Annotated in this window: 47 protein-coding genes (2 of these 47 running past the window's edge); 20 read left to right on the top strand and 27 right to left on the bottom strand. The window is 36.0% G+C overall.

From position 1 onward, the window contains the following. The 3 genes from rnhA to lon form a co-directional block, all read right to left on the bottom strand. Positions 1 to 177, bottom strand: the 5' portion of a protein-coding gene (gene rnhA, locus CRT24_RS18670; RefSeq protein ID WP_099372610.1) for a ribonuclease HI. Its footprint begins 330 nt before the window's first position; only the first 177 of its 507 coding nucleotides appear in the window; the start codon lies at positions 175 to 177; its stop codon lies off the left edge, out of view. Between the two features lie 51 nt (positions 178 to 228). Continuing rightward, positions 229 to 762, bottom strand: a complete 534-nt coding sequence (locus tag CRT24_RS18665) for an aromatic acid exporter family protein (RefSeq protein WP_099372609.1) — start codon at positions 760 to 762, stop codon at positions 229 to 231. A 123-nt stretch (positions 763 to 885) separates the two neighbouring features. Then, entirely contained in the window at positions 886 to 3,348 is a 2,463-nt protein-coding gene (gene lon, locus CRT24_RS18660; protein ID WP_099372608.1) for an endopeptidase La, read from the bottom strand. Between the two features lie 322 nt (positions 3,349 to 3,670). On the opposite strand from lon, the gene CRT24_RS18655 reads away from it, so the two are divergent. Continuing rightward, positions 3,671 to 4,342, top strand: coding sequence for a tetratricopeptide repeat protein (locus tag CRT24_RS18655; protein WP_099372645.1), 672 nt, complete (start codon positions 3,671 to 3,673; stop codon positions 4,340 to 4,342). Positions 4,343 to 4,424: 82 nt separating this feature from the next. Here the strand turns inward: CRT24_RS18655 and CRT24_RS18650 are convergent, their stop codons facing one another. From CRT24_RS18650 to CRT24_RS18630, 5 genes are all read right to left on the bottom strand, one after another. After that, a complete protein-coding gene (locus CRT24_RS18650) occupies positions 4,425 to 4,955 on the bottom strand; it encodes an NAD(P)H-dependent oxidoreductase (RefSeq protein WP_099372607.1) in 531 nt (176 codons plus the stop codon). A gap of 103 nt (positions 4,956 to 5,058) precedes the next feature. Then, positions 5,059 to 5,586, bottom strand: coding sequence for a helix-turn-helix domain-containing protein (locus CRT24_RS18645; RefSeq protein ID WP_099372606.1), 528 nt, complete (start codon positions 5,584 to 5,586; stop codon positions 5,059 to 5,061). A 62-nt stretch (positions 5,587 to 5,648) separates the two neighbouring features. Continuing rightward, on the bottom strand, positions 5,649 to 7,157 hold the full coding sequence (locus CRT24_RS18640) for an NAD(P)H-hydrate dehydratase (protein ID WP_099372605.1): 1,509 nt from the start codon (positions 7,155 to 7,157) through the stop codon (positions 5,649 to 5,651). A 117-nt stretch (positions 7,158 to 7,274) separates the two neighbouring features. Beyond that, on the bottom strand, positions 7,275 to 9,782 hold the full coding sequence (locus CRT24_RS18635; protein WP_257214096.1) for an ABC transporter permease: 2,508 nt from the start codon (positions 9,780 to 9,782) through the stop codon (positions 7,275 to 7,277). Positions 9,783 to 9,802: 20 nt separating this feature from the next. Beyond that, complete coding sequence (locus tag CRT24_RS18630) at positions 9,803 to 10,474, bottom strand: ABC transporter ATP-binding protein (RefSeq protein ID WP_180269171.1); 672 nt, start codon at positions 10,472 to 10,474, stop codon at positions 9,803 to 9,805. 50 nt (positions 10,475 to 10,524) lie between these two features. Here CRT24_RS18630 and CRT24_RS18625 point away from each other — a divergent pair, with 50 nt between their 5' ends. Next, positions 10,525 to 11,202: an arylesterase gene (locus tag CRT24_RS18625; protein ID WP_257214093.1), complete on the top strand. Its 678-nt coding sequence runs from the start codon at positions 10,525 to 10,527 to the stop codon at positions 11,200 to 11,202. Between the two features lie 130 nt (positions 11,203 to 11,332). Here CRT24_RS18625 and CRT24_RS18620 read toward each other — a convergent pair whose 3' ends face one another. The 5 genes from CRT24_RS18620 to CRT24_RS18600 all read right to left on the bottom strand — a co-directional run bounded on the left by CRT24_RS18620 (position 11,333) and on the right by CRT24_RS18600 (position 15,351). Further along, the gene (locus tag CRT24_RS18620) at positions 11,333 to 11,782 is read right to left on the bottom strand and encodes a hypothetical protein (protein WP_099372601.1); all 450 of its coding nucleotides are present in this window, start codon (positions 11,780 to 11,782) and stop codon (positions 11,333 to 11,335) included. Between the two features lie 230 nt (positions 11,783 to 12,012). Next, positions 12,013 to 12,759: a phosphate ABC transporter ATP-binding protein PstB gene (pstB, locus tag CRT24_RS18615; RefSeq protein WP_099372600.1), complete on the bottom strand. Its 747-nt coding sequence runs from the start codon at positions 12,757 to 12,759 to the stop codon at positions 12,013 to 12,015. Beyond that, entirely contained in the window at positions 12,749 to 13,606 is an 858-nt protein-coding gene (gene pstA, locus CRT24_RS18610) for a phosphate ABC transporter permease PstA (RefSeq protein ID WP_099372599.1), read from the bottom strand. The genes pstB and pstA overlap by 11 nt, the downstream gene beginning before the upstream one ends. After that, positions 13,596 to 14,486 carry a phosphate ABC transporter permease subunit PstC gene (pstC, locus tag CRT24_RS18605; RefSeq protein WP_099372598.1) on the bottom strand — a complete coding sequence of 297 codons (891 nt, stop codon included), beginning with the start codon at positions 14,484 to 14,486 and terminating at the stop codon, positions 13,596 to 13,598. The genes pstA and pstC overlap by 11 nt, the downstream gene beginning before the upstream one ends. Continuing rightward, positions 14,476 to 15,351, bottom strand: a complete 876-nt coding sequence (locus CRT24_RS18600; protein WP_099372597.1) for a PstS family phosphate ABC transporter substrate-binding protein — start codon at positions 15,349 to 15,351, stop codon at positions 14,476 to 14,478. The genes pstC and CRT24_RS18600 overlap by 11 nt, the downstream gene beginning before the upstream one ends. Positions 15,352 to 15,628: 277 nt before the next feature. Between CRT24_RS18600 and CRT24_RS18595 the strand changes: the two genes are divergently transcribed. Beyond that, entirely contained in the window at positions 15,629 to 16,714 is a 1,086-nt protein-coding gene (locus CRT24_RS18595) for a DUF3667 domain-containing protein (protein ID WP_099372596.1), read from the top strand. 135 nt (positions 16,715 to 16,849) lie between these two features. Here CRT24_RS18595 and CRT24_RS18590 read toward each other — a convergent pair whose 3' ends face one another. The 7 genes from CRT24_RS18590 to CRT24_RS18560 all read right to left on the bottom strand — a co-directional run bounded on the left by CRT24_RS18590 (position 16,850) and on the right by CRT24_RS18560 (position 25,731). Beyond that, on the bottom strand, positions 16,850 to 17,998 hold the full coding sequence (locus CRT24_RS18590) for an Sb-PDE family phosphodiesterase (protein ID WP_099372595.1): 1,149 nt from the start codon (positions 17,996 to 17,998) through the stop codon (positions 16,850 to 16,852). A 556-nt stretch (positions 17,999 to 18,554) separates the two neighbouring features. Next, positions 18,555 to 19,022, bottom strand: coding sequence for a DsrE family protein (locus tag CRT24_RS18585; RefSeq protein ID WP_099372594.1), 468 nt, complete (start codon positions 19,020 to 19,022; stop codon positions 18,555 to 18,557). Positions 19,023 to 19,024: 2 nt separating this feature from the next. After that, a complete protein-coding gene (locus CRT24_RS18580) occupies positions 19,025 to 19,588 on the bottom strand; it encodes a TlpA disulfide reductase family protein (RefSeq protein ID WP_144034613.1) in 564 nt (187 codons plus the stop codon). 16 nt (positions 19,589 to 19,604) lie between these two features. Next, positions 19,605 to 20,693 (bottom strand): efflux RND transporter periplasmic adaptor subunit, encoded by a 1,089-nt coding sequence (locus CRT24_RS18575; RefSeq protein ID WP_099372592.1) that lies wholly within the window; start codon positions 20,691 to 20,693, stop codon positions 19,605 to 19,607. Between the two features lie 3 nt (positions 20,694 to 20,696). After that, on the bottom strand, positions 20,697 to 23,852 hold the full coding sequence (locus CRT24_RS18570) for an efflux RND transporter permease subunit (RefSeq protein ID WP_099372644.1): 3,156 nt from the start codon (positions 23,850 to 23,852) through the stop codon (positions 20,697 to 20,699). 8 nt (positions 23,853 to 23,860) lie between these two features. After that, positions 23,861 to 25,210: a TolC family protein gene (locus CRT24_RS18565; protein ID WP_099372591.1), complete on the bottom strand. Its 1,350-nt coding sequence runs from the start codon at positions 25,208 to 25,210 to the stop codon at positions 23,861 to 23,863. Positions 25,211 to 25,329: 119 nt separating this feature from the next. Beyond that, a complete protein-coding gene (locus CRT24_RS18560; RefSeq protein ID WP_099372590.1) occupies positions 25,330 to 25,731 on the bottom strand; it encodes a hypothetical protein in 402 nt (133 codons plus the stop codon). 107 nt (positions 25,732 to 25,838) lie between these two features. Here CRT24_RS18560 and CRT24_RS18555 point away from each other — a divergent pair, with 107 nt between their 5' ends. The 5 genes from CRT24_RS18555 to CRT24_RS18535 all read left to right on the top strand — a co-directional run bounded on the left by CRT24_RS18555 (position 25,839) and on the right by CRT24_RS18535 (position 34,004). Continuing rightward, positions 25,839 to 27,029 (top strand): FecR family protein, encoded by a 1,191-nt coding sequence (locus CRT24_RS18555; RefSeq protein WP_099372589.1) that lies wholly within the window; start codon positions 25,839 to 25,841, stop codon positions 27,027 to 27,029. 170 nt (positions 27,030 to 27,199) lie between these two features. Continuing rightward, positions 27,200 to 30,685: a TonB-dependent receptor gene (locus CRT24_RS18550; RefSeq protein WP_257214092.1), complete on the top strand. Its 3,486-nt coding sequence runs from the start codon at positions 27,200 to 27,202 to the stop codon at positions 30,683 to 30,685. A gap of 7 nt (positions 30,686 to 30,692) precedes the next feature. Continuing rightward, entirely contained in the window at positions 30,693 to 32,390 is a 1,698-nt protein-coding gene (locus CRT24_RS18545; protein ID WP_099372588.1) for a RagB/SusD family nutrient uptake outer membrane protein, read from the top strand. Positions 32,391 to 32,407: 17 nt separating this feature from the next. Further along, entirely contained in the window at positions 32,408 to 33,241 is an 834-nt protein-coding gene (locus CRT24_RS18540) for a hypothetical protein (RefSeq protein ID WP_099372587.1), read from the top strand. Between the two features lie 175 nt (positions 33,242 to 33,416). Next, a complete protein-coding gene (locus CRT24_RS18535; RefSeq protein WP_099372586.1) occupies positions 33,417 to 34,004 on the top strand; it encodes an RNA polymerase sigma factor in 588 nt (195 codons plus the stop codon). Here CRT24_RS18535 and CRT24_RS18530 read toward each other — a convergent pair. From CRT24_RS18530 to CRT24_RS18510, 5 genes are all read right to left on the bottom strand, one after another. Beyond that, the gene (locus CRT24_RS18530) at positions 33,988 to 34,614 is read right to left on the bottom strand and encodes a Crp/Fnr family transcriptional regulator (protein WP_099372585.1); all 627 of its coding nucleotides are present in this window, start codon (positions 34,612 to 34,614) and stop codon (positions 33,988 to 33,990) included. The genes CRT24_RS18535 and CRT24_RS18530 overlap by 17 nt on opposite strands. 11 nt (positions 34,615 to 34,625) lie before the next feature. Beyond that, entirely contained in the window at positions 34,626 to 36,005 is a 1,380-nt protein-coding gene (locus tag CRT24_RS18525) for a rhodanese-like domain-containing protein (protein ID WP_099372584.1), read from the bottom strand. Positions 36,006 to 36,047: 42 nt separating this feature from the next. Continuing rightward, complete coding sequence (locus tag CRT24_RS18520) at positions 36,048 to 36,356, bottom strand: rhodanese-like domain-containing protein (RefSeq protein WP_099372583.1); 309 nt, start codon at positions 36,354 to 36,356, stop codon at positions 36,048 to 36,050. A 74-nt stretch (positions 36,357 to 36,430) separates the two neighbouring features. Further along, positions 36,431 to 36,844, bottom strand: coding sequence for a DUF6691 family protein (locus CRT24_RS18515; RefSeq protein ID WP_099372582.1), 414 nt, complete (start codon positions 36,842 to 36,844; stop codon positions 36,431 to 36,433). A gap of 3 nt (positions 36,845 to 36,847) precedes the next feature. Next, the gene (locus CRT24_RS18510; RefSeq protein WP_099372581.1) at positions 36,848 to 37,396 is read right to left on the bottom strand and encodes a YeeE/YedE family protein; all 549 of its coding nucleotides are present in this window, start codon (positions 37,394 to 37,396) and stop codon (positions 36,848 to 36,850) included. Positions 37,397 to 37,557: 161 nt separating this feature from the next. Between CRT24_RS18510 and CRT24_RS18505 the strand changes: the two genes are divergently transcribed. Both CRT24_RS18505 and CRT24_RS18500 read left to right on the top strand, forming a co-directional pair. Further along, complete coding sequence (locus tag CRT24_RS18505; protein ID WP_099372580.1) at positions 37,558 to 38,346, top strand: sulfite exporter TauE/SafE family protein; 789 nt, start codon at positions 37,558 to 37,560, stop codon at positions 38,344 to 38,346. A 161-nt stretch (positions 38,347 to 38,507) separates the two neighbouring features. Continuing rightward, on the top strand, positions 38,508 to 38,822 hold the full coding sequence (locus tag CRT24_RS18500; protein WP_099372579.1) for a DUF4342 domain-containing protein: 315 nt from the start codon (positions 38,508 to 38,510) through the stop codon (positions 38,820 to 38,822). A 61-nt stretch (positions 38,823 to 38,883) separates the two neighbouring features. Here the strand turns inward: CRT24_RS18500 and CRT24_RS18495 are convergent, their stop codons facing one another. Further along, positions 38,884 to 39,354 carry a Dabb family protein gene (locus tag CRT24_RS18495; RefSeq protein ID WP_257214091.1) on the bottom strand — a complete coding sequence of 157 codons (471 nt, stop codon included), beginning with the start codon at positions 39,352 to 39,354 and terminating at the stop codon, positions 38,884 to 38,886. A gap of 567 nt (positions 39,355 to 39,921) precedes the next feature. Between CRT24_RS18495 and CRT24_RS18490 the strand changes: the two genes are divergently transcribed. From CRT24_RS18490 to CRT24_RS18475, 4 genes are all read left to right on the top strand, one after another. After that, a complete protein-coding gene (locus tag CRT24_RS18490) occupies positions 39,922 to 45,123 on the top strand; it encodes a translocation/assembly module TamB (RefSeq protein WP_257214090.1) in 5,202 nt (1,733 codons plus the stop codon). Then, on the top strand, positions 45,113 to 47,410 hold the full coding sequence (locus CRT24_RS18485; RefSeq protein WP_099372577.1) for a BamA/TamA family outer membrane protein: 2,298 nt from the start codon (positions 45,113 to 45,115) through the stop codon (positions 47,408 to 47,410). The genes CRT24_RS18490 and CRT24_RS18485 overlap by 11 nt, the downstream gene beginning before the upstream one ends. A 134-nt stretch (positions 47,411 to 47,544) precedes the next feature. Further along, positions 47,545 to 48,489 carry a malate dehydrogenase gene (locus tag CRT24_RS18480; protein ID WP_099372576.1) on the top strand — a complete coding sequence of 315 codons (945 nt, stop codon included), beginning with the start codon at positions 47,545 to 47,547 and terminating at the stop codon, positions 48,487 to 48,489. A gap of 19 nt (positions 48,490 to 48,508) precedes the next feature. After that, on the top strand, positions 48,509 to 48,961 hold the full coding sequence (locus CRT24_RS18475) for a retropepsin-like aspartic protease (protein WP_099372575.1): 453 nt from the start codon (positions 48,509 to 48,511) through the stop codon (positions 48,959 to 48,961). On the opposite strand, the gene CRT24_RS18470 is transcribed toward CRT24_RS18475, so the two are convergent. Next, a complete protein-coding gene (locus tag CRT24_RS18470) occupies positions 48,928 to 50,157 on the bottom strand; it encodes an MFS transporter (protein ID WP_099372574.1) in 1,230 nt (409 codons plus the stop codon). The genes CRT24_RS18475 and CRT24_RS18470 overlap by 34 nt on opposite strands. Before the next feature lie 278 nt (positions 50,158 to 50,435). Here CRT24_RS18470 and fsa point away from each other — a divergent pair, with 278 nt between their 5' ends. The 6 genes from fsa to fusA all read left to right on the top strand — a co-directional run. Continuing rightward, positions 50,436 to 51,095, top strand: a complete 660-nt coding sequence (gene fsa / locus CRT24_RS18465; RefSeq protein ID WP_099372573.1) for a fructose-6-phosphate aldolase — start codon at positions 50,436 to 50,438, stop codon at positions 51,093 to 51,095. A gap of 86 nt (positions 51,096 to 51,181) precedes the next feature. Then, positions 51,182 to 51,646, top strand: coding sequence for a Fur family transcriptional regulator (locus CRT24_RS18460; protein ID WP_099372572.1), 465 nt, complete (start codon positions 51,182 to 51,184; stop codon positions 51,644 to 51,646). A 537-nt stretch (positions 51,647 to 52,183) separates the two neighbouring features. Continuing rightward, positions 52,184 to 54,313, top strand: a complete 2,130-nt coding sequence (rnr, locus tag CRT24_RS18455) for a ribonuclease R (protein ID WP_099372641.1) — start codon at positions 52,184 to 52,186, stop codon at positions 54,311 to 54,313. Positions 54,314 to 54,630: 317 nt separating this feature from the next. Next, positions 54,631 to 55,044, top strand: coding sequence for a 30S ribosomal protein S12 (gene rpsL / locus CRT24_RS18450; RefSeq protein WP_002993550.1), 414 nt, complete (start codon positions 54,631 to 54,633; stop codon positions 55,042 to 55,044). Positions 55,045 to 55,059: 15 nt separating this feature from the next. After that, entirely contained in the window at positions 55,060 to 55,527 is a 468-nt protein-coding gene (rpsG, locus tag CRT24_RS18445; RefSeq protein WP_099372571.1) for a 30S ribosomal protein S7, read from the top strand. Positions 55,528 to 55,653: 126 nt separating this feature from the next. Beyond that, on the top strand, positions 55,654 to 57,671 hold the 5' portion of the coding sequence (fusA, locus tag CRT24_RS18440; protein ID WP_099372570.1) for an elongation factor G. Its footprint extends 106 nt past the window's final position; 2,018 of the gene's 2,124 nt are visible here — the first part of the coding sequence; it begins with the start codon at positions 55,654 to 55,656; the stop codon falls past the right edge of the window.

Genomic DNA, 57,671 nt, shown 5'->3' with positions numbered 1-57,671 from the left:
TGCCAAAAGTTCCATTCTATTATTGGTAGTTTTTCTAAATCCACCTGAGAATTCTTTTTCAATTAATTTTCCTTGAAATTCAGGATTAGATCCTTGATAAATGGCTCTTAATATGGTACCATATCCACCTGGCCCCGGATTTCCGCTTGATGCTCCGTCTGTATATAATTCAATCATTCCCGTAAAAATAAGGATTTATATGTCTTTCAATATGTATGAGAGCAGTTTTTAAGTAGGATCAGAGAATATTTTATATTTATCTCTCAGAAAATTAATGAGTCCAGAACTGACTATCACTATCGTAAGTCCTATTATACAACCCAGTCCTGTCGATAAAGCCCTATAGATTGGTGTATAATTCAATTGGGAATGATGCGGCTCAATCATGATGATCAAAAGTGCGACAATGGCTACCCTAGCCATATTCAAAATCTTAAAACCCCAACATAAAAAAATGGTGACAACAATCCCTACCATAACGGAATAAATTGATTTTGGCAATAACCAAACACATCCCATCGCAACTACTGAACCTACAAAATTGGATTTAAACCGTTCAATGGAAAGCCTTTTTGAATCCTGTTCCTCCGGTGATATAACTAAGATTATAGATAACAATGCCCAAAACAATTCGAATTCTTTATAACTGCGATACAATAAATACCCAATTACAAAACCAATAAGGCATCGAATAATATAAATTAATAAAGGCGAGGTTACGACACGTTTTATAAACCTCGTTGTTTTACTGCTGGGGTCCATTTCTGCAAAAGTACAGCTTATAATTTTATAATTGAAATTATGTTCCTTTCCTTAAAATTATATGACGAAAAAGCACAAAAAAAGCACAGCTGATCAGCTGTGCTTTCATATAATTTGTTTTTTTTAGTAACCTTCTCGTGAAAGTTCTTTTGCATTCTTTACCTTTTCATCCAACAACGCCAACTTCACAACTTCACGCATTTCTGTGACATAATGGAAATTCAGATCTTTTATATAATCTTCTTTTATCTCCAAAATATCCTTTTGGTTAGACTTACTTAAAATGATGTCCTTTATGTTTGCTCTTTTTGCGGCCAAGATTTTCTCTTTTATACCACCAACAGGAAGTACCTTTCCTCTCAGAGTAATCTCTCCAGTCATAGCAAGCTTATTTTTCACCTTTCTTTGTGTGAATAATGAAGCCAAAGCAGTCAACATCGTAATACCTGCAGAAGGACCATCTTTAGGAGTTGCACCAGCTGGCACATGGATATTTACATCCCACTGATCAAAAACTTTGAAATCAATACCAAACTCATCAGAATGCGAACGAAGGTAAGCCATAGCAATCGAAGCAGATTCTTTCATAACATCACCGAGATTACCCGTAAGACTTAATTTCCCTTTACCTGGACTCAAACTTGATTCGATAAATAAAATATCACCACCAACCGAAGTCCACGCAAGTCCAGTCACAACACCTGCGATGTCATTGTTTTCATAAAGATCCTTATCAAAGATTGGAGCGCCCAATATTTCTTCAATATCTGCGGCATCCAAACTAGGATTATAATCTGTATCCATCACAATTCGAGTAGCTATTCCGCGTACTACAGATCCAATTTTTTTCTCTAAACCACGAACCCCAGATTCTCTAGTATATTCATCGATGATTTTCTCAATCATCTTCGGTTTTAAGGAGATATCTTTTGCTTGAATACCGTGCATCTCTCTTTGCTTAGGTAGCAAATGCTTTTTGGCGATTTCAATTTTCTCCTCAATGGTATAACCATTAACTTCGATAATTTCCATACGATCCAACAATGCAGGTTGTACCCCATTCAAAGAGTTTGCTGTCGCAATAAACATGACTTTAGAAAGATCATACTCCATCTCTACATAATGATCATAGAAATGAGTATTTTGCTCAGGATCTAGTACTTCCAACAAAGCAGAAGATGGATCACCTTTGAAGTCAGAACCTATTTTATCGATTTCATCCAATACAAAAACAGGATTGGATGCTCCAGCTTTTTTCAAGGACTGAATGATACGGCCAGGCATCGCACCGATATATGTTTTACGGTGACCTCTTATTTCTGCTTCATCTCGAATACCACCCAATGCCATTCTTGTATATTTTCTACCTAAAGCTTTGGCAATTGATTTTCCCAATGATGTTTTACCAACCCCAGGAGGGCCAACCAAACAAAGGATTGGTGCCTTCATGTCATTCTTCAACTTTAAAACAGCAAGGTACTCAACAATACGTTTCTTAACTTTTTCTAGACCATAATGGTCTTTGTCAAGAACCTTATCTGCTCTTTTCAGGTCAAAGTTATCTTTGGTATATTCACCCCAAGGTAAATCCAGCAATAATTCTAAGTAGTTTAATTGTACAGAATAATCAGCAGCGGCAGGGTTTATTCTCGCCAATTTTTCCAATTCTTTTTGGAAATGTTTTCCTACCTCATCATTCCATTTTTTTGCCTTAGCACGTTTCTTCAGCTCTTCAATTTCAAGGTCTGGTGTACTACCTCCCAATTCCTCTTGAATCGTCTTCAATTGTTGACTCAGAAAATAATCACGTTGTTGTTTGTCTAAATCAACACGCACCTTATTTTGGATCTGGTTCTTCAGCTCCAACATTTGGATTTCTGTAGTCAGATGCTCCAATAATTGCTTAGCACGCTTTACGAAATCTTTAATCTCCAATAAATCTTGCTTTTGCTCTAATTCTAAAGAAAGATTTGAAGATATAAAGTTCACCAAGAATGTGGGGCTTTCAATATTTTTAATTGCAATTCCCGCTTCGCTAGGCAAATTTGGCGACAATTGTATGATTTGCAATGCCAATTCTTTAACAGAAGAGATCAATGCTTTAAATTCCTTGCTGTTTGTTTTTGGTTTATCCTCAGGAAATTTCTCAACTTTTGCAATAATATAAGGTTCAGACTGTACTAGTTCCTTTAGTTTTGCTCTTTGCTTTCCTTGAATGATAACTGTAGTGTTACCGTCAGGCATCTGAAGGATTTTAATAATGTGTGCTACAGTTCCAACCTTATTTAATTGATCAAAGGTCGGGTCTTCAACGGTCATATCTTTTTGGGATACCACAGCAATAGTGCGGTCGCCTTTGTATGCGTCCTTAACCAATTTTATAGACTTATCACGTCCAACAGTAATCGGTATTACAACACCAGGAAATAATACGGTATTTCTTAATGGAAGGATCGGTAACTGATCCGGAATCTCTGCATTCCTCATCTCATCCTCATCTTGCTGTGTCAGCAAGGGAAAGAATTCCGTTTCTTCGTTTATGATAGGTAATGTTTGATTAAAGTTGAATGAATCAAATTTGCTCATATAATGTTATCCAGGTTGCCGACATCTTGTCAGATTATCGACAATAATTTATTTTAAATCTTGTGTTCCGTTATAGTGCAAGGGGAGTGCCAAGTATAAATTTTGGTACATTTTATGCTAATATTGATTAATTGCTGTTAAATCGTCAGTAATCAGGCAATTCTTTGTCACCTAGGTGTACAGAAAATTGGTATGAAGTGAAGCATTTTGTGAAATGTGGAAATGTTTATAACTATTGATTGCTTGGTTAAACTATTTAACAGATTTTTACTCTATTAGTTGGAGTGTGATAAAAACAGAAAAACAACATAAAAATTCAGACATGAAATTAAATAACTTGAATACACAGATGAAGACGATTAAGATTGGGTTAGCTACTGTTGCTTTAGCATTAGCTACAATGGGTGCGCAAGCACAAGAAAAACAACAACACAGTGATCCTAACGTTCGCGCTGGTGAAAAAGCACTTTTAGATGGTGATTTCAAAACTGCGGCTACTCAATTCGAAAAAGCATTACCTAATGCGGGAAATGAACCTGAAGTAGTGTATTTATTAGGTTACTCTCAATTCCAAAATGGACAATACAAAAAAGCAATTGCAAACTTTACCAAAGTAATCTCTTTGGATCCTAAAAATGTTTCTGCATATTATTATAAAGCAAAAGCTAATAACAATATGGCCGTAAACAAAGAATTGAAATTGAGCAACCAAGAACGTGAAGCATTATTGAAATCAGCAACTGCTGACTATACAAAAGCAATCACAATCAACGCAAACGATGCTAAATTATATCAAAACCGTGCAATCGCTTTCCGTGACTTGGGAATCTTGACAGGTACAAAAGGCGCTGCTAACTACAACAAAGCAACTGCAACAGATGCTTACAACAAAGCTATTACTGATTATGAGAAAGTGTTAACTTATGATGCTTCTCGTAAAGACATTCAAACTGAAGTTAAAAAAGCTACAGTATACCGTGATAACCTTAAATAAGGTTGATTATCATCAAACAAAAAAGCTCGCAATTGCGAGCTTTTTTGTTTTTAATTATTTTAAGAGGTTTTAAAATGCATCATTATAGTTTGTTTAAAAACTCCAAATACGGAACTATGCTTTTTTCAACCCACTCTTTAGAACTGTTTAATTCAATACCGTAATATGCAAAGAATGGTTTATAATCTGCTTTTATATATTCAAAAGTCAACTCAAATGGGCGAAGCAGTTCTTCTAAAGAATATTTATATCTTTCTGTAGGCCCAAACTCATTTTCTTCTATTCCTACAGAAATTGCTAATGCAATTTTCTTGCCTTCTAACTGGTATCCACTCTTGCTTCCGTAAGCCCAGTTATAAGTCAAAACATTATCCAACCATTTTTTAAACAAAGGGGGACAATTAAACCAATAAAAAGGAAATTGGAAAACAATTTTTTCATATTGTTCTACCAATTTTTGCTCCGACTTGATATCTATATTTTCGTTTGGATATACTTGATGCAACAAATGAATGTAAAATTTATCAGGATATTTCTGCAATGATTCTACCCATTTTTTATTTATTACCGAATTATTAAAATCAGGGTGAATTACAACTATTAATGTTTTCATTGGAAGATTTATCTGAAATTTACCGTTCTCTAATTATTTCATTTACGCCTTTGGTTTATGTTTACAGATGTTGAACTATAAATTTATAATCATTAAATCATTTTCAGACCATCTGTTTTTTATATTCTGAAGGACTCAGACCAGTATTTTTTTTAAATTGAGTGCTCAAATGAGCAACACTACTATATTGTAGCTGTGAAGCAATTTCTGCCAAAGTAGCTTCATAACTTAGCAATTCTTTAATTTTTTCAATCTTCAAACTAATCAAATATTTCTCGATACTTTCGCCCTGTGTTTCAGAAAACACGTTGCTTAAATAAGAATATTCCAAATTGAATCTTTCAGATAGAAATGATGAGGTTTTTAAAGAATTTTCCTCTTTTGAATTCACCAATTCTTGCAATGCAATTTTAATTTCTTCGGCTAGTTTTTGCTTTCTCTCAATTAAGATTTCAAATCCAATGTCTTGAAGCTCACGGCCAAATTGTATTGTCTCTTCTTTTGACAATGAACGCTTCAAATCAACAGACCCTATGTTAACCTCATTATATGGCACACCCATCCTATCCAAGATCTGTTCAACTGCCATAACACAGCGTGGACATACCATATTTTTGATGTTAATCTGCATGAATTAAAGGTACGGATAATTTGTGAGTTAGAAATTGACCTATGATAACTGTTAAAGTCATCTTAGTTCAATTTTTCCAGATCCATAAATGCAGATGGTAAGTAATCGATTAAATCACCGGCGATTAAACTTATTTCACCAACCCATCCTTTAGCATAATCACCTGCTGCTCCATGGATAAATACACCCAATACCGCAGCGTCTAAAGCATCATAGCCTTGTCCCAATAGACTTGTAATTACACCTGTCAACACATCACCAGTCCCTCCTGTTGCCATCCCCGCATTACCTGTAGAATTGAAAAATATTTCACCATTAGGATTTATGACAGCCGTATTTGCTCCCTTGACCACTAAAACCACCTGATATTCCCTGGTAAAATCTTTTGCCTTATTTAATTTATCTAAATCATTTTCCCACTCTCCAATCAAACGACTCAATTCCTTGGGATGTGGTGTGAGAATTGAATTTTTTGGCAAGAACTTTAATAATTGTTCGTTTTCTGAAAGAATATTTAATGCATCAGCATCGAGCAGTAATTTGGTATTTTCGTCCAAACTTTGCAGCCAAATGCCAAAGCCACGAGAGGTTTCTTCATCCTTACCCATTCCTATTCCTACACCATAAGCTGAATAATCAAGACCTATGTTGAAATCCTTGATTTCTTCTTCGCCACTGTCCAACATGACCATGGCTTCAGGGAATCCAATCTGAAGAATATTATATCCACACCTAGGAATGTATGCCGTTATCAACCCACAGCCAGACCGAAGGGCAGCTTTTGAAGACATCAATACAGCACCCATTTTGCCCAAACTACCCCCAATTAACGCAATATGACCATACGTGCCTTTGTGTGAAAACCTAGAACGCGAACGAACAAGAATATCTAACATATCAGACTCCACGTATTTATATTCGGTTTGCTGCTCTAATATCGAATTCTCGTTTAATCCAATATCCAGAATCTCGAAATCACCAACAAAAACTGCGTTATCAGGCAGTAATAATGATAGCTTAGGACATTGAAAGGTATATACTTTGGTTGCTCTTACAATGTTATCTTCAAATTTACCGGTAGATTCCAACATCAAACCAGATGGCATATCAATAGATACTACTACACCTTGAAAATCATTCATTTGCGAGATAACAGATGTCCATTCCTCTCCTAATGCTGTATTCAATCCATAGCCGAATAGACAATCGATTAAAATTCCTTCCATCGGAAAATCAAGATCATCCTTTAACCCAAAGAATTTGATATCATCGAGCTTTTTTTGATTTAAAAGGTTGTCCGGGGAATATTGATCCGCATACAACAATCTTACTTCTACATCATAACCAGATTCACGCAATTGCCTCGCAATAGCCAATCCATCACCACCATTATTCCCTTTGCCACATACCACTACAATAGGCAGTTCTTTTATTAAATCTACAAAATCATTAAGGATGGCATAGGTTGCTATACTTGAAGCTCGCTCCATTAATTCCCAAGAATTTATTCCTTCTTTTTGAATCGTTTCCTGGTCCACTATTCTGAGCTGCTCTGCATTTAGGATCTTCATAACGGTATAAAATATTAAAGCTCCTAAATTTAGGAGCTCTTTGTTTATTTAACAACTGATATATTTAAATGTTTGTTAAAAACCTTTTAGAATTTTGATAGAATAATATCTTAATCATTACTCCTTTCGTAAGGCTTCTAGAGGCGATTTATTTATTACAGCTAAGCTGTTGATTAAACCTACTATGACAGTTAGACCTACAATTAAAAATATCAGAATTAAAATCATAAGAATTGATGGCACAAACACACTTTCAAAGACAAAAATCGCCAATAAATAACTGGCAACAAGAGCTATTACAACGCCTGTCAATGCAGAAAGCAAACCAAGGAAAAGATATTCACTGATTGTAATTAAATAAATCTGTTTTCTACTAGCTCCTAACGTCCTCAATAAAACATTTTCCCGAATCCTTTGGAATTTGCTGATTCGAACTGAAGAAATCAACACAATTATTCCTGTTAGAATGCTGAATGCACCCATGAATTGAATAATAAACCCAATTTTATCCAATATTTCTTGAAGCACTTTTAGAACTGCATTCATATCTATAACTGATACATTTGGAAAACTATTTACAATTTTTTGTTGAAATTTACTTGATTCAATTTCAGTGGGCACCTTGGTCATCATCAGATAAAATTGTGGAGCTTGGTCAATCGTACCTGAAGCAAATACCACCCTAAAGTTCGACTGAAACCTATTCCAATCTACTTGACGGATACTACTGACTTTTGCTGGAACAATTAATCCTTGGACATTGAATTCTAACCGGTCCCCCACTTTTACTTTTATGTTTTCAGCATAACCTTTATCCAATGAAACCGATGCTGTATCATTTTTCCCCACTTTTCCTACAAATTTTCCTGAGGTAAGGCTTTCGGATGAGGTCAATGAGTCTCGGTATGTTGCTCTAATCTCACCTCTAAATGCACGGGAATTAACTTCATTGGTACTATCAGCAACTACATCTTTGAGCGTGGTTCCATTTACACTTTGCAATTGCATCGTCACAATTGGGACAGATTCCAAAATTGGGTATCCTTCTGTATTTGCCAAACTCTTCAATTCATCGGCTTGCGATGGCTGAATATCAAACATCAACATGTTTGCTTGGCTCTGTTCCGATGAAATTCTAACGCGATTGATTAATAAATCCTGTACTAGGAACATGGTTGCTATTAATGCAGTTCCAAGGCCAATAGAAATCATCAAGATTACAGTTTGGTTGTTTGGACGGTATAGATTTGACAATCCCTGTCTCCATAAATATGGCCATTTCTTTGGAAAATATTTTTTAACCAAGAAAGTAAATCCCTTGGCAACAGCATACAGCAATAAAAAAGTAATACCTACTCCAACAACAAATATTAAGGTCTGTACCCAGTCATCCATTTGAAGCCTAGCAAAACCGGTAATAAATCCTATAATCAACAAATAAATCCACCAACTAGCCTTATCCTTGAATAGACTTTCTTCCTTGTCAGATACACGAATTGAGTTTAATGGCGAGATATTCCTGACTGCCATGAGGGGCAATAAAGCAAATAGAACAGCAATGACAACCCCCAAACCAATTCCTTCCAGAATTGCCAACCATGAAACTCCCGTAGAAAGACTCACTGGCAGCACATCTTGCATAACAATTGGGATGATATATTGAATTAATGAACCCAATATTGCCCCAATGATTCCACCTAACAAACCGATTCCTGCAAACTGAATCAAAAAAATGTAAAATGCTTGTTTAGCAGTGGTCCCCAAACATCTCAGCACCGCAACTGATATCAATTTTTCGCGAACATAAATCTGTACCGCACTTGAAACACCAATACATCCCAGCAATAAAGCTACAAAACCGACAAGCTCCATAAAACTAGCCATATCTTCGAACGAACGACCCGTATTTTCTTTGGTTGTTTGAATTGTTGATGCTCTTAACTGTAGTTCAGTAATTCTATCTTCAAGTTCTTTGATTTTTTTGTCTACTTGAAAATTCTTTGGAAGTTTAAAATAATAATGATATTCGATCCTACTTCCTGTTTGCTGCAGACCTGAATTTTCAAGTTGTTCAATTGGTACAAAAACAGAGGGCGCCATCGCACCTGCAATAGCAGCTTGACCAGGCTGTGAAAGTACATTCCCTAATATCAAATAACTATTGTTTCCCAACTGTACCGAATCTTGCACCTTAGCATTAAATTGAAGAAGGAGAGAATTTTCTACATATACACCCTTTTCTTTTCCAAATGCAGAGAAACTATTTTGGGGATTAGTTTCTACATTACCATAAAAAGGATATCCGCCTTCAATTGCTCTTACTTGTACTAAGCGCGACCCGTCAGCCTTGGGAAATCTGATCATTGACATGAACCGTTCCTCTTTGGCAAAATCATCACTCAATGCTTTCAATGAGTCTATGAATTTCATAGCTTCAGCATCAGGAAGTCTTCTGCTTTCGAGCTCAAGATCTGCCCCTATCAATTCAGCTGCTTGAGAATCTATATCCCTTTTTAAATTCATATTAAAGGAATTCATGGCAACCAAAGCTGCGATTCCCAAAATAATGGAGGATATAAATAGAAATAACCTAGACCTATTTTTTCGGCTATCTCGCCAGGCCATTAAAAATAACCATTTCCAATTCATTGGATCTTCCCTCCTTTAATTGGAATTATCTTTTGTGTCTTGGCAGCCAAATCTAAATCATGAGTGACAATTACCAATGTTGTACCTGACTCCTTATTTAATTGAAAGAGCATATCTTCAATGATCAAGCTGGTTTCTGCATCGAGGTTTCCAGTGGGTTCATCAGCAAACAAGATCTTTGGCTTGTTGGCGAAGGCTCTAGCCAATGAAACACGCTGTTGCTCCCCACCAGACAATTGCGATGGATAGTGGTCTGCCCTTGCAGCCAACCCAACTCGGTCCAGCAAATCCATGGCTTCCTTTTGTCCATTCTTCACCCCTCTCAGTTCCATTGGGACCAAAACATTTTCTATCGACGTTAAAGTGGGCAACAACTGAAAGTTTTGGAATACAAAACCAACATGTTCATTTCGGACTTCGGCTAACTTATCCTCACTCAAACCACTCAGTTTAATTCCATTCAAAATAATGTCACCTTCAGAACTTTGGTCGAGGCCAGCACATAAACCCAACAAGGTGGTCTTACCACTGCCAGATGGACCAACAATTGAAACCGTAGAACCCGTTTCAATCTCGAAATTAATATCATTTAATACAGGAATATTATTGTCTCCAATCTGATAGTTTTTGAAAACATGTTGTACTTGTAGAATCATAGTAGATGACATATCCAATAAATTTATATATTAATTTTAATTAAATTAGCTTTATGAATCACATGAAGTCACTAATAATGACAGCAATTGCTGTTTTTTTACTTGCATCTTGCAATAATTCGAATTCCACCCAAAATTCAGAGTCCAAAACAGATTCTACTAGTACAAAAGATACTCCCCTCACTAATGAAAAAAAGATCCTGTTTTTTGGAAATAGTTTGACCGCTGGTTTAGGATTAGCGGATCAATCAGAAGCATTCCCCGCATTAATTCAACAGAAAATCGATTCATTAGGCTTACCTTATACTTGTATCAATGCTGGACTTAGCGGAGAAACTTCAGCAGGCGGGAAAGATAGAATCGAATGGTTATTAAAAGATTCTATTGATGTTTTTGTGTTGGAACTCGGCGCGAATGATGGGCTCCGAGGTATTTCAACGGAATCTACCTTTCAGAATCTGAATGAAATTGTAAATAAAGTCAAGGCAGCATATCCAAACTGCAAACTTGTTTTGGCAGGAATGATGGTACCTCCAAGCATGGGAGATCAATATTTTAAGGATTTCTCAGCAATATTTCCCAAACTAGCAAAAGAACAAAATATGACTTTAGTCCCATTTTTATTGGATAAAGTGGCAGGCATTCAAAATCTAAATCAAGCAGATGGGGTCCACCCTACCAAAGAAGGGCAGCATATATTGGCAGAAAATGTATGGGAACACCTAAAAGCGGTGCTATAATCCAGAGATAAAAACGGATGACTTAGTAAATCAAATTTACCAGGTCATCCGTTGTGCAAATAGCTATATAATAAATAGCATAATCTGTTTGCTTATCATTTAAAATGATAAGCTTGTAACTAAAGAGAAATTATTTGACATATACTTGTTGATGCAATTGAGTTATATCAACATGTGGGAATTGCTTGTCAAAATCAATCATCACGTCTGTTGAATCCTGAACCCCATCGGCATTAGAATCCCAATCCATCGAAATATAATATTTTACAGGTGCTCCTTCAACAATCTCAGGTTTGATTTTAGACACATGGTCAACAGGAATTTCAAACTCCACACTGAATGGAATTTCATTGGTTTCAAATTCTACCTCATCTATAACTGTTGCTTCTACATCTGCAACATCTGCAGGAACAGCCAATAATTTTGCTTTCCCCTTGTTATTTTGAATGGTAGAATCCATCGCTCCTGTAAATTCTACAGTCAACAACTGTGGTCCTGCAACAGTCTCACCAGAACCCTTTAAACCGCAGCTTGAAATAGTCATAGCTAACAGGCCAATTAACAATAATGAATTTTTCATAACTTAAATTATTTTATAGTTAAATATAATACAAAATTGTAATTATAAATAACTGAATTTTAAGTTTAACAGAAATTAAATATGGAGGTGGATGTGAGATATGAGATTTGAGATGTGAGATTTGAGAAATGAGATGTGGGATGTGAGATAATCTCTCTTTATTGGTGGTCGGTGGAGACACCGACCACGGCGAGATGCCGTGGCAGGTGTCCCCACCTGCCACTGAAATTTTAGCCGAATTGACCAGTAATATAATTTGCTGTTACTTCGTTAATAGGGTTTCCGAATATTTGGCTTGTATAGCCTTCTTCTTTTACTTCTCCGAGATACATAAACACGGTTTTATCGGCTATTCGCTGTGCTTGTTGCATATTGTGCGTAACGATGACAATAGTATATTTTTCTTTAAGATGAGAAATAAGCTCTTCGATTTTTAGTGTACTTACAGGGTCGAGTGCTGAACAAGGCTCATCCATCAAGATGACTTCAGGACGCAGAGCTACTGCCCTTGCAATACATAAACGTTGTTGCTGTCCACCTGAAAGTCTCGTTGCCGGCATTTTAAGGTCATTCTTTACCTCTTCCCATAAAAAAGCCTCACGAAGAGCTTTTTCTATGATTGCCTTGTCATGTGGTAAGTTGTTAATCTTTAAACCGTAAGCAATATTTTCGTAAATACTTTTTGGAAATGGATTTGCTTTTTGAAATACCATTCCAATGCGCTTTCTGATTTCGGTTACTGGTACTGTTCTCGAATAAAGGTCTAAGTCTTCTAATTTTAGAGAACCTGTAATTTTTGCATCAGGCGATAGATCATGCATTCTATTGAAAGATCTCAATAATGTGCTCTTTCCGCATCCTGATGGACCTATCAATGCCGTGATTTCATTTTCAGCGAACTCCACATTTACATTTTTAAGAACATGCTTTGTTCCAAAACTGATATTTAAATTTTCTGCAGATAACTTAGTTTTCATTTTTTCTGTACTTATAACGAATATAAAATGCTGTCAAGTTCAATAAGAACACAACAACAATCAACACTAAAGCTGTTCCATAAGCGATCGGTCGAACCTCATCGATGGACTGATGCTGTGTTGAAAGCATATATAAATGGTATGGCAATGCCATAAATTCTTGATTCACAAATCCACTGGTCCCGTTAATATAAAAGGCAGCACCTGTGAATAATATCGGAGCAGTTTCACCTGCGGCACGTGACAATGTCAATACAACCCCAGTAAGTATGCCTGACATAGCCGATGGAATGACCACATCTTTTATGGTTTCAAATTTAGTAGCACCGACTGCCAAGGCAGCTTCCCTTGTACTATTTGGAATTCGCATCAACGCTTCTTCTGTTGTTGTAATAATGTAAGGTAATGACAAAAGCCCCAATGTTAATCCAGCAGCAATCAAGGATGTCCCAAATTGAAGAGCCTGTACAAACAGTGCCAACCCGAAAAGACCATATATAATGGAAGGAACACCTGAGAGGTTACGAATAGACGCACGAATAGTTCTAGTCAACCAATTGTCTTCTGCATATTCTTGTAAATAAATCGCACAAGCCACACCAAAAGGAATGGAAAACAAAGCAGTTATCAAGGTTAATAAAACTGTACCGATTATTGGAGTTAGAATCCCTCCCTTTGTCATGCCATCTGTTGGCACTTGACTTACAAATTCCCATGAAATTTGACTTGCTCCTTTAGAAACAATTTCCCAAATAACAACAACTAAGAAAAAACAAACCAAAGTTGTACTTATCAAAAGGGTGCCCCATTCGATGACACTCGATAATTTATTATTTCTAAGCTGCATGATATTTTCTGAAACGGTTAATAAAATATTCTCCCAACATATTTGCCGCCAAAGTCATTATAAAAAGAACGGTTGCAATGGCATACAAGGCAAAATAATGCGTAGTCTGATACGGCACCTCACCCATTTCGATAGCAATAGTCGCCGTCATGGTCTTCACGGAATCAAACATGCTAGTTGGCAATATTGATGCATTTCCTGTAGCCATCAGGACCGTCATGGTTTCACCAATAGCACGCCCCACTCCTAGCATCACCGCAGCTATAATTCCAGGTGCCGCAGCAGGAATAACTACCTTACATAAGGTTTGCCATTTGGTTGCACCGACTCCATAGCTCGCTTCTTTGTATGTTTTAGGAACAGCATGAATAGCATCTTCAGCAACGGTAATAATAGTTGGTAATGCCATAACAGCTAAAAGGATCGCTCCATTCAAAGCATTTAATCCATTTGAGAGATCTGCCAGACTTGCTATTCCTGGACTCACCACGACAATCCCTAAGAAACCAATGACCACTGAAGGTATTGCTGCCAGCATTTCAATAGTTGGCTTTAAAATATTTTTTAGCCTGGGGCTAGCATATTCAGCAATAAAAGCTGCCGTACCAATTCCTAATGGAATCGCAATAATCATGGCGCCGAATGTGACAATCGTAGTACTGATAATCAAAGGTAACATCCCATATTTTGGGATTTTTGCTGTAGGATTCCATTCCATTCCTGTTATAAAATCCAACGGCTTTACATTCATAAAGAATGAAAAGGAATTGTAGATCAGCATGGCAAGGATCCCTCCCAACAATGCCAGGACGAGAAAGCCTGTTGCTTTAAAGACGAATTTGAATAAAACGTCAAGAGATAGTCTAGCTTTATATTTCATTTTTTTGACTTTCTAAGATGTAATAGCCATGGTCTTCAATCAATAACCTTCCTGATGGACTTCTTTCAAAATTTATAAAAGGACGAACTTTATCCCAAGATTCTGCAAGAATAAATTGATACAATGGTCTCTGAAAAAAGTAAGTGCCATTATTTATTGCCGTTTGATCCAAAGGCGAAACAGCTATGGATTCTTTACTGTCTTTGATCTTTAAGATTTTGATTCCATGAGAAGCAGAAGGATCATGCCCCACATATCCTGCCCCAACATATCCAATCCCTGTTTTATCTGCTTTCACCCCCTCGATAATTTGCGCGTTTCCAGTCATTTCTTTAGCTGTATTTGTAAACTCAATTTTGAGTTTCTTCTTAACAAAAGAATGAGTTCCGGAACTGCTCTGACGACCATAAATATTAATTGGATAAGAAAGATCCGACACCTCAGACCAGTTTTTAATGGTGCCATCCATGATTTTTGCCAGAGATTCGACATCAATTGAATCTATTGGTAGATCTTTGTGGACAATAAATGCTGTAGCATCCTCGGCGAACACAACGGTCTTGATTTCAATGTTTTTATCTTTGAACTGTTGGACTTCCTCCGCCGATAGTGGACGGGAAGAATTTGCGATATCTGCTTGTCCATTCATCAGGGATGTAATTCCCAAACCTGAACCTCCTCCAGAAATGGCTATGCTAAATGTAGGATCGAGCATAGTAAACTTCTCAGCTAAATTAACGGCAAGATTAACTTCCGTATCTGAGCCCTTCATCTTAATTGAGTTGGCATTGTTACTACATGAATAGAAAAGTGCAGCTCCAATTAGAGGTATAATCGGAAATATGCGGTTAATACTTTTTCTCATCTCCACAAAATTGAAGATTAAGAATTAACAAATTGTTAAGTCAATATTAACGAATTAGCATACCTGACTTTTTGTGTAAAGTAATTGTAAGAAATTAATTAAGTAAATGTTAGGATATAATCTTTTCTGCCATTTATTTTTTAAATGGTTAAAAATCTACTACAAAATTAGCCCCAATTCCAAGGTTTGTTGAAGAAATACCAATTTCCATTTTTTTTATGAGATGCTTCTCAAATGATTTAGAAAAATTTTAATTTGCATTAAAACTAACCAATCCATGAGTCACGGAAAATTACGAGCTGAGAAAAATTGCCTCAATTGTGGGCACATTGTAGAAGAACACTATTGCCCACATTGTGGTCAAGAAAACACAGAAAATAGACAACCATTCCATTATTTATTTACTCATTTCTTTGAGGATTTTACGCACTATGATGGTCAATTCTGGAAGACAATTAAGTACTTACTCTTCTACCCAGGGAAATTGACCAAAATATATTTATCAGGAAAACGACAGCAATACGTACCTCCAGTAAAGCTTTATATTTTTATTTCGTTTGTAACATTTTTTATTGCCTCCTTTATCACCATTAATAATCATAGCGACCAGAAGGAGGTTTCAATCGACTCTTTGCAAAATGAAATATCTGAGCAAAAAGCTATTCAAAATCTATTTAACAACCCAAACTTAAGCAAAGAAGACTCCATTGATTTAAGAGAGGCAATGAGACTAATTCCTGGAGATAAGCAGATCCAAGATTCCCTCAATGATGATAACTCATATTTGTCGGAAAATACAGCAAGTATCTCGAAAGTCAAATCCTTAGCTGATTATGACTCTATAACAACAGCCAAAAATTCCACACTCAGAAAAATATTAAGGCCATTTGCAAAGAAATATTACGAACTGAAAGAAAATAAAACTCCTGTTGAAGAAATTGTTCAGAGTTTCGTAACGGTTTTTATGCATACTTTCCCAAAAGCACTATTCTTCTATCTACCGGTATTCGCATTTATCCTATATATATTCCATAATAAAAAGAAATGGTGGTATTATGATCACGGGGTTTTTACGCTACATTATTTTTCATTCTTACTTTTTGTAACTGCATTTTTTCTGATTCTCAATCTCATCGAACCGTCATTGATCCATTACAATTGGTTTAAGACGCTGAGTACCTGGATATATGGTATAGGTTTTATTTATGTTGTGCTTTATTTTTTCATAGCCCATCATCGTTTCTATGCAACCAAAAAAAGAAGCAGCATACTCTTAGGTATGTTGATTTTTTTCTTTAATTCAATAGCATTTACTTTCTTATTATTGATATTAGCTTCCATCAGTTTACTAATGATTCATTAAATAAAATAAAAAAGCGTCCCAAAAATCTGGGACGCTTCTATTAGAAATTAAAGGGTTTATGTTATTACCATCCAGGGTTTTGGCCTAAATAAGGGTTGTGTTTAAAATTTTAAATCCATTGCTTACCTAGGTTTATCATTTGAGATTGATATCAAATAATAAATGTTTATCGCTTCTGATATATGTCGAAACAATTTCATAGGACAATTTGGATTGACCAGCTTCAGCAGTTAAGATCTGTGTAGATTCAGGATAAAGAACGATTCTTTTTGTACCCTTTCCTTCTTTGATTTCCAATTCGAAATAGAGATCGCTATTGTTTATTATTTCATAATATTTTGTTGAGACTTTAGTTTTGGAGTTGGTTTTCTCATAGTAAGATGGCGAAACGGAAATTGAAGCATTCACTAGGTTGCGGACATTTTCTTCTTTTCCAAACAAGTAATTACTTGACCAAGCCACTGTTCTTCCAGCTTCTAAAGCCTCGCGAATACCGTTTGCAGAACGGTCTTTCGCCATCACAAGGGTCATTGTTCTGTGAACACCAGGTGCTTCAATATTATAGTCATGAGCAATTAGATTGTGAATATCCGTGTTTCCTATGATAGTCAAATTGCGGTCTAGAGCCCAGTCCAATGCTTTTTTGTGGAAGCCAAGACCGTTTACTACTTCAATTCCGTGAAGTTTTTTCTCTTGGTACATTTTTTCTACGAAATCGATCCATTCATAAGAGCCAGGGATAGCAGTTGCTTTCCATCCGGGGTGATTCCAAAAGATAAAAGCTTTTTGTGCATAAGCTTTATCGATTGCTTCTTGGTCCAAATTAGAATTATTGTCTGCAACCAAAACATTGGCATCCTGAATAAACAAAGCGTTGAAATGACCTGGAGGCGTTTGACGGGTAACTTCTGTTCCTTTCACTAAAACTATATTATTCTCTCTTGCAAGTTCTACAGCTAAATCATGGGAACGATTATGGTCAACTTTAACATCTGCACTATGTGGATTATATTCCATATGTTCAGTATAAGATATGGCATCCAATCCCTCCCTCCAAGCTTCTTGAACACGAACATTTGGCCATACATGTCCATCTGTAAATACTGTATGCATATGAAAATCACATTTCAATACTTTAAAGCCATTTACATCGGGAATGTTTAGATTTTGACGTTTAACAGGATAAGCAAATTCGCTTAGGCGAATTATGCCATCATCGGTCTGTGCTTGTAGGGACATTGACATTAAAAACAATGAACCTAATAGGGTTAGTTTATTTTTCATGTAGTAACAGGTTAAGTTATGGTGACAAAATTAATTAAGGTTTATTAAAATAATATTAAGCCTTTATTTTAAATTAATTAATAAAAATAAAGATTTTTAAACTTTTATTATTCACAAAAATAAACCCTTGCATATATGAAAACCAAATTATTTTAGAATAAAAACTAGAAACAAAGCGCTAGTAATCAAATTTTTAACTGATAAAACACATTGATTCCAAAATTTTGACCTGTTAATAAATTCATTTAATTTTATTTACTAAAAGCAATTTTAAAAAGAAAACAATTAAAAAATTCTATACAAATTTTAAATCATTAGAAAAATTAAAACTCATTAAGAAATTTTTAAAGTTATGAAACAATTAATACTTAAACTCTTAAGTTGTTAAGTCATTATGAATTTAAGATTATGAAATTGTAAAGGTATGTTTCAAGGATAATTTTATTTAAGTAAGAAAAATGGATAAATCACAAAAGGATGGACATAAAAAAAGAGCGTGTAAACACGCCCTTCTTAATTTTTTATTTTTAATTATCGGATGAAATAGTGAAAATATCTATGGTTTTACTATTGTCCAACCTTCATTGCCTAAAATCACCAATTCACCGTTGCCACTTGGAGTATAGCCAATAAAATCAAACAGCTGATCTTTGTTATACCCTCTTTCTTCTAAAGAATTGAGACATTGTACAACTCGAACACCTTTTCCAATCAGCTCAAGAAGTTGTTCCTTATATTCATGATCTTTCCTCATTACTTCAGTTCCTCCCGAAAAGGTAACTAGCTCAACCTCCAATTTACCTGCTAATCGAGGATCTTTCAATAGATTGTTTATGTTCCTAAAGGCCTTTTTTACAATATCAGGATTATCTGTGTCCAATTGATAAACTGCTTTATACTTATCTTTCTGAGGGGCAGTCCCTGTGTATTGTTGATTTTTCGTTAGAAGGTCTTCTCTGCTTTGCGACAAGGCATCATCTGTATGTAATCCAGCAAGTAGTACCATAATTATTAAAAATTTCATTTTTATCTTTCGTTTTCTTTAGTCAAATCTATCAATCCTTGCTTTAGTTTTTCAGATTTAAAGTCCATCATTCCTACTTGTTTACCTACTATGTCACCATTTTTAGCGAGGATGACCGTCATCGGAATTGAATTTGTGTGAAGTTCTTCAGGCAAGTCCGAATCTACAGTATAGAGCGGGAGTGAATATTTATTTTTTGCCATAAATTTTGCTGCTTTATCAATATTCTGATCAACTTCAATAGCCATGAAAACGATATCTTTTTCAGACTGTAAATCTTCATGTAATTTTTGTAGCGAAGGCATTTCAGCAATACATGGAGGGCACCAGGTTGCCCAAAAGTTCATGATAACAACTTTCCCTCTTAAGTCACTGACAGAAACGGTTTCACCATTTATATTTTTAAAACTAGCATTGAAGGAATTTTGTTCTTCAACATTCCTTACTTCTTGAACTTCATTGTCCTCAATAGCTTTTGAATCATTTTGTGAATGCGATTTATAGTTACTTTGACAGCCTGAGACCATTAATAACAATGCTATTGCGGATAATATTATATTTTTCATATCTGTTTTTCTTGAATTATTTTTCAATTTGAATTAAAGTATTAGAATTAATTTCTTCAGAGGCATTTTCAATAATGCGGTCTGAAGTTGATAGATCACCAAAGATCTCAACCAGTTTATCCTGACTTCCACCTAATGTAACTGGAATTTTTTCAATTTTATTGTTATCGATTACCTTAAGAACAAATATGCCTGACTGAGAATTAACGACACTAGTTTTTGGCACATATAAAGTTGGACTTTTACGCATCAATTGAAGGTCAACATCCGTATAGTCCCCACCATTCAGTTCACTAGTATGATTTGGCACATCAAACTCAAGTGCTAATGCTCTAGATACAGGATCAATAACTAAGGAATTACGTTTTAATTTCGCAGTAAATGTTGTATCTGGTTTACTCAACACTTTGAACTTGGCAACTGTCTCTTCAGAAACTGATTGTGCATGTAATTCAGGCACCACTACCTTTAGCTTTAACCGATTGTTATCTACTAATCTAAAAAATGGAAGACCTAAATCTCCAATTAATGCCCCTTTGGAGAAATTCCTTTGTGTAATCACTCCTGAAAAAGGAGCTCTGACCACCAAATACTCCCTCATTTGATTGGATTTTTTGTAGGAAAAATTACTTTCTTCCAATGCTGCACTATCTCGTAACATTGACCCGTAAGCCTGTTCAAATTCTAAATTAGAAACAGCGCCTCGATTTTGGTTTCTTACTCTTTTCAATCGGTCATATCTACTTTTGCTGACTTCAAAATTAGCTTTTAATTGTTGGGATTTGGCTCTATCAGCAGTTGATTGTATGTCTATTTCTGGTGCTTCCAAAACAGCCAGTATTTGACCTTGTTTTACGCGATCCCCAACATCAACATTAATTCTGCGTACAAAACCCTTGATCTTTGCATAGACATCTACAGATTCATATGGATGTAATTCTGCCGGTAATTTTAAAGAATAGGTTGGTTGCTGCTCAATAGGTTGAACAACTTTTACCGATATTCTATTCTCTGAATGAATATCTTTTTTTGAATCGGAATCTTTGCTGGTTGCCTGACATGCACCCAATAAAAAAACGAGTCCCAATATGCTAAATGCTTTCATATTTTATTGTTCTAAATAGAATTTACTTTCTTTATCATCTGGGTCCATTGAAGGTGATCCATAGGACGCCTTTTTCATAATTAACCCGAATATCAGAGGTACAACCAATAAAATAGTGAATGTTGAGCTCAACAGTCCACCTATTACTGCTTGACCTAAAGGAGCAATTTGTTCACCTCCATCTCCAATCCCCAAAGCCATAGGAAACATACCTGCCAACATTGCTAATGCCGTCATTAAGATCGGTCTAAATCGTGATTTTGCCGCTACCATTGCAGCACTTGATGCCGGGAGATTAAGCCTTTTTCGATTCCATTCTGCCTGATTAACCAATAATACAGCATTGGAAACCGATACACCAATAGACATAATGATTCCCATATAAGACTGCAAATTGAGGCTACTGCCACAAATCCAAATCATAATGGCAGATCCAGCAATGACAGCCGGAACTACAGAAAGGATCACTATACTTACCCGAATCGATTGATAATAGGCCGACATCATAAAAAATATGACAACAATGGCAATAGATAAACCTGACAACAAGCCGACTAAAGTTTCTTCGAGCAGGGTCAGTGTACCCTCTTTCCAAATCCTTATTCCTTTTGGTGGTTCACCTAGATTTTTGAGTGCTTGATCCACCGCAGCATTTGCAGAACCTAAATCTTTTTGATGTATATCCGCTATTACACTGACATAACGGTTAGGTCCTCTTCTATTTACTTGAGCGGGCACTTCATTTGCTGTAATAGTAGCTATATCTTCTAATATGGGGGTTGATGCGCCTTGTTTAACCGGAATTGACCGTAAATCCTGAAGAGTTTGGACCATATTTTCAGGTACCTGCACTTGGACCTGGAAAACTAATCCTGATTTTGGATCTACCCATAAATTTTTATCCGTAAACCGTGTTGAAGAAGTCGTAGCAGATATATTCCGAGAAACTTCCTGCACCGTAAGCCCGAATTCTGCTAATCTTCTGCGATCAATCTTGATATCTATAGTAGGATAATGCAGTGGTTCTGATATTTGAACATCCTTCAAAAATGGATAAGTAGCCAATTCTTTTTTGATCTTTTCTGCAAATCCTTCAGCTTGCTTTACTTGTGGAGCGCTCACCTTTACTTCAACCGGGGTCATTGAGCCTTGTCCGAGAATTTTTTCCATCAGCTCCATCGGTTCAAAGTTGATGGAAACATTAGGGTATTTTTCTTTGATATGTTTCCGAACAAATTCTTTGAACTCATCCCTTTGCATCCCTAATTTAGATTTGTCCAAGGACAATTGCAACGTTGCTTCAGCAGTTGTCTTGTTGAATAAAAAGATAGAATTGATAGGGTTTGCAGAAGGATGCATCCCAACAAATGCTGAGGATATTTTTAAACTATTATCCGGAAGATCAGCTATTAAAGAATTTGTTAATGACTTAATAGTTTCCTCGGTTCTTTCCAATCTTGTGCCATCAGGCATTCGGACCCTAATCTGAAAATCAGAACCCTCCGATTTAGGCATAATATCAGTTCCTAAAAAACTGACAGCAATAAATCCAACAGTAATGGCTGCAACAACGTATAGAATGGCAATTATTTTAGATCTCCTAAAAGAAGATTTTAAAGTATAAGCATATTTAACAGATACTTTATCAATAAATGATTTCTTCTTTTTCTGCTTTGGATGTTTTTTGATTTTCATAATCCAATTCGCCATAATCGGAACGAATGTTTGAGAAGCAATAAATGATGCAATCATGGCGAAGGCAACAGCCATCGAAAGAGGCATAAACATATCTCTTGGGATACCTTCCATCATCAGGGCTGGGGTCAAAACAGCTAGAATACTGAGGAGAATCAACAGTTTTGGAGCTGATATTTCCAATAAAGCATCGAGGATAGCTCGCGATTTCTTTTTCCCAAACTCCATATGTTGATGAATGTTCTCGATCGTAACTGTGGCTTCATCAACCAGAATACCTATTGATAATGCTAATCCAGACAAGGTCATAATGTTGATCGTTTGTCCAAACATGCTTAAAGTGATGACTGCTGTAATAATTGCAATTGGAATGGTCAGAATTACGATCAATGCACCACGTGGATCCCGTAGAAAAAGAAATACCATTAAACCCGTTAAAATTGCCCCGAGAGCACCTTCGAAAATCAAGTTATGAAGAGACCTGCTAATATAGACCGATTGGTCAAACTCATAGCCAATTTTGACACCTTCTGGCAGTAGACTTTCCAGCATCGGTAATGCGTTGGTTAAATTTTCTACTGCATCTATTGTTGATGCATCCGGCTTTTTGATAATGGGTAAATAAACCGATCTTTTTCCATTAATAATAGCATAACCTACTGTTTGATCTGCAGCATCCGTTACTGAGGCTACATCTCCTATCAATACAGTTCTCCCATTGATTGATTTAATGGGCGTTTGGAGGAATTCATCAACTCCTGACGATATCGAATTGACTGGGGCCATTAGGTTTTGGTCTCCGATTCTAACATTTCCTGCTGGAGAAGGGACTGAATTTTTTGTTACAGCTATGGTTACTTCTTCCGGGCTAAGTCCATGGGCTTTCATTTTCCGGGGGTCAATATTGACGACCAGACTTCTCATGTTCCCTCCAAAAGGTGCTGGAGCCGTAATCCCTGGAATATTGACGAACATAGGCCTTATTTTGGTACTTGCCATGGTCTGCAATTCTACAACGGAATATTGATCTGAATCGAAAACCAACTGTCCAACAGGAAGACTGCTTCCATCAAATCTCACAACCATCGGTGGAACAGCACCAGTCGGCAAGAATCCCATCGCTCTAGAAACCTGCATACTGATTTCGGCAGATGCTTGAGCCATATCTGTACCTGGATAGAAGGATAATTTCATTAATGTGAGTCCTTGGACACTCTTAAAATCAATCTCCTTAACACCATTTACAAATACCAATACTTTTTGAAATTCATTAGCCATAAAACCATCCATATACGCAGGTGACAAACCTCCATAGGGCATAGCTATATACATGGCCGGGGATTCTATTTCGGGAAATATATCTACTTTAATCTTTTTGATGACCGGCCATGAGAAGTAAGCAATGGCAAAAATGACCATAATAATGGCTATCGGTCTCCTTAAAGCAAAACGTATTAAATTCATAGTTTTTCTTAAAAATGAGTGAATAATTGGCTGAAATCTGCTTGTTGATAGCTTTTGCTGATCATCAAATTCCAATAATTTAAATAGGCCATTAAATTTTGTCTTTCCGTTTGAAGAAGAATCTCCTGTACCTGCAATAAATCTGACAAATTGATCAATCCACCCTCATACCTAGCTTTATATAATAGATATGCTTCTTCAGCTTTAGTCCTACTCAGGTTAGATTCTTTGATTCCAGCATCTGCTGCGACTATTTCTGCTTCAAGTTGTGCAATATGACTATGGATTTCGTTTTGAATAACCTCTTGCTCATATTCGTTATTCTGTCTCAACAGACCTAACGAACTCCTTTGAGACCTAGAGTTGAACAAGTCCTGCAAATTCCAAGTAACTCCGACCCCTACAAAATAATTGTTCGCAAAATCTTTGTAAAGTGCGGAATAGTTGGGATTTACATAACCATTTGACGTTATACCTGAACTTCGATTTGTTAAACCACCTAAAAGCATTACTCTTGGGAAATGATTCCTTTTGGTTTTCTTCTCCAATAACTGCAATGATTCTGCTTCATTCCTCTTCATCAAGAATAATGGATGCTCTTGTATACTTGAATTAGTATCAACAATAACCTCCAAAAATGGAGTGATCTCCGTGTCTCCTGGATTGAACTCTTTGGCAAACTCCTTTAGGAGTTCCCTTGATCCAGCAACTTTTCCCTTAATTTGCAACAAATTGCTTTCTACATTTTTCAAAGAAGAACTTGCTAATAAGGTATCAGCACCAGGCACAATCCCAGCTTCTGCTAATCCTTTAGTTATCTCTAAAATAGATGTGTACCTTTCAGCATGTTTTTCAAACCATTCATTGAGTACATTTAAGTATATAAACTCAATATATCGCTGGGTCAATCTTTGCTGGATATTGTATATAAAGTTTTGTTCTTGAAGCTTTGAATATTCAATTTTTGAACTTGAGATATCCTTATCCAATCCTTTTCTACCAAAATTCACTAGATCCCAATTTAAGGTTCCGGAAATAAAATGGTTAAAAGTTGAAGAACCACCTATAGGATCATTGGGACCTGACATATTTAAAATGCCAGGCAGTGGCATAAAAGAACCAGAAGCACCATTTAGCGAGCTCAAGCTTTGTTGGAACTGAGCTTGAACCTGTGGTTTATATTTAATTTGTTGGGCAATACTATCTTGTTTTGCCAAAAGGATCTGTTGCTTTTGAACATCAAATCCGCTATAATATTCTTTAGTTTTTTCCCATAGATCCTGAAGGTGTTGAGCATTGCTTTTTATGGAAATGCACATACCAACTACAATCAATAGGATTTTCAATCTAAAAACCATATTAAAAATTTAAATTTTGAAATGTTAAATACCTGAAAAGGTAAAAACCGATAGGATATCGGTACGAATATCCTTAAAATGACACATCATAATTGATGCAATCCTATTGGTAGAAACTACTATAAATTCAATCTACTAAATTGTAGGAATAAGTTGTTGCAAGCATAACCGGGTGGGATCCGATATACCTGTTTTTCATCTTTCCTTTGCAGGAAATTAAATAGAATTAGTGTCAGGCTAATTAATGATAATATAGCTGGTTGAAATTGAAACTCTTTAACCACGAAATCCTGACTAGTAATTTGTTGATCGATAGCACTACAATCAATTGTTTCGCGAGCATACTGAAAATCACCTTTAGCAACTTTATTGCTTCGATTTTCAGTATTACCAATTTCATACAGATTATGTTTAATTGAAGCCTTAATGGGACATGAGGTCAAAACAAATAGCATTAAAATCCCCATAATCCTCAAGAATTGAGGAAATTGTTGATTGAACCTGATTGTTTTGTTAAACATATTAACAAAGTTATAGCTATTGTTAAGAAATAAAAATTTTTTTAAAAAAGTTACTAAGGTTTTATCAATCCATTCGTTTTAGGTATCAACAACCATTATAAACAAAAATGAAATCTTCAAAAGAAGTAGCTGAATTAATAAAAAAATATATTGAAGGTAACATCAGTTCCGAAGAAAGTATTCAATTGAATAACTGGATCAAAGAGAAACCTGAACATGCGGAATTTTTTAAGAGCGTACTTTCAGAAGATGAAGTCTTTGAAGATGCATTTCTATGGATTGATCTTAAGCAGAAAAATGAAAACCAGTGGTTGGATGATTTGAAAAAAGACACACTAGATAAAATTCACAACAAGAATGATTCAGACGAAAAGCCAAAGTCATTTAAATGGATTTACTATGCTGCTGCTGCCATGCTTTTGTTTGGATTATTTTTAGGAATAAAAAGATTTCAACAAACTCATGTTGAAGAAATTGACATCGAACTTTCTCACATAAATCCTGGGACGAACAAAGCAGAACTCATTTTATCGAATGGAAAAAAACTGACTTTGAGAAGCGATAAGGATGGAATAGTAATCGACAATAATCTTGAATATTCCGATGGCACTCATGTCTTGAGTTTAGAGAACGAAGATTTGACTAATATGACTGCTACTATTCAAGTACCTAAAGGAGGCAAATACCAGGTTACTTTACCTGACGGTAGTAGAGTATGGCTAAACTCATTGTCAAAACTGGAGTATCCATTAGCCTTTAAAAAAGAAGGAAGAAAGGTGAAACTGGAAGGTGAGGGATATTTTCAGGTATCAAAAATCTCGAATGAAAATAAAAGTATTCCTTTTGAAGTCGAGAGTACCATGCAAACCATCGAAGTGACCGGAACTCAATTCAATCTCTCTGCATATCCAGACGATGCACATGAAGTATCAACATTGGTAGAAGGTTCCATCAATGTACATGGTGGATCGTCTAAAATAAGTTTGAAACCTAATCAGCAATCTATTAACAATGCTGGAAAGCTAGTTAAAAAAGATGTGGATGTCTCTAGCTATATAGCATGGAAGGAAAATAAGTTTTTATTCTATGAAACAGAATTAAGAGATGTCATGAAAGGATTGAGCCGATGGTATGACATCGAAGTTAGTTATCAAGGCCATATTGAGCCCACTTATTTTTATGGTGAAATTGGTAGAGAGAAGAATCTTTCAGAGGTTTTGAGGATGATAGAAAAAAGTGGAGTAAAATTCAAATTAATAAAATCAGGCAAAACATATAAACTAATAGTAATCCAATAATAAAACTAAATTATGACTCGAAAAACAAAAATTCTACCAACTTAAGGATTGAAATAAAAAAACCGAACGAGGTCTCTCACCACCAAGTTCGGCAAATATGAGGATCCTATTGAAAAAAAGTAAACTGATAATAAACCCTTAATCATTAATAATCCTAATTGTACAAAAATATGATTTTTATACAACAAATTGATTATGGCAGCAGGTCTGCCATACCTAAATTAAAATACTGGGTATTGACCATGAAATTAACCTTTTTATTAACTGTTCTGAGTATTGTGAATGTTTATGCAAGCAGTTATGCACAGCATGTAAGCATTAAGGCCAATAACTCTCCATTAATTCAGGTAATGCAATCCATTCAGAAACAAAGTGGAATCCCATTTCTACTGAACGGGAAAGACATTGCAAATACCAAGATCAATGCAGACATCAAAAATGAAGAACTCAGTGAAGCTCTATCAAATATTTTTGAGGACAAGCCTATCTCCTGGGAAATTGTGGATGGCACAATAATCTTACGGAAATCAACAGAAAAAAACTCACGACCTACAGGGTTGAGAAATTCTTCAAATCAACAACGGACAGTGACAGGAAATGTCAAAGATTCAAACGGAGTTCCTATCCAAGGGGCATCAGTTTTTATTGTAGGAACAAATAACGGTACTACTACTGATGCAAACGGAAACTTCTCTTTGGAGGTTAGCGGCAGTAATCCTGTGATTTCTGTGACTTATATAGGTTATTTAAAATCCGATGTAACCGTAGGTAATCAACAAAACCTAAATATTGTACTTCAAGAAAGTTTAGGCGACCTAGATGAGATTGTTGTTGTGGGATATGGTACTCAAAAGAAGAAACTCACCACCGGAGCAACTATCGAGGTAAAAGGTGAAGATTTAGAAAAACTGAGTACTCCAAATATTTTAGAGGCATTGCAAAGTCAATCTCCCGGAGTTCAAATCACGCAAAGCTCAGGGATGCCCGGGGAGAGCTTTAAAGTTACCATTCGTGGACTTGGAACCATTGGGAATTCTAGTCCTCTTTATGTAATCGACGGAGTTCCAGGTGGTGACATCAATATGTTGAATCCATCGGACATTGAGCGTGTTGACGTCTTAAAAGACGCTGCATCTGCAGCCATTTATGGTTCTAGAGCTGCCAATGGGGTTGTATTAGTAACAACAAAACAAGGAAAAGATGGAAAATTATCTCTTCATATTGATAATTACCTAGGTTTTCAGAACGCATACAAACTCCCTTCATTGTTGAATGCTAAGGAATATATGACCATACAAGATGAACGAAGATTCAATGAAGGATCTGACCCTTATGATTGGGCGACATTAATTCCAAAACAATATCAGCAAATACAAGATGGAACTTGGAACGGTACTAATTGGATTAAAGAGATTCATAATGACAATGCTATCCTACAGAATACTTCTCTAAACCTTATGGGAGGAAATGATCAGTCAAAATTTTCTATGGGTTACAGTATTACCAATCGCGAAGGTATTATTGGAAAACCTGTTCAGCCTGATTTCCAAAGACATACTGTTCGATTAAACTCAGATCATGTTTTGCTAAAGAATGATGAATTCAATATCATCAAATTTGGTGAAAACATTAGTTATGGTTATAACAATCGATCTGGGATTGGTATTGGAAATATTTATTGGAATGATGTTCATAATATGATGGTTGGGAATCCTCTCCTACCTGCATATAATGAATCTGGTGAATACTATGATCAACCTAGCAAAGTTGCAGACCAGTGGGCTTTTGATGGAGCAACTTCTAATCCAATGGCAGAAATGGTATTCCGCCGTGGTCAAAATATGGCTAAAAGTCACAACTTATTTGCCAATGCTTATTTAGAAGTGCAGCCAATAATGGGATTGATCTTCAAATCAAGCTTTGGATATAGGATGAGTGCTTCTACATACAGACAATATACTGGAGTTTATAACTTATCTACCACGACAGCGAATCCAATAGATGATATTAACCAGAATCAATCTGTTGGATATAATTGGGTATTGGAGAACACATTAAGTTATCGTTTCGAACCTGCAACGGACCATCAGTTTGATGTAGTAGTTGGGCAATCTATGGAAAAAAGCGGATTAGGTGAAGACTTGAGTGTTGTTACTTCTAATTCATCTTTCCCTGGGCAATGGGATAAAGCTTGGGTTAGCAATGGTCAAGGATATGATGGATTTATACCTACGGTGAATGGAGTTCATTGGCCAGTATTTGCCATTTCGTCAGTATTTGGTCGTGTAAATTACAATTACAAAGAGACTTACATGGCAACTTTTACGTTGAGAGCGGATGGATCTTCAAACTTTGCTCGAGGAAATCGTTGGGGATATTTCCCTTCTGCATCAGTAGGATGGGTTGTTAGCAACGAAGAATTTCTTAAAGGAAATGACAATTTGAATTTCTTGAAATTGAGAGCAAGTTGGGGACAAAATGGTAATGCTTCTATAAATCCATTTCAATATTTAGCAACTATTGCCATCAATAATAAAAATGGATATTATTTTGGAAACAACATGAATACACTTCTTAGAGGTGCATATCCTGATATTTTGGCAAACCCTGATGTAACGTGGGAAACATCTGAACAATTAAATATTGGATTTGACTCAAGATTCATTAACAATAAATTATCAGTAGTTTTCGATTGGTACAAGAAATCAACGTTTAATTGGTTGGTTCAGGCTCCAGTATTGGCAATTTATGGAACGTCAGCACCTTTTATTAATGGCGGTGATATTGAGAACAAGGGTTATGAATTAGGGCTGAACTGGAATGATACCCGTGGCGAATTCAGTTATGGAATCGGGATAAATGGTGCTTATAACAAAAATGAGGTTGTAAGAATTGCAAATGCAGAAGGCATTATCCATGGTGAGGAGAATGTACTGAGTCAAGGAACTAAGGAGATGTATAGAGCTCAGGTAGGTTTCCCGATTGGTTATTTTTACGGATTCAAGACTGATGGCATTTTTCAAAACCAGGAACAAATCAATGCTTGGCGAGCAGACGGCAAAGGGGTGTTGGCCAATGCTCAGCCTGGAGATGTTGCCTTTGTTGACACCAATGAGGATGGCGCAATTACGGATGCCGACAAAGTAATGATCGGTAATCCTCACCCTGACTTTAGCGGTGGATTTAATCTTACCTTTGGCTATAAAGGCGTGGATCTTGGTGTAACAGCACATGGTTCTTTTGGACACCAAATTGCCAAATCTTATCGTTCCTTTGCGGATAGTCCACTTCAAAATTATACCACAGATATTTTTGAGCGTTGGCATGGTGAAGGGACTTCCAATAAGATCCCAAGAATAACAAGTGGTAGTCATACAAACAACCAATATATTTCTGACATCTATATTGAAGATGCTGATTTCGTGAAAATCCAGAATATAACTTTAGGTTATGATTTTTCAAGATTATGGGCAAAATCTCCTTTCAGTCAAATTCGTGTGTATGGTACCGTTCAGAATCTTTTCACTATAACGAACTATAGCGGTATGGATCCTGAGATTGGATATGGATATGACAAAAGTTGGGTTACAGGAATTGACCTAGGGTTTTACCCACAACCTAGAACTGTAATGTTTGGTTTAAATCTTAAATTTTAATTGACTCATGAAAAAGGCGATAATATTATTAATAACTGTAGGATTGTTTAGTTCATGTGAAAAGTTTCTAGACACCGAAAGTTTCGACAAGAAGAATACGGGGAATTTCCCGGTAAATGTTGCGGATGCAAATTCTATGCTTACAGGCATTTATTCCAGTTTGAGCGCAGCCATATCCAACGTGCAGAACACCCATTTTTATATGGCTGAATTAGCTTCTGATGATCGTTTTGGAGGTGGTGGTGAGAATGATAAGGATATGCAAGGATTAGATCATTTAATGAACACTCAACCGGATAGGTTTTTAACATTTTGGACTGCCCGCTATCAAGGGATTTTCAGAGCAAATACTGCAATTGAAACATTAGACCAAGTTCAAGGTTGGACAAATGAAGCTCAAAAGAACCAAGTTTTGGGTGAAGTGTATTTCTTAAGAGCATTATACTATTTTGAATTATCTCAAATGTTTGGTGAAGTACCATTGGTTTTAAGTACTGAGGTCACAAATATCCCAAAAAACCCTGCAGATGAAACCTACGCCCAAATAGCAGAAGATTTAAAAAATGCAATTTCTTTAATGCCATCCACCCCATATAGTACAGTCGCATCTGGTCACGCAACTAAATGGGCTGCTGAAGCATTGATGGCCAGGGTGTTTTTATTCTATACCGGGTATTATAAAAAAGCAGATCTCCCTTTAGCTTCTGGAGGAGCAGTTTCGAAAGCACAAGTAGTTCAATGGTTGGACGATTGCATAAAAAACAGCGGTCACGATTTAGCTAGTGACTTTCGAAACCTTTGGCCATATTCAAATGAATTCACCAAGGCTGACTATAAATATGCTAAGGACAACAACCTGAATTACGAGGGTGAGGGAAATAAAGAAGCAGTGTTTGCTGTGAAATTTGGTACTCTTGCCGATTGGGGTGATAGCTATATGTTGGGCTACACCAATCAGTATAATTTACATTTTGGATTAAGGTCAAACAATGGTTTAGCTGGAACATTTCCATTTGGACAAGGTTGGGGTGCTGGTCCAGTTAATACTAATTTATGGAATGAATGGAGACAGGCCGAGCCGAATGATATACGAAGGACTGGCTCTATTATAAACGTTGCTACGGATGTAGAATCTTATATTTTTGGTGCAGACAACCAAATGGAAGAAACGGGTTTTTGGCAGAAGAAGTACATTTCCATTACAGCTTATGATCCAGAAACAAAAGCATTATTACCATCCTATGCCATCCTAGCAAATGCAGCACAAGCTGATATGCAACTCGGACATACTCAAGATTTAGTATTAATTCGTTTTGCTGATGTTTTATTGATGCATTCAGAATTAAGTGAAACCGCAACCAATCTTAATAGAGTTCGAGCAAGGGCAAAGCTACCTGCTATCAGTTATTCTTTGGCAGCTTTAAAAAAGGAGCGTCGTTGGGAATTGGCGTTTGAAGGATTGCGTTATTTTGACTTAATGAGATGGCAAGATGCTGGGGCAGCCTTAGCTAATCAAGAAGGTGTAGACATTAAAAACAAAGGAATTGACACCAAAATGAGAGGTTTTGGTGGTGGTTACAAAGCTAGATTTGATGCTACAGGAGGTTTTTGGCCAATTCCGAGTTCTCAAATAGCTTTGTCTGAAGGGGTTTTGATCCAAAATAAAGGTTGGGGTGACCCTAGCAATGAATTTCCAGGTTGGTAATTTTAAAAATAACATTTATGAGAAATTTAATTTATATCATCATATTTTCCATATCCATTCTTATTCTACAATCTTGTGAACCGATTGAAGACCGGATGGAATTAGGGTCAGCGATTACTGCTGATCAATTGGATATCTCTGCTACCCTACTTGTAGTCAATGGGAAAAATAGCAATAAAGTGATTGTAAACAACAATAGTCCAGTTCTTTCATCATGGGATTATGGTACTGGATTGACACAAAAAAAGACAGATACAGTCCTATTGGTTGCCAAAGGGGAAAATGAGATTATTTTCACTGGTTTAAATGCCGACGGCACAAAGATCAATAAATCCTTAATGGTGAATGTTGATGAATTGACCTTTCCTGTTCCTTTGGAATGGGGAATGCTAACAGGCGGTAAAGATAAAGAGTGGGTTTGGGACACTACCAAACCAGCAGTGTGGGGAAACGGGGGGTATATGGGAAACGACGGTCCAGCATGGTGGACATTAAAAGAGTCTGATATCAATGGTCAAGCTCCAGGAGAAGGAACAGGAGCAAAAATGATATTTTCACTACGAGGAGCAAAACTAAGCAAGGTTAAGTCTGATGGGAAGACGGAAACCGGGAGTTTCTCTTTTGATATGACCAAAAAGATCACTTTGGACAATGGTACCGTTTGGGCAAAAGGTAAACTTACAACAAAAGGAGTTACCGTACTTTGTGGAAAGTCTCCAAATGAAGGCGGAGCTCCTGTCTATGAATACGATATCTTAATTATCAATGATAATGAAATTGTATTAAGTTATCCTGAACCTGGTGTTGGCCCTTGGGGTACTGCATGGTTCTGGAATTTTAAAGCAAAATAATTCTATTTCCATAAGGAGAATACGGATTAATATTAATAATAGAAAGTCAGGGAGTAATCTCTGACTTTTTACGTTTAATCAATTTAATCGTCAAAAAATGCACAAAATCTTTCTTTATTTGTCTAATTAACATTAAATTTATGTTAACCATTTTTATAACCTATTAGGCGCTCACATGATTGATTTTGACAGGGAATTCATCAGTTTACAAGAAGGTAAAGAATCAGCTTTATGTTTCTTCATGGATCAATACAGCCTTGCTCTGCACTTCTATGCCTATAAAATTATCAAAAACCAAGATATTGCGCGAGAAATGGTTTCCGACGCATTTGTTAAACTTTGGGAGAAAAAGGAAAATTTCCAAGCCTCAGAAAGCATTAAATCATTTCTTTATCTTGTTGTAAGAAATTTATGTTTGGACCATTTGAAATCAAGCAGAGTGCGTTTTCAACATAATGAGGAATTGTTATCTGATCTGGAATCTAATGATGAAAACATTTTAAACAAAATTATCTACACAGAATTAATAGAGTTGATAGTTATAGAGATTGAAAAATTGCCTAAACAACAAGGTCAAATTTTCCAACTATCTGTCTTAGAAGGGAAAAATACAGAAGAAATATGTGCAGAATTAGGTACAACAAGCAGTAATGTTTATTTCTCTCGATCAAAGGCTATTGCAACCTTGAAGAAGGTTTTTAAACACAAAAATATTTCCTACTACCAATTTGGGCTTTTATTGTCATTTATATCAACACCCTAATTTCATTTCTCAATAGAACGATTTTATCTTCGTTTTCCAATTTCTTTAATATCCTAGAAACTACTACTCTTGAAGTATTCAAGTCCAAAGCAATATCTTGATGTGTTACAGTTAGAATTCTATCATCTGTAAGTCTAACTTTTTCTTTTAGATAATTCAGAATTCTATCTTCCATTTTTGAGAATGCAAGGTTATCTATAGCACCCAGCATTTCATTCATTCTAGATGAATAACTGTTGAGAATAAAACTTCTCCAAGAGCCATATTTCGCGAGCCATTCATTTAAATATTGGTTAGGGATCATTGCTACTGTAGTTTCCATCTCTGCTTGCGCTCTAATTTCGCTTTTCTTATTACCTATGCAACAGGCAATTGACATAGTACAGGTCTCTCCTTTTTCAAGATAATAAAGCAACAATTCACCTTCTTTTTCGTCCTCTCGCATAATTTTAATTGCTCCAGACAACAATAAAGGCATTGCACGAATATATTGCCCAATATCCATTATAGTTTCACCACTTTGGAATGTTCTTAAAGTAGCAACCGCCTTAATTTCCTCAATTAAGGCGGGTTCTAATATTCCTATATAAGCATCATCGATCAGACTCATACTCAAATATACTATTTAGTAGTTTCTTTACCTTGTTTTTTCCAATCCAAGAAACTACCAGCGTAGTTATATACTTTGTCAAATCCATTTTTCTCCAGATATGAGGCTGCGATAGTTGCTCGGTCTCCAGATTGACATTGGATTATGATTTTTTTATCTTTAATATCATTAGGTAATGATTTTCTGAATGATCCGACAAATCTATGATCCGCTCCAGGTATATGTTCTGCTTTAAATTCAGATTTACCACGAACATCTAATAAGACAGTATCTTCATCGTCTTTCATAGACTCCACTTCATCAGCATCTACTAATTTCGTCTTTTCTAATTCTGCGTCATCTATATTGGTTATAAAACCTTTGATATTATCCAATCCAATTCGCATTAATTTGCGAGTAATTTCTTCTTGATTACCATCATCAGTAATTAATACCAGGTTTTCATCATAGCCAATCATCCAGCCAGCCCAATTTGCGAGTGAGTTATTATTCTGAATATTGATAGAACCTTTAAGATGTCCTTTTGCGAATTCTGATTTATGACGAGTATCTATTAATGTAAGGTCATTTCTCTTAGCAATATTATCCAAAGATAATGTTGGGTGTTGAGGAACTTCCACCAACAAAGGACGGTCTATTTTATTCAGTTTCTTCATCATTGCGAAATAAACTGGAGCTTCAGGTTGATCACTTAAAAGGTAGTTCTTAAATCCTTCATAATTATCACCAAACTGGAAGGCCCAATTTCTGATTTTTTCATATCCTACGGTACTGCTAGGAACGGCTCCTAAAGCTTTACCACATGCTGAACCTGCACCATGACCTGGCCAAACCTGAACATAATCTGGCAATGCAGCGAATTTTTTCAATGATTCAAACATTTGTTCTGCACCGATCTCCTTGGTTCCGACCATACCAGCCGCTTCCTCCAAAAGATCTGGCCTACCAATATCTCCAACAAAAACAAAATCACCTGTGAAAATCATAACAGGCTCATTAGAAGCAGGATGATCTCTTAAGACAAAACTGATACTTTCAGGCGTATGTCCTGGTGTATGTATCACTTCTAGAGATAGATTGCCGACCTCTATTTTATCTCTTTCCTTTAAACCGATATGTGGAAATTCATATTGCCAGTTTTCACCACCTTCATCTGATAGGTACAAGTCTGCGCCTGTGACCTCTACGAGTTCTCGTGAACCTGCTAAGAAATCAGCATGAATATGTGTTTCTGCAACATGAGTTATTTTCATGTTGTTCTGCTTTGCAATCTCCAAATAAGTGTCAATATCTCTTTTTGCATCGATTACAATCGCTACATTTTTCGCCTGGCAACCTATAAAGTAGCTTGCCTGGGCTAAAGTTTTATCATATACTTGTTGAAAAAACATAGATTATCTTTTATGTATTTATTTCTAATTAGTTAATGTCTTTTATTTCTCGTTCTGTACCCAATTAAGGTATCCTCCCTGTAGGTCATAAACTTCACTTGCTCCTAATCCTATCAATATATTTGCTGCCAATTGAGATCTTACTCCAGATCTACAATATAGATATATAGGTTTTTGAAAGTTTATTGATTGTTTTGCTAGTTCTTCGAAATCAGGAGACTGAACATTGAGAAGTTGGGCATCCTTGATTTTTCCCAACTCATATTCCATTTCTGTTCTAACATCTAGAAGTTGAACATCTGGCATTTCTATCTGAGCTTTATACTCAGGCAATGATAATATTTTAATCATAACAACTGGTTTAATATAACAAAGCTAATCCACTAATCCATATAATTCCGCTACTTTTGTTACACATCATACTCTTAATGAGGCAATTTATCTTTTACCAATCCATATAAGTAGGTTCCTAGGATAGCGAATCCTGCCACGATCAACATAGGATATACTCCTGCTCCAATTAATACAAAGATTGGTCCCGGACAAGCACCAATTAATGCCCAGCCTAATCCAAAAAGTATACCACCTATCAAATACCGCGGAATTGATTTTGCTTTAGGAGGTATGACGATCTGGTTACCATCAATGTCCTTTGATTTTTTACGTTTTAAATATTGAACTGCAGGTAATCCTATTAACAATGCTGTTCCCATAAATCCATACATATGAAATGACTGAAAATTAAACATTTCATAAATCCTAAACCAAGACGCTGCTTCTGCTTTATACATAGCCATTCCAAATACAACGCCCAATAATACATATATTAATTTTCTCATGTCTTAAAATATAAAAGGGAAGAACACATGAACCATAAGTAATCCACCAATAAAAAATCCGATAACTGCTATTAAAGAAGGTAATTGTAAGTCACTCAACCCTGAAATTGCATGTCCTGACGTACATCCACCAGCGTAACGTGTACCAAAACCAATCATAAGCCCCCCTACTGATAGCAATATTAAATTTTTGATATTCATCGTTTTAAATATTTCTGACGGTGCATATTCTTTGCCTGCACTCTCAAATCCTAGCTCATTCAACTTTGCTACGGTTGCTTCTGAAATTTGAGGGACTTGATTGTTTGACAAGAAATGTGCTGATAAAAACCCGCCAATAACGGCACCTACTAAAAAAAGCAGATTCCATTTCTGTTTTCGCCAATCAAAGTCAAAGAAACTGCAGGAATTACCTGCTCCCAATGCAGAACAGATGTTTCTAAAATTGGAAGAAAATCCAAAACTCCTGCCTAATAAAATTAAGGCAATCATAACAAGGGCAACAATGCCTCCTCCAACGTACCAAGGCCATGGCCCCATAATTAACTCCATATCATAAATAATTTATTGAAACAAAGATAAAGTGATAAGATATCGTTTACAGTAACCAATGTTACCAAAAATTGAACAAACTAAATGAGAATGAGTTCTGTAACTAAAGTGACCAACTCTGGATATTCTTTCCTTCACCTTTGTAAAAAGAAAATTTAGGAATGGAAATATTTGGATATCTTTCAGCAATTGCAATTGGTATATCATTGGGATTAATAGGTGGAGGAGGCAGCATTTTAACTGTGCCAGTCCTTGTTTATTTATTTCATGTTGAACCACTTATGGCTACCTCATACTCTTTATTTATTGTTGGCACAACCTCCTCTGTAGGTGCTATTCCTTATTTCAAATCTAAATCCATAGATTTTCAAACTGCATTATATTTTGGTTTGCCTTCTATTATCACCGTATTTCTGACAAGGCATTACCTTTTGGATCTTATTCCTGAAACTTTCATGCTTACTAGAGGTTGGGAATTTGACAAGAATCAAGCGATCATGTTATTATTTGCTGTATTGATGGTATTTGCAGCATATAAAATGATTAAGGGTAAGGCGAGTGAAGAGGTTAGTAAAAATAGCAAAGGGAATATTTTCTCCTTGATCATTCAAGGATCTTCTGTCGGATTAATCAGCGGATTAGTTGGCGCTGGTGGCGGCTTTTTAATTATTCCTGCCTTGATTATTTTTAATCACATGAGCATGCGAAATGCCGTAGGGACCTCTTTAGTTATAATTGCATGTAATTCTTTATTCGGGTTTATAGGAAACTTGGATATACAGCGAATAGATTGGCACTTTTTACTTACAATATCAGTGATTGCTATAATTGGAATAATCATTGGTGCAAGAATGAGCCAGAAAATTGATGGTAAAAAATTAAAACCTGCATTTGGTTGGTTTGTTTTAATCATGGGATTAGTGGTCATTATACAGGAGCTCATAAAATAAAGATTAGTTGAGACGAGTTTCACCGATATTTTGGAGGTAATTACCGAAAATTTATATTGATTGACCTAATCTTATACTTGTTAGCATGATACAAGTATTATCTTTGAATATAAAGATTAACGGAGTGCAACAAATTGTATATCAAATAAAAACTAACAACTATGTCAATTAAAGAAACATTCTCGGTAACGGGAGAGAACTTATTAAAAAGAATCAAAGAATTAATTGCTGAAGGAAACGTTACGAAAATCAGCATTTCTGATAAACACGGGAAAGATATCATGAGCTTTCCAGTAACCCTAGGAGTGATCGGAGTAGTCTTAGCTCCAATTTTTGCTGCTGTTGGCGCTTTAGCTGCTTTGCTTACAGAATGTAAAATTACTGTAGAACGCACAGACAAAACTGCCGAAAATGAAGGTGAAGAAACTCCAAAAACTGAAGAAAACACTCAAAGTACTGATATTGAAGTACACTAATTTCTTAGATTTTTTACTGAACAAAGAAGCCCCAGCAGTCGCTGGGGCTTCTTTTATTTTTTTAAATTAAGATGGCGTCCTTAACCTGAACTTTTGTCCAATATTTACTGTATTTATCAATAGCTGCCAAGTGATCCGGATGCACTTCATAATTGTTGATATCATCCATGCTTTCAAATGTCACAAATAATAGGTATGAAAATGAATTGTCTACTACATCTCTTTGATGTGTAGGAGCAGGTTTTCCAACTTTCAAAGATTTTACGGACGGTATAGTTCTTAATGCCTCGAAAAAGTTCAAGAAATCTTTGTCTTCTTCTGGTGTTATACCTTCTTTAAGCCAAAAATAAACTGAGTGCAAAATTAAGCCAGTAGATAATTCATCAGTTTGTGTTGCTGTGTTACTCATATTTTCATTGTTTGTTGTTTGATTATCAGATTTATTTTGGGAATTTTCATTGGCACAAGAACTCAAGAAAGCTCCGGTGCCCGCACCTACAATTAGACTTGTAATAAAGTTTTTTCTATTCATGTTATAATTTAGATTGATTGAGGAATTTAAGATACTAATTTTCAGCCTTAAAATGGCTATTGAAATAAAAATTTGTGATTATTTGCTGAAGTTAGTTTTGATGGCCGGAAAATATTACAAATCTATCAAAAGTAGCGTTTAAGCTATGTTTATATAAAGAAATTTAAATAACTATAGTGCAATTATATTTAAATTATAATAAATAATAATTTCAACTTACCTAAATCAAAATAGTTAATGTAAACAAATTGATTATTAATAGAATAAGCGGCACATTCCTTGCTTGAATTTGGTGTATGTCAATAAAGAAATAAAGGGTTTTTTCCTTTTCAAAGTATATATTTGCATGAAAATAATGCCGCAATTAAATTGATTTATTTTTAAACAAAAGTTGCCTAAAGGTGTTAAGTAAGGATACATTAATAATTATTAAAGGATATATATCAGGCTTTGAATAGATTTGGTCGAATCGTATTAAAAACAGTCTTGTGGATAATTGGTTCCATAATAGCATTACTTTTACTATTAGTTTTTTTAATTCGCTTACCCTCAGTACAAAATTATGTAGTGGGAAAGGTTTCGAATTACCTTGAGAATAAATTAGGAACTCAAGTTGATATTGGCCATATTTATATTAATTTCCCAAAAAAGCTGGAATTAAACAATGTCTTCTTTGCTGATCAATCTAAAGATACCTTATTAGCGGGTGAATCGTTGATGGTTGACATCAATATGTTCAAGTTATTAAAAAATACTGTTGAGATCAATGAATTAGAGTTGAAAGGAATTACTGCCAAGATTAACCGTAAACTCCCTGACAGTAGTTTCAATTTTGATTACATCGTCGCAGCCTTTGCAACAGAAAAAGAAAGCACTCCTACTGCTGACTCAACTTCTGCTCTAACTTTCGATATAGATAAAGTATTATTTGAAAATATAAAATTCAAATATAAAGATGATGTTATAGGAACTTCGGCTGATATTTTTCTAAATAAATTCAATACTAGAGTAACTAAATTTGACCTTACTAATAATATGGCATTCGGTATGCCGGATGTAAAAATTGATGGTCTATCTGCCAGCATTACTCAATGGCAGGTCATCACAGGTCAAGATTCTGTTAAAGCATCTGATTTCGGAATCACGGACAAAACTGTAGAAACCACTAGCTTACTTCCAGATATCGATATCAAAACATTAGATTTAAAGAATATTTTGGTTCGATATCACGACAAAGCGATCAACATGGAAACTAAGTTTGATATCAAAAACTTAGCTGGTAATGTCGAACAAATAGATTTAAACAAAGAAATTGTAAAATTGAAGGAAATAAAATTATCTGATTCTGATTCAGAGGTTTTATTTGGCAAAACTACTCAGGAGCATACTTTTGATGACGAAGTTGATACCACGACCACTTCCATGAATTGGCAGGTTTCGGTAAATAAGCTCGTCATTGAAAACACCAATGTTTGGTATAAGGATGATAACCAACCTCGTACTAAAGGAATTGACTATTTTAATCTTAAGCTTACGGACCTTGCTGGCGCAATGGATGATGTTTATTACTCTTCGGATTCCATTTCAGGTAACCTAAAGGGTTTAACTGTTGCAGACCATTCAGGCTTTAAACTAAATCAGCTCAAAGGAGATTTTGTTTATACCAATACAGGAGCAACCATTAAAGACCTGTTATTGGAGACTCCGAATACATTGATACGTGATGAGATTGAAATATCATACCCTTCCTTGGATGCAGTTTCCGAAAATCCTTCTGCAATGACTATCAATGCGAATATCAAGAAAAGTCATATTGACATGAAGGATATTAGATTTTTAGCACCAGACTTAGAAAAAGAAGAAGTAATGAAACCATTAATGACCAAAAAATTCTACATAGATGGTCGTGTAATGGGTAAATTAAATGATTTACGAATCCCAAGGTTTGAATTCAAGACATTAAACAATACGCATCTTATTGCTACAGCTCACATCAAAGGGTTACCTGACATGGATAAACTCTATATTGATTTAGATCTGAAAAAATTGGTGACAGGTAGAAATGATCTTAATCAACTTATTGCACCTTCATTGATGCCAGACAGCATTCAATTACCAAGAAATATCAGCTTGGCAGGAACATTCAAAGGAGGAATGACGGGCTTTGATGCTAATATGAAGCTGATAACTGAACAAGGTAATGCTACAGTTAATGGAAAATTAAACATGGGCAGAGACACCACTTACAATGCCTTTGTAACTGTAGATAATTTCAATTTAGGTGAATTTTTAAAACAAGATTCTGTTTTAGGCTATGTTTCAGCTCAAGCGCAGGTGAATGGTACAGGTTTGAATCCGAAAACTATGGACGCGGATGTTGTAGGAACTCTGAATCAATTTGATGCAATGGGTTATAGTTACAAAAACATTGAATTTGATTTGACAGCAAAATCCGGAGATATTGCAGGAACCCTGCATAGCCCTGATCCAAATATTGACTTAGATGCCAATATCCAGGCTGATATGCGTGGACAATTTCCAAAATTATATGCTGAAATGATGATCGACAGCATTAATTTCAAAAATCTTAAGCTGATGGATCAGAATGTGAGATATCACGGAAAGATTATAGCAGATTTTGAAACCTTGGATTTAGATAATCTTAATGGCTCACTTTATGTCACCAATTCATCTATAGCATATGAAAAAGATCTATATGCTTTGGACACCGTTGCTTTAACAGCACAATCTGATACCGGAAAAAATACAATAATATTAAGCTCAGAGTTTTTAAATGCCCATTTGACTGGGGATTATAAATTAACTGAATTAGGATCTTCTATTCAGGATATTATTCAAACATATTATAATCCTACGGGTCAACATGTCAAATATGAATATTCGCCGCAGCAATTTGAGTTTTCTGCGCGATTAAATCATTCAAGAATTATTAGAGATTTTCTTCCGGACTTGACGGAAATGCAAGATGTTACCCTCGATGGTACTTTTAATAGTGCTGATCATAACCTAATGGCCAAACTGCTAGCGCCGAAAATTACCTATGCAGGCACAGAAATCGAGAATGTCGGATTGGATATTATTACTGCGGATAGTACAATGTACTATAATGCTTTGATTGGTCATATATTGGTAAATAACATTGAACTACGAAACACAGTTATGAGTGGTAGCGTCGTAGAGAACAATGTGGACTTTGGTTTATGGATCAAGGATAAAGAAGATAAAGAGCAATACCATTTAGGAGCGACAATGCAAGTTGCTAATAATAGTTACAATATTTCCTTGAAAGAGGACGGATTGATGTTGAATTATGAAGATTGGGATATTGAGCCTAATAATGTAATCAGTTTTGGAGACCGTGGTGTTCGAGCGTCTGGATTTATCTTGTCCAATGATGGCCAAGAATTAAGGATACAATCTCAAGATTCAACGTTCAATTCACCTGTTGATCTAAACTTCAACAACTTTAGGATTGAAACCATTACTGAAATGCTGCAATCTGAAACATTGAAACTTGGCGGTGGAATAAACGGAAATGCTACTGTTTCAAGATTTGAGTCTACACCAGTATTTGTTTCAGACTTGACAATAGATAAATTTTTCTTTGGTACAGATACCATTGGTAATGTCGCATTGAAAGTTAATAACATCAAGGAAAATACATATTCTGCTGATGTTAGAATTACGGAAAATGGAAATGATGTTCATTTAGTGGGTGATGTAATCTCTCCACCAGAAGGAGATATGCAAATTGATGCTACTCTAAATCTGAATCCAATGCGGATGAAGACAATCGAAGCATTCAGTTTAGGGAATTTACGTGACGCACAGGGAGATTTAGAAGGTACTCTTAAAATTACCGGTACTACCTCTGCCCCACGGATAAATGGAGAACTAACATTCCGCGACGCTATCATAAATGCTTCGATGTTAAACTCTAACATGAAAGTTGACAATCAAAAGATTTATTTCAACGATCAAGGAATTACTTTCAGACAATTTAATTTAGTGGATTCTAAAAACAACGTTGCTAGGTTAAATGGTACCATAAAAACATCAACTTATACAGACTTTGTTTTTAACCTGAATTTAACTACCGACAACTTTGAGGTGATGAATTCTACCCGATTGGATAACGACCTTTTCTTTGGAAAAATGTATGTTACCTCAAACTTGAGAATCACTGGTGATTTAAATAAACCAAGAATCGATGGTAATGTTAAAGCTAATGACAATACTGATTTCAACTTTATAGTTCCTAATGAAGATCCGGGTGTAGCACAGCGTGAAGGTGTGGTAAAATTTGTTGATAGAAGTGATACGGCTAGGGCAAACGTTTTTGCGCAGTTAGATTCTATGACGACTGTTTCGAACACCCTATCAGGATACGACATAGCTTTGAATTTAACTACAGACCCAGATGCTAAGTTTAAAGTAATTTTAGATGAAGGAACTCAAGATGCATTGAATATCCAAGGTATTGCTGAAATCAATACAAGTATTGATGCCAACGATAAGATAACGATGTCAGGAACTTTCACCGTAGAGAAAGGTGACTATACTTTCTCCTTCGGTCCAATTTCTAAAGATTTTAGTTTCCAAAAAGGTAGTACAATAACCTGGAATGGGGATCCATTAGATGCAAGATTGGATATCACGGCGGTTTATACTGGTAAATTTGCAACATTAGAATTGGTTCAGAACCAAATTTCTTCGGAAAGCCAAAATTTATATAAACAACGTGTTCCGTTTAATGTCCTATTGAAACTTACAGGTGAATTATTCAAGCCTCAAATAAATTTTGATATCGATCTAGATGAAAACAATGCAATTGTTTCTCAAGATGTAGTAAGTAAAGTAAATATTGCTCTTTCAAATTTACGTGAAGACCCAGCAGAACTGAACAAACAAGTTTTCTCTTTGATTGCTTTAGGAAGATTTATGTCTGCAAATCCATTTGAAAGTTTATCTGGTGGAGGTACTGAGGCAATGGTAAGAAGCACAGTAAGTTCATTCTTGACCGGGCAGTTAAACAACCTGGCTTCAGATCTTATCAAAGGAGTTGAGTTGGATTTCAACTTAAATTCTGAAGAAGATTATTTGACAGGTAATGCTCAGACCAGAACAGATTTAAATGTTGGTATTTCTAAAATGTTGTTTGATGACAGGTTAAAAATCACCATCGGTTCTAATTTTGAGGTGGAAGGTAACACACGTCCGGGTGAAAAAGCTTCAAATATTGCTGGCGACATTTCTCTTGATTATCAATTATCTAAAGATGGTCGATACTTTGCTCGTGTCTACCGCAAAAACCAATACCAAGCGACTTTACAAGGTCAATTTGTGGAGACCGGTATAGGTTTTATCATCAATATGAGCTATAATAGATTTAGAGAATTATTCATGAACTCTAAGGCATTGCAGGAGTATTATAATACCGATAGTCGTGGTTTCAGAAGGAGATTTGATGTTGACAGGATGGAAACAGATTCTGTATACCGTGATTCGGTAAGAATGGTTATCCGTGACAGCTTAATGATCCATAGCCCTGAGTTTAGAAAAAGAATGGAAGAAAGAGAGCAAGAAAGAAAACAGGAAGAGCTAAAGAATCAAGATAGTACAATAAATCCTATTGATTCTACAAGAAGAGATACAACAAATAGAGATACAACGAACAATCAAATAATTGAACCAAATAAATCTGCTATTAAAAACGAAGAAGAAGAAGGAGGCAACAATGAAAATTAAACAGTTTCTGGCCTTTTCTATAGGGTTATTGCTTATTTCAAGTTGTAATCCAACCAAATATGTTGCTGAAGGCGATAAATTCTATAAGGAAGGGGATGTTGTAATCCATAATGATACAATAGCAAAAGAGCGAAAAGAAGGATTTGAAAGTTATTTGGAGGAAGCATTATTGCCGAAACCGAACAGTAAAATCTTAGGAGTTTATTTCAAGGTAGGATTATGGAATATGGGCGGGGGTCCAGACACCAGCAATAATTTTATCAGGAGATGGTTGAAAAAACAAGGCCAAGAACCTGTTTTATTAAGTGATGTAAACCGTGAATATAACGAAAACCTACTCCGCAATAAGATGGAGAATCTTGGTTTCTTTACAGCTCGGGTTACTTCAGACACATTGATTGATGGCAAGATGGCGACCGTTCGTTATGATGCATTTCCAGGAAAGATTTATCGTATAAATGAAGTAAAATTTGAAGTTGACAGTAATACTAGATTTGGTAATTCTATTATGGCAACTAAAAATGAAAGTTTATTAAGGCCTGGAAACAATTACAATTTGGACGTTATCTTAAATGAAAGGGACAGGATAGACAATAAATTGAAAGACCAAGGATATTATTATTTCAGTCCGGACAATTTATTAGTAGAAGTAGATAGTACCATTGGCGATAATAAAGTCAATATGTACATGACTGTCAAACCCGAAACGCCAAAGCAGGCAAAAGAACCACAACATATAGGTAATGTCTACGTATTTGCTGATTATAAAGAAACTAGTGGATCCAGGAGACGAATACCTCGTAGTGTCAAGAAGTACGATGATAAATTTTATATTATTGATCCTGAGAATAAATATCGGAAGAAGGTATTAGCGAATCATCTATTCTTAGAACCAGAGCAGATGTACAACCGCTGGAATCATAATATGACTATCAACCACTTAGTAAATTTAAACACATTTAAATTTGTTAAGAATGAATTTGTCGACAGTCCTGATTCTACCAACCATTTAGATGTTTATTATTATTTGACTCCGATGGAAAAGAAATCTATTCGATTCGAGCTAGTTGGTAAGACCGCAGCTGTGTATAATGGTACGGAAGTAAATGCCAATTGGACATTGAAAAATGCATTTAAAGGATTTGAGACTTTAACGGTTTCCTTATTTGGGGGTTATGAAACACAAACTGGAGGTAATGTAAATTTAAATTCAAGCTATATCCGTTATGGTACTGAAGTTTCAATTACATGGCCACGTTTACTTTCTCCATATAAATGGGCTCCTAGCAAACAATATATTCCAAAAACATTTTTAAAAGCAGGTTACGAGTTCTTGAACCGTAGGACAGCCTATACTTTGAATTCCATGACCTTGAACTATGGTTATGCTTGGAAAGAGAACCAACAGAAAGATCATAATTTAACCTTGGCAGAGATTATTTATGTTCAGCCTCGCGGTATTTCAGATGAATATAGGGCACAGATGGACACCGTTCCAACACTGAGACATATTGTTGACCCTCAGTTCTCTTTCGGTCCAAACTATGTTTACACCTTCACGAATACCATGGAGAACAAAAAGCATACTTTTTATGCAAAAGCAGGCCTAAATACTTCAGGTAACATTTTAGGATTGATTCAAGGAGCAAATTACAATGAGGGGAATGTTAAAGAATTATTTGGCACACCATATTCTCAATTTATAAAAGCTGAAGCTGATTTGAGGCATTATTTAAAAATAACACCAACCTCTACCCTAGCGTCACGTATAATGATTGGTACCAGTTATTCATATGGTAACTCCCGTTCATTACCTTATTTAAAACAATATTACACCGGTGGTCCCAATGGATTGAGAGCATTCAGAGCACGTGCTGTAGGACCAGGTTCATCACTCCCAGAAAACCTAGGTGAGGAAAATTTCTTTGCAGACCAAACGGGTGACTACAAATTGGAATTGAACACTGAATATAGAGCAAAGATTGCCGGCATGCTTCATTGGGCAGCATTTATCGACGCTGGTAATGTTTGGTTGCAAAACAAGGACGAGAATAAACCTGGAGGTCAATTCAGTAAAGAATTTTTAAGTGAATTAGCTGTTGGTGGTGGATTGGGATTAAGATTGGATCTTGACTTCCTAATCATACGTACAGATTTTGCAATCCCATTTAGGGTTCCATACCGTCCAAAAGACGACCGCTGGGTATTTAAATATATCGATATAAGAAATAGAGATTGGAGAAGGGAGAATTTGGTCTTCAACTTAGCAATAGGTTATCCATTCTAACAGAAAGAGCAACAATTAAATGTTGCTCTTTTTTTTGCTCAAAATTATTGAATTACATTAAATTGACGGTCCTGACGCTTCATTGACGATTATTTTTGTTAAATTTAAAGTAAATAAATATAACCCTTAACTATATGAAAATAACCGTAGTTGGAGCAGGGGCAGTTGGAGCAACGACCGCTGATAATCTTGTTAGAAGAAATGTAGCTGAAGAAATCATTTTGTTGGACATTAAAGAAGGATTTGCTGAAGGCAAGGCTCAAGACATGATGCAGACTTCTGCATTATTGGGTTTTGACTCTACTATCAAAGGTGTAACAAATGATTATTTAGCGACAGCTGGATCAACCGTTGCAGTAATTACATCTGGGATTCCTAGAAAACCAGGTATGACTCGTGAAGAATTGATAGGCACCAATGCTAATATTGTTAAGTCCGTAGTAGAAAACTTAATCAAACATTCTCCAGATATTATCATTTTAATTGTATCGAATCCTATGGATACGATGACTTACCTAGCCTTAAAATCTAGTGGATTACCAAAAAACAGGATTATTGGAATGGGTGGAGCATTGGATTCAGCAAGGTTTAAATATCAGATTTCTGACAAACTGAATGCATCAGCCAATGATCTAAATGCAATTGTAATCGGAGGTCATGGCGACACTACCATGATTCCATTAATAAAACATGCAACATGGAACAGTGTTCCAGTTTCAGATTTCTTAACAGAAGAGGAAGAGCAGGAAATTGTGAAGAAAACCATGGTTGGAGGTGCTACTTTGACTGCCTTAATTGGTACTTCTGCATGGTATGCACCTGGTGCTGCAGCAGCTGCAATGGTTGAAAGCATAGTCAGAGACCAAAACAGATTGTTTACTGCGTCAGTATATTTAGAAGGCGAATATGGACAGGAAGATATCAATGTCGGTGTTCCAGTGATTATTAACGCAAAGGGTTGGGACCGTATCGTACCTATGAATCTTTCATCAGAAGAAGAAGAGCTGTTTAAAGCAAGTGCTGACGCTGTTAGAAAGATGAATGATGTTCTTTTTGATGAGGGCGTTTTGAAGAAATAAGATAAATTTTAAATTATAAATGCAAAATATTCCATTTGAAGTCATCGGCCTGCAAGCCGATGGCTTTCATATTATTACAGAAGTCGAAATTTTTGAGAAAAAATTCAAAATGGTCATTGATACAGGTGCCTCTAAAACTGTATTAGATAAAGAAACACTGTTGAGTTCAGGGATAAATGAAGAGGAATTCTTAATAACGGACATCCTTTCTACCGGATTAGGAACCAATAATATGCAGAGTTTTATGATTACTATTCCCTTAATGAAACTCTCAGATTGGTCTACACGAAACTTTACTGCAGCAGTATTAGACTTAAGTTCAATTAATTTTGCCTATAGCCAAATAGGTTTAGACCCTGTAATAGGCGTATTAGGTGGAGATATCCTTCAATTATTCGGGGCAAAAATTGATTACAAAAAGAATACGCTTACCTTAAATCAGCGTAAATTAAATTTGAATAATTTACGTTGAATATGTAATCTCAGATAGATATAAAACCCTAATGATATTAAAATACCACACCCTCCCATTACATAGAGGGTGTTTTTTATTCCAATAATTTCCGCTACCGCACCTGTCAATAAACTTCCTATTGGGAAAATCCCTTGAAATGCCATCACATAATAAGACATTGCCCTAGCTCGGTAAGCTGGCATTGCATGCGTTTGGATATAAGTATTTATAGATGAGTTCTGCATCATCATTGCAAATGAAACAGCACCCGTAAAGAATAAAGCCGACGGCAAATAATGAGCAAATGCTAACAAAACGAGCGAAATCCCCATAAAAAATGCTGCAAACATTACTCTGTATCTCAAGTTTTCGCCTGTCTTTAGTCTCGCCATATTAATAGCTCCAATCATGGCTCCCAATCCGGCAGCACTCTCGAACCATGAAAATGTTCTTTCATCACCATGAAAAAGCTCGCGTGCCACTGCAGGAAGCAAAGATGTATAAGGAATAACCAGTAAACTTGAAAATGTTAGAATAATGATTAAGGACGCGATATGGGGAGACCTTTTTAAGTAGTTAAATCCATGGACTAGTCCTTGGAATGCACTTTCATTGGGTATAATGATCACTCTTTCCTTTACATTCATCATTAACAAACAGATGATTACCGGTATAAAGCTCACAAAATTCAGGGTAAAACAGGCCAATTCACCGTATGTAGACAGCAAAATTCCACCGATCGCTGGACCTATCATCCTTGCAGCATTAAATATGGAACTATTTAATGCAATAGCATTGGGCAAATCCTTCCTTTCATCTACCAAATTTACTAATAAAGCTTGCCTGCCAAGCACATCAAACGCATTGACTACGCCCTGAATAAAACCTAGAATTGACAAATAGAGAACTGATTCCATCTTTAAATAGACCAATAAGGCCAATAATCCGGCTTGGATCATTAATCCAAATTGAGTAATCAGAACCAGCTTATATTTTTTATGCCTATCCACGAATGCACCAATGAATGGTGACAGAACTAGCGAGGGTAAAAGAGAAATAAAAGATACAAAGCCTAGCCAGAATACGGAGTCTGTAAGTTGGTAAACGAGCCAACTTATAGCTATCCTTTGCATCCAAGTACCTAATAGAGATATAGATTGACCTATGACATGTAATCGATAATTGGGATACTTAAGAGATCTAAATATTTGCATGAAATGCGAATTCTTGTTACAGCTTTTTTAAAGATAACGGATTGTAATTCAATTTGGAAGTCATTAAATAGAAGAACTATTAAAATACTTCAATCCTTTAATTTGATAACATTAAAAGGGTGTTAATTGTTGTAACATGGTTAAAATAATTCCAGATTTGAATAATTCTATTGGTTTAGAGGGTTATAACTTCAAATCTTAAAACAATATAACTACCTTTGCATGGTCCACGCAAGAATGCTGGAATACTACAAAACAAAATTAATTCAAATACTATCATGAAATTTTTTATTGATACCGCAAACCTTGAACAAATCAAAGAAGCTCAAGATCTTGGCGTTTTAGACGGAGTAACAACCAACCCTAGCTTAATGGCTAAAGAAGGTATTTCTGGTGAAGAAAATGTAATCAACCACTATAAAGCGATTTGCGACATCGTTGATGGTGATGTTAGCGCAGAGGTTATTTCAACAGATTATGAAGGAATGATCAAAGAAGGTGAAGCATTGGCGGCATTAGACAGCAAGATTGTTGTTAAAGTTCCGATGATTAAAGATGGTGTTAAAGCAATAAAATATTTCAGCAAAAAAGGAATTAAAACAAACTGTACGTTGGTTTTTTCTGCTGGTCAAGCATTATTAGCTGCAAAAGCAGGTGCTACGTATGTATCTCCTTTTATCGGTCGTTTGGATGATATTTCAGTAGATGGCTTAGGTTTAATCGAAGAAATCCGTGAGATTTACGACAATTATGGGTTTGAAACTCAAATCTTAGCGGCTTCAGTACGTCACAGCGCGCACATATTAGGCTGTGCTAAAATCGGCGCTGATGTTATGACAGGACCATTGTCAGCAATTACAGCTTTATTGAAACACCCTTTAACGGATAGCGGTTTAGCTCAATTCTTAGCAGACCACGCTAAAGCTGCAGGTAAATAATTCAAAATTATTCACAAAATATAAAGCCCTTACATCACCATGTAAGGGCTTTTTTATTACCCAAATTTATTCCGTAAATTTATATCATGAAAGCGGAACTGAGCATGGAATTGGAGCCTGAAAAATTAGAAGAATTCAGCCAAGTTTTAAAGACAAACCAACTAAAAGTTACTCAACCAAGACTTAGGGTTTTGGACATAATTTCTACAAAAACATCAGCCATTTCACAGCCAGAATTGGAGAAGATTTTGGGCAATGAAATTGACCGAGTTACTCTATACAGGATACTGGCAAGTTTTGAAGAAAAAGGAATTTTACACAAAGTTTTTGATCTGAACGGAACGGCAACTTATGCATTCTGTTCGACCAAGTGTACCTCGGATCACCACCATGATCAGCATGTACATTTCATTTGCTCAGTCTGCAATTCTGTCTTCTGTCTCGATGAAATAGCCCTTCCAAAAATTAGCTTACCAAACAACTTTTCATTGCATTCTATTGCCATTAATGCTGTAGGGATTTGTAACTCTTGCAACAAAAAAACAACTTAAAATCTCATAAAATTTATATAAATTGCCCATGAAAATCTTTCTCCAAAAGATTTTTCATGGGCAATATTTTTACACCAAAAACGTCTGCTAAACATAATTTTTATACTTTGCTAATTTTTAGTTATAAAATTTTTAAAAGTCTTATTTATAGAGTTTTACAATATTTTGAAATACTTATTAGTTTAATGTAAAAAGTTTAGCAATAACAACCTTTAAACAGTAATTTATTCATTTTGATTTGATAATCAGACAATTACATAATTAATATCTTAATATATTTTTAGCATATTAATCATATTTAATTAATAATCAGCACTATTTATAAGCTAAAATAGATTTTATATTTATATACAAATGGGATAAAATAATTATTACCCATTTTTTTTATTTAAAACAAAAATGGGCAGTTTTCAGTATATTAGTTTCGACGACTGGAGAAGCAGAAAATAAATAACAATAATTAGATACAACGCTACCCTCCTCTCCTAGCTTTCATCGGAAAATAAAATGATGAAAGAACAGACAAAACGACAGCATATGAAATCAAGAAAAGAGAATCCTTACAAAGAAGTTTTAACCCAACTGATCGTTGATATTTTTGAAAAATCCGGTAACACCGCACTTAACTATAAACAGGTAGCAGCAAAATTAAACATCACAGACAGTGACTCCAAAGTTGCGATTTCCGACATCCTTGCAGATGGGATAAAGTCTGGTCTTTTCAACCAACCTGACCGAGGTAAATTTCAGCTCAAACAGCTCCATGTGTATGTTACAGGAAAGGTGGATATGACCGCCGATGGATCGGCCTACATTGTACCAGATGATGAGGATGAAAACGACATTTACGTGGCACCTCGAAAACTAAGGCAGGCACTGCATAATGACATTGTCAAAGTCCATGTTTATGAACGCAAGAAAGGACGCAAGCGCGAAGGGGAAGTAGTTGAGATTTTACAAAGAGCGAAGACCGATTTCACAGGTACAATCGACATTTCCAAGACCTATGCATTTTTTCAACCCGATGATAGGAAAATGCTCCATGATATTTTTATTCCATTGGACAACCTTAACGGGGCAAAAAATGGAGAAAAAGTAGTCGTTTCAATTCTTGAATGGCCAAAGAATGCTAAAAACCCTATCGGTAAAGTAAAAAACATCCTAGGTAAAAAAGGCGAGAACAATACAGAAATGAATGCTATCTTGGCAGACTTTGGTTTTCCACTGGAATTTCCCAAAGCAGTCGAAGATGCTGCAAATGCAATTTCTGATGTCATTTCGGAAGAAGAGATTGCAAAACGCCAGGATTTCAGAGGCACTACAACATTTACTATTGACCCAGCTGACGCCAAAGATTTCGATGATGCTATTTCATTCAAAAAATTGGAGAATGGAAATTATGAAATCGGAGTTCATATCGCTGATGTGTCACACTATGTGATTCCAGATACCGTTTTAGATAAAGAAGCCTTTGAAAGGGGCACATCCGTTTATTTAGTTGACAGGGTGATTCCAATGCTACCTGAAAGGCTTTCAAACAATTTATGTTCCTTAAGGCCCAACGAAGATAAATTGTGTTTTTCCGCAGTTTTTGAACTTGATGATAAAGCAAATGTATTGGAACAATGGTTTGGAAGAACTGTTATACACTCCGATCGTAGATTCAGCTATGAAGAAGCTCAAGAAATTATCGAAGGAAAAGAAGATGAACTTTCAGAACCAATATTGAAACTGAACGAACTTGCAGAAATTCTTAGAGAACGAAAATTCAAAGCTGGAGCAATTAGTTTTGAAACCGATGAGGTAAAATTCAACCTCGATGAAAATGGCAAGCCAATTGGAGTATACACTAAAGTTAGAAAAGAAGCTCATAAATTAATTGAGGATTTTATGCTCCTTGCCAACAGGAAAGTTGCTGAATATATCGGCAGACAGGGAAAAGGCAAAAACAAACTTCCATTTGTTTATAGATTCCACGATGTACCTAATACCGAAACATTGACGAACTTCTCATTGTTCGCTTCGAGGTTTGGTCACCGTCTGAGTATAAAGACTGACAAAGAGGCTGCAAAGTCCTTAAATGCATTAATGACAAAAATCGAAGGCTCCAAAGAACAAAATCTTTTGACATCACTTGCCATTAGATCTATGGCAAAGGCGATTTATACAACTAAGAAGACCTCTCATTACGGTTTGGCCTTTGATTATTACACGCACTTCACCTCCCCTATCCGTCGTTACCCAGATGTTATGGTGCATAGATTACTGCAATATTATCTTGACGGTGGTAAGAAGGTCAATGCTGAACATTATGAAAAAATGTCGGAGCATTCGTCACAGATGGAGAAAAAAGCTGCGGAAGCAGAAAGAGCTTCAGTAAAATACAAACAAGCAGAATTCTTGCAAGACCAGATCGGTGTGGAATACAAAGGAATTGTTTCTGGTGTCACAGAATGGGGAATGTACGTTGAGATTGAGGAAAACAAGTGTGAGGGTATGGTACGCCTAAGAGATATCACCGATGACTTTTACACCTTAGACGAAAAGAACTTCGCAATTATCGGTCAGAGAAAGAAGAAAACCTATCAACTCGGTGATGAGGTCCAAATCAAAGTCAAAAAAGTCGATCTTGAGAAGAGACAGATTGATTTTACTTTGATAAGCTAAGTAGACAATAGACATAAGACATAAGACAATAGAACCTGCAAGAGTTAAATTTTGCAGGTTCATTTTGTATTTGGGTATTATGTCAATTACAAAAGAAATAATGTCTGAAATCGCCTTTGAACTATTAATGGTTGAAATCGCCTGTTGGAAATAAAAACTATAATTCAAGTTGTCTCAATTCTTCTGTCTTTTGTCTTATGTCTTATGTCTATTTTCAAAAAACTTAACATACAACTCTTTACACTTTAAATTATTCTTTATATCTTTGCGGACTTAAAAACATTTTTTAACAAAATCAAAAAAAGAAAAACAGGTAAATGCCTACTATTCAACAACTAGTTAGAAAAGGTAGAGTAGCTCTGGTAGACAAGAGTAAGTCACCAGCGTTGGACTCATGTCCACAGCGAAGAGGTGTGTGTACGCGTGTATACACTACTACCCCTAAAAAACCAAACTCAGCAATGCGTAAAGTAGCTCGTGTTCGTTTAACAAACGGTAAAGAGGTTAATGCTTACATCCCAGGAGAAGGCCACAACTTACAAGAGCACTCAATCGTATTAATTCGTGGCGGTCGTGTTAAAGACTTACCAGGAGTTCGTTACCACATCATTCGTGGTGCATTAGATACTTCAGGTGTTGCAGGTCGTAACCAACGTCGTTCTAAATACGGAACAAAACGTCCTAAACCAGGACAAGCAGCAGCTGCACCAGCAAAAGGTAAGAAAAAATAAACGGAGGAAAAGAAAATGAGAAAAGCAAAACCAAAAAAGAGAATCATTTTACCTGATCCAAAGTTTAACGATGTTCAGGTAACTCGTTTCGTAAACAATATGATGGTAGACGGTAAGAAATCTATCGCCTATTCAATTTTTTACGATGCAGTTGAATTAGTAGAGCAAAAGACTCAAGAGAATGGTCTTGAGACTTGGAAAAAAGCTCTTAACAATGTAATGCCAGCAGTAGAGGTTAAATCTCGTCGTGTTGGTGGTGCAAACTTCCAAGTACCAATGGAAGTTCGTCCTGAGCGCAAAATCGCTTTAGGTATGAAATGGTTAATTTCTTACGCACGCAGACGTGGTGAAAAAACTATGTTTGAAAAATTAGCGGGGGAAATCATTTCAGCTTCTAAAGGTGAAGGTGCTGCTGTTAAGAAGAAAGAAGATACGCACAAGATGGCTGAGGCTAACAAAGCGTTCTCACACTTCAGATTCTAATTTTGAACAAAAAGAATCAAATATGTTTACACCGACTTTAGATAATAGATTTTTCCATTATCAAAGTCGGTGTATTTATTTCTAAAGAAATAACAATCAGCCAATAGGCAAACTGCAATAAATAACATGGCAAAAGATTTAAAATTAGTAAGAAATATTGGTATCGCTGCACACATCGATGCTGGTAAAACAACAACTACAGAGCGTATATTATTCTACTCTGGTGTAAACCACAAGTTGGGAGAAACTCACGAAGGTTCTGCTACAACTGACTGGATGGCACAAGAGCAAGAGCGTGGTATCACGATTACCTCTGCAGCTGTAACTGTATTCTGGAACTACCGTAACAAAAAATACCAAGTAAACGTTATTGACACTCCAGGACACGTTGACTTTACTGTAGAAGTAAACCGTTCATTACGTGTACTTGATGGTCTTGTATTCTTGTTCTCTGCGGTTGATGGTGTTGAGCCTCAATCGGAGACTAACTGGCGTTTAGCGGATGGATACAAAGTTCCTCGTATAGGTTTCGTAAATAAAATGGACCGTTCTGGTGCTGACTTCTTAAAAGTAGTTAAGCAAGTAAAAGAAATGTTAGGTTCTGATGCAGTAGCTCTTCAATTACCTATCGGTGCTGAAGATAACTTCGAAGGTGTTGTTGACTTAATCAACAACCGTGGTATCGTTTGGAATGAAGCTGATAAAGGTATGACCTTTACTGAGGTTCCAATTCCAGAGGATATGTTGGAAGAGGTTGCTGAATACCGTGAGAAATTATTAGAAGCTGTTGCTGGATATGATGAGTCTTTGATGGAGAAATTCTTCGAAGATCCAGATTCATTGACAGAGCGCGAAATCTTAGACGCTTTACGTAAAGCAGTTTTAGATAATGCAATTGTTCCTATGGTTTGTGGTTCATCTTTCAAAAACAAAGGTGTTCAAACTATGCTTGACTTCGTTATGGAGTTATTGCCTTCACCATTGGATCAAGAGGCTGTTAAAGGTACTGACCCTCGTACTGGCGAAGAGATTGTTCGTAAGCCATCTGAGTCTGAGCCATTCGCAGCTTTAGGTTTCAAAATCGCTACTGACCCATTCGTAGGTCGTTTATGTTTCACTCGTGTTTATTCAGGAGTATTAGATGCTGGTTCTTATGTATTGAACACTCGTTCAGGCAACAAAGAGCGTATCTCTCGTATCTTCCAAATGCACGCGAACAAACAAAACCCAATCGAAAGAATTGGTGCTGGTGACATCGGTGCTGTTGTTGGTTTCAAAGACATCAAAACTGGTGATACTTTATGTGACGAGAAAAACCCTATCGTTCTTGAATCAATGGTTTTCCCTGAGCCAGTTATTGGTTTAGCGATCGAGCCTAAAACTCAAGCTGACGTAGATAAATTAGGTATCGGACTTAGCAAATTAGCTGAAGAGGATCCTACATTCGTAGTAAAAACTGACGAAGACACTGGTCAAACAGTTATTTCAGGTATGGGTGAGCTTCACTTAGATATCTTGATCGACCGTTTGAGACGTGAGTTCAAGGTTGAGGTAAACCAAGGTGCTCCTCAAGTTGCCTACAAAGAGTCTATCAACGGAACTACTGAACACCGTGAAGTTTACAAAAAACAATCAGGTGGTCGTGGTAAATTCGCGGATATCAAAGTTGTTATCTCTCCTGCAGATGAGGATTGGGATGTTGTTAAAAATCCTCTTCAATTCGTAAATGAAATCGTAGGTGGATCTATTCCTAAAGAATATATCCCTTCAGTTCAAAAAGGATTCGAAGTTTCCATGAAAAATGGTGTTTTAGCAGGTTACCAATTGTCAGGTATGAAAGTTCGTTTGATTGATGGTTCATTCCACGCAGTCGATTCAGACTCATTATCTTTCGAATTAGCAGCTAAGATGGCTTACCGTGCAGCACTTCCTAAATGTTCTCCAGTATTAATGGAGCCTATCATGAAAGTTGAAGTATTGACTCCAGAGGAAAACATGGGTGATGTAATGGGTGACTTGAACCGTCGTCGTGGCCAAATGCAAGGTTTGGATTCACGTAATGGAGCTCAAGTAATCAAAGCATTAGTACCACTTTCTGAAATGTTCGGATATGTAACTCAGTTACGTACGATCACTTCTGGCCG

This window comes from Sphingobacterium sp. 1.A.5 (genome assembly GCF_002734235.1).
In the GTDB taxonomy this organism is placed as follows: domain Bacteria; phylum Bacteroidota; class Bacteroidia; order Sphingobacteriales; family Sphingobacteriaceae; genus Sphingobacterium; species Sphingobacterium daejeonense.
The sequence above is the reverse complement of the archived record's forward strand: the minus strand, read 5'-3'. Positions and strand labels throughout refer to the sequence as shown.

Bases quoted from the DNA above. Each gene is read 5' to 3' on its own strand.
- CRT24_RS18665 (WP_099372609.1), bottom strand. From the start codon at position 762: ATGGACCCCAGCAGTAAAACAACGAGGTTTATAAAACGTGTCGTAACC.
- lon (WP_099372608.1), bottom strand. From the start codon at position 3,348: ATGAGCAAATTTGATTCATTCAACTTTAATCAAACATTACCTATCATA.
- CRT24_RS18655 (WP_099372645.1), top strand. From the start codon at position 3,671: ATGAAATTAAATAACTTGAATACACAGATGAAGACGATTAAGATTGGG.
- CRT24_RS18650 (WP_099372607.1), bottom strand. From the start codon at position 4,955: ATGAAAACATTAATAGTTGTAATTCACCCTGATTTTAATAATTCGGTA.
- CRT24_RS18645 (WP_099372606.1), bottom strand. From the start codon at position 5,586: ATGCAGATTAACATCAAAAATATGGTATGTCCACGCTGTGTTATGGCA.
- CRT24_RS18640 (WP_099372605.1), bottom strand. From the start codon at position 7,157: ATGAAGATCCTAAATGCAGAGCAGCTCAGAATAGTGGACCAGGAAACG.
- CRT24_RS18635 (WP_257214096.1), bottom strand. From the start codon at position 9,782: ATGGCCTGGCGAGATAGCCGAAAAAATAGGTCTAGGTTATTTCTATTT.
- CRT24_RS18630 (WP_180269171.1), bottom strand. From the start codon at position 10,474: ATGTCATCTACTATGATTCTACAAGTACAACATGTTTTCAAAAACTAT.
- CRT24_RS18625 (WP_257214093.1), top strand. From the start codon at position 10,525: ATGAAGTCACTAATAATGACAGCAATTGCTGTTTTTTTACTTGCATCT.
- CRT24_RS18620 (WP_099372601.1), bottom strand. From the start codon at position 11,782: ATGAAAAATTCATTATTGTTAATTGGCCTGTTAGCTATGACTATTTCA.
- pstB (WP_099372600.1), bottom strand. From the start codon at position 12,759: ATGAAAACTAAGTTATCTGCAGAAAATTTAAATATCAGTTTTGGAACA.
- pstA (WP_099372599.1), bottom strand. From the start codon at position 13,606: ATGCAGCTTAGAAATAATAAATTATCGAGTGTCATCGAATGGGGCACC.
- pstC (WP_099372598.1), bottom strand. From the start codon at position 14,486: ATGAAATATAAAGCTAGACTATCTCTTGACGTTTTATTCAAATTCGTC.
- CRT24_RS18600 (WP_099372597.1), bottom strand. From the start codon at position 15,351: ATGAGAAAAAGTATTAACCGCATATTTCCGATTATACCTCTAATTGGA.
- CRT24_RS18595 (WP_099372596.1), top strand. From the start codon at position 15,629: ATGAGTCACGGAAAATTACGAGCTGAGAAAAATTGCCTCAATTGTGGG.
- CRT24_RS18590 (WP_099372595.1), bottom strand. From the start codon at position 17,998: ATGAAAAATAAACTAACCCTATTAGGTTCATTGTTTTTAATGTCAATG.
- CRT24_RS18585 (WP_099372594.1), bottom strand. From the start codon at position 19,022: ATGAAATTTTTAATAATTATGGTACTACTTGCTGGATTACATACAGAT.
- CRT24_RS18580 (WP_144034613.1), bottom strand. From the start codon at position 19,588: ATGAAAAATATAATATTATCCGCAATAGCATTGTTATTAATGGTCTCA.
- CRT24_RS18575 (WP_099372592.1), bottom strand. From the start codon at position 20,693: ATGAAAGCATTTAGCATATTGGGACTCGTTTTTTTATTGGGTGCATGT.
- CRT24_RS18570 (WP_099372644.1), bottom strand. From the start codon at position 23,852: ATGAATTTAATACGTTTTGCTTTAAGGAGACCGATAGCCATTATTATG.
- CRT24_RS18565 (WP_099372591.1), bottom strand. From the start codon at position 25,210: ATGGTTTTTAGATTGAAAATCCTATTGATTGTAGTTGGTATGTGCATT.
- CRT24_RS18560 (WP_099372590.1), bottom strand. From the start codon at position 25,731: ATGTTTAACAAAACAATCAGGTTCAATCAACAATTTCCTCAATTCTTG.
- CRT24_RS18555 (WP_099372589.1), top strand. From the start codon at position 25,839: ATGAAATCTTCAAAAGAAGTAGCTGAATTAATAAAAAAATATATTGAA.
- CRT24_RS18550 (WP_257214092.1), top strand. From the start codon at position 27,200: ATGATTTTTATACAACAAATTGATTATGGCAGCAGGTCTGCCATACCT.
- CRT24_RS18545 (WP_099372588.1), top strand. From the start codon at position 30,693: ATGAAAAAGGCGATAATATTATTAATAACTGTAGGATTGTTTAGTTCA.
- CRT24_RS18540 (WP_099372587.1), top strand. From the start codon at position 32,408: ATGAGAAATTTAATTTATATCATCATATTTTCCATATCCATTCTTATT.
- CRT24_RS18535 (WP_099372586.1), top strand. From the start codon at position 33,417: ATGATTGATTTTGACAGGGAATTCATCAGTTTACAAGAAGGTAAAGAA.
- CRT24_RS18530 (WP_099372585.1), bottom strand. From the start codon at position 34,614: ATGAGTCTGATCGATGATGCTTATATAGGAATATTAGAACCCGCCTTA.
- CRT24_RS18525 (WP_099372584.1), bottom strand. From the start codon at position 36,005: ATGTTTTTTCAACAAGTATATGATAAAACTTTAGCCCAGGCAAGCTAC.
- CRT24_RS18520 (WP_099372583.1), bottom strand. From the start codon at position 36,356: ATGATTAAAATATTATCATTGCCTGAGTATAAAGCTCAGATAGAAATG.
- CRT24_RS18515 (WP_099372582.1), bottom strand. From the start codon at position 36,844: ATGAGAAAATTAATATATGTATTATTGGGCGTTGTATTTGGAATGGCT.
- CRT24_RS18510 (WP_099372581.1), bottom strand. From the start codon at position 37,396: ATGGAGTTAATTATGGGGCCATGGCCTTGGTACGTTGGAGGAGGCATT.
- CRT24_RS18505 (WP_099372580.1), top strand. From the start codon at position 37,558: ATGGAAATATTTGGATATCTTTCAGCAATTGCAATTGGTATATCATTG.
- CRT24_RS18500 (WP_099372579.1), top strand. From the start codon at position 38,508: ATGTCAATTAAAGAAACATTCTCGGTAACGGGAGAGAACTTATTAAAA.
- CRT24_RS18495 (WP_257214091.1), bottom strand. From the start codon at position 39,354: ATGAATAGAAAAAACTTTATTACAAGTCTAATTGTAGGTGCGGGCACC.
- CRT24_RS18485 (WP_099372577.1), top strand. From the start codon at position 45,113: ATGAAAATTAAACAGTTTCTGGCCTTTTCTATAGGGTTATTGCTTATT.
- CRT24_RS18480 (WP_099372576.1), top strand. From the start codon at position 47,545: ATGAAAATAACCGTAGTTGGAGCAGGGGCAGTTGGAGCAACGACCGCT.
- CRT24_RS18475 (WP_099372575.1), top strand. From the start codon at position 48,509: ATGCAAAATATTCCATTTGAAGTCATCGGCCTGCAAGCCGATGGCTTT.
- CRT24_RS18470 (WP_099372574.1), bottom strand. From the start codon at position 50,157: ATGCAAATATTTAGATCTCTTAAGTATCCCAATTATCGATTACATGTC.
- fsa (WP_099372573.1), top strand. From the start codon at position 50,436: ATGAAATTTTTTATTGATACCGCAAACCTTGAACAAATCAAAGAAGCT.
- CRT24_RS18460 (WP_099372572.1), top strand. From the start codon at position 51,182: ATGAAAGCGGAACTGAGCATGGAATTGGAGCCTGAAAAATTAGAAGAA.
- rnr (WP_099372641.1), top strand. From the start codon at position 52,184: ATGAAATCAAGAAAAGAGAATCCTTACAAAGAAGTTTTAACCCAACTG.
- rpsL (WP_002993550.1), top strand. From the start codon at position 54,631: ATGCCTACTATTCAACAACTAGTTAGAAAAGGTAGAGTAGCTCTGGTA.
- rpsG (WP_099372571.1), top strand. From the start codon at position 55,060: ATGAGAAAAGCAAAACCAAAAAAGAGAATCATTTTACCTGATCCAAAG.